Genomic DNA, 55386 nt, shown 5'->3' with positions numbered 1-55386 from the left:
GCGCGGTCAAGGGCGCGGTGCTGTCGCTGCTGCTGGACGCCTACCAGCGGCGCGACAAGGTCGGCCTGATCACGTTCCGCGGCTCCACGGCCGAACTGGCCCTGCCGCCGACCTCTTCCGTCGACTCGGCAGCGGCCCGGCTGGAGAAACTGCCGACCGGCGGCCGCACCCCGCTCGCCGCCGGGCTGCTCAAGGCCCGCGAGGTGCTGCGCGTCGAGCGGCTGCGGGACCCGAGCCGGCGGCCGCTGCTCGTGGTGGTCACGGACGGGCGGGCCACCTCGGCCGGCTCCGCGGGCGGCCGCGCGGACGGCCGTCCGGACGGCACGCCGCGCGAACTGTCCGGCCGCAGTGCCCGGCTGCTGGCGTCCGAAGGGATCGCCTCCGTGGTCGTGGACTGCGAGTCCGGGCCGGTCCGGCTGGGCCTGGCCGGGGAGCTGGCCGCCGATCTGGGCGGCCCGGCCATCACCCTCGACGGGCTGCGGGCCGACACGCTCGCCGGGCTCGTGAAGAACGTACGTACCTCATCCCAGACCCCCAGGAGGGCCGCGTAATGCCGCAGGGACAGCCGTCCGTCGTTCCGGACGACGGACTCACGACACGTCAGCGCCGCAACCGCCCGCTCGTCTTCGTCCACACCGGACCGGGCAAGGGCAAGTCGACGGCGGCCTTCGGCCTGGCGCTTCGCGCCTGGAACCAGGGCTGGTCGATCGGGGTGTTCCAGTTCGTCAAGTCGGCGAAGTGGAAGGTCGGCGAGGAGAACGCGCTGAAGGTGCTCGGGGCCTCGGGCGAGGGCGGCGCGGTCGTCTGGCACAAGATGGGCGAGGGCTGGTCCTGGGTCCAGCGGGACGCGCAGCTCGACAACGAGCAGGCGGCCAAGGAGGGCTGGGAGCAGGTCAAGCGCGACCTGGCCGCCGAGACACACCGCCTCTACGTGCTGGACGAGTTCGCGTACCCGATGCACTGGGGCTGGATCGACGTCGACGAGGTCGTCGAGGTGCTGCGCAACCGTCCCGGCACCCAGCACGTGGTGATCACCGGCCGCAACGCCCCGGAGAAGCTGGTCGGGTTCGCGGACCTCGTCACCGAGATGACCAAGGTCAAGCACCCGATGGACGCCGGCCAGAAGGGCCAGAAGGGCATCGAGTGGTGAGCACACCCTCGTTCGACGTACCGCGGCTGGTCATCGCCGCGCCCTCCTCCGGGAGCGGCAAGACCACCGTCGCCACGGGCCTGATGGCGGCCTTCTCGGAGCGCGGCCTCGCCGTGTCCCCGCACAAGGCCGGGCCCGACTACATCGACCCCGGCTACCACGCGCTGGCCACCGGCCGGCCGGGACGCAACCTGGACTCCTTCATGTGCGGGCCGGAGCTGATCGCCCCGCTGTTCGCGCACGGGGCGGCGGGGTGCGACCTGGCCGTGGTGGAGGGCGTCATGGGCCTCTACGACGGGGCCGCGGGGCGGGGTGAACTGGCGTCCACGGCGCAGGTCGCGAAGCTGCTGCGGGCGCCCGTGGTGCTGGTCGTGGACGCGTCCTCGCAGTCGCGGTCGGTGGCGGCGCTGGTGCACGGCTTCGCCTCCTTCGACCCGCAGGTACGGCTGGGGGGCGTGATCCTGAACAAGGTCGGCTCCGACCGGCACGAGGTGATGCTGCGGGAGGCGCTGGAGGAGGCCGGGATGCCGGTTCTCGGCGTCCTGCGGCGGGCTCCGCAGGTCGCGGCGCCCTCGCGGCACCTCGGGCTGGTGCCGGTGGCCGAGCGGCGGCGCGACGCCGTCGCCTCGGTGGCGGCGCTGGCCGACCAGGTCCGCACCGGCTGCGACCTGGACGCGCTCATGGCTCTGGCCCGCACCGCGCCACCCCTGGCCTGCGAGGCCTGGGACCCGGAGCGGGTCCTGCTCACCCGGGCCGCCCGGGGGGCGGATCCGGCCTCGTCGGGACAGGCGTCGCCGGGACAGGCCTTGTCCGGGTCGGCCCCGTCTGGGTCCGCCCCGTCCCGGTCGGTCTCGCCCCGGTCGGCCTCGCCCGCACCCGTCATCGCCGTCGCCGGAGGGGCCGCGTTCACGTTCTCCTACGCCGAGCACGCGGAGCTGCTGCGAGCGGCCGGGGCCGAGGTGGTCACCTTCGATCCGCTGCGCGACGAGGCGCTGCCCGAAGGAACCACCGGCCTGGTGATCGGCGGCGGGTTCCCGGAGGTGTACGCGCCCGAGCTGTCCGCCAACGAGCCGCTCCGCCAGGCCGTCGCCGCCTTCGCCGCGGCCGGGGGCCCGGTGGCCGCCGAGTGCGCCGGGCTGCTGTACCTGGGCCGCTCGCTGGACGGGAAGCCCATGTGCGGGGTGCTCGACGCCGACGCGCGGATGTCGGAGCGGCTGACCCTCGGCTACCGCGAGGCCGTCGCGGTGTCCGACAGCGTCCTCGCGGCGGCCGGTACCCGGCTGCGCGGGCACGAGTTCCACCGGACGGTGATCGAGCCGGGCGCCGGGGCGGCGCCCGCCTGGGGGTTCACGCATCCGGAGCGCCGCGTCGAGGGCTTCGTGGAGCACGGTGTGCACGCCAGCTACCTGCACACGCACTGGGCGGCAGAGCCGTCCGTGGCCCGGCGCTTCACCGAAGCCGCGGCAGCCCGTCGGTGAACGGAAGACCCGCGACCGGGACCCTCCGGCCGCTCCTGCCCCGCTGCCCGGTCCGGCCGGTCCGGTCAGTCCGGCCGGTCCGGTCAGTCCGCGAGGCCGACCACCAGCCAGATCCCGGCCACCCCGCCCACCGTGCACATCAGCGTGGACAGCGCGGGGTGCTCGTGGTGGGCCTCGGGCAGGATCTCGGCCGCCGCCAGGTAGAGCAGGACCCCGCCGAAGAAGCCGAGGTAGGCCCCGAGCGGTTCCTCCGGAAGGGTGAACAGCACAGTGGACGCGGCGCCCACCACGGGGGCCACGGCGTCCGCCAGGAGCATGAGCCGTGCCTTGCGGCGGTCGTTCCCGTACAGCCGGGTGAGCGTGTAGGTGTTGAACCCGTCGGCGAAGTCGTGGGTGATGACGGCCAGGGTCACGGCCACCCCCATCCCGCCCCCGACCTGGAACGCGGCGCCGAGGGCCACCCCGTCGGCGAGGCTGTGGCCGACCATGGCGGCGGCAGCCGCCAGGCCGACCTGGGGGGCCCGGCCCCCGTGCTCGCCGTCCGCGCGCCCGTACGCGTGCGGGTGCCCGTTCTCGTGCGCGTCCCCGTTGCGGGCGCCGTGGGAGGCCTGGCGGACCGCCAGCAGCCGCTCCGCGCAGTGCGCGACGAGGAACCCGCCGACGAAGAGCAGCAGGGCCATCGGGACCCCGAACACCTCCTCCCCCGCGGCGTGCATGGCCTCCGGGAGCAGGTCGAGGCCGACGACGCCGAGCATCAGCCCGCCGGCCAGACCCAGCACGAGGTGGCGGCGGTCGGTGACGCGTTGCGCCGTCCATCCGCCCGCCAGGGTCATCAGGAACGCGCCCAACGCCACGATCACGGCCATGTGCCCCTGCATACCGACTCCTCGCCGCCCGCGCACCTCCGCGCGCGGGCGGTGGACCTCCGGCGGTTGACGACCACGACGACGATCACGACCATGACCACGACCACGACCACGACGAGGGAAAACGGGTGAACCTGGTGGGCGAGTACGCGACGCAGCTGGTGGTCGGGGTCGGTGGCCGGGCGGGGGTGTCCGTCGCGGAGGTCTGCGCGCTGGTGGAGGAGACCCTGCGCGGCGCCGGGCTGTCGGCGGAGGCGGTGACGGCGCTGGCCACGGTGGAGGCGAAGACCGCGGAGGCCGGGATCGCGGGCGCGGCGGAACGTTTCGGCGTGCCGCTGCTGAGCTATCCCCCCGACCGGCTGGCGGCCGTCACGGTACCGCACCCCTCCGACACCGCACGGGACGCCGTCGGCACCCCGTCGGTGGCCGAGGCCGCCGCGCTCGCGGGGGGCGGGGAACTCCTCGTACCGAAGCGGCGGTCGGTGGCGGCGACCTGCGCGGTCGCCACGACGCACGCGCACGACCTGCGCCACCACGGGGACGCGGAGGTGGTGGACGCGGGCTCGGCGCTGGTCGATCTCGCGGTGAACGTACGCGCGCACACGCCCCCGCAGTGGCTGAAGGACCGTGTCGCCGCTTCGCTCGACGTCCTCGCCTCGTATCCCGACGGCCGCCCGGCCCGCGCGGCCGTGGCCCTGCGCCACGGGCTGCCGGCCGAGCGGGTACTGCTGACGGCGGGGGCCGCGGAGGCGTTCGTACTGATCGCGCGGGCGCTGGGGGCCGTACGGCCGGTCGTGGTGCACCCGCAGTTCACCGAGCCGGAGGCGGCGCTGCGCGACGCGGGCCACCAGGTGGAGCGGGTCCTGCTGCGCGCGGCGGACGGCTTCCGCCTGGACCCGGCGGCGGTGCCCGAGGAAGCGGACCTGGTGGTCGTCGGGAACCCGACCAACCCGACCTCGGTCCTGCACCCGGCGGCCACCCTGGCGGCGCTGGCCCGGCCCGGCCGGATCCTGGTGGTGGACGAGGCCTTCATGGACGCGGTCCCGGGCGAGCGGGAGGCGCTGGCCGGGCGGACGGACATACCGGGGCTGGTGGTGCTGCGGAGCCTGACCAAGACCTGGGGACTGGCCGGTCTGCGCATCGGCTACGTGCTGGCCGAGCCCGCGATCATCTCGAAGCTGTCGGCGGCGCAACCCCTGTGGCCGGTCTCCACGCCGGCGCTGGTGGCGGCCGAGGCGTGCATGTCCCCGGCGGCGCTGGCCGAGGCGGAGGCCGCGGCCCGCCAGATCGCGGTGGACCGGGAGCATCTCCTGGCGGGGCTGGCGGAGTTCGAGGAGATCGCGGTGGCGGGCACGGCCGACGGCCCGTTCGTACTGATCCGGACCGAGGGCGCGACGGAGGTCCGCACCCGGCTGCGCGCCCTGGGCTTCGCCGTGCGCCGCGGCGACACCTTCCCCGGACTGGACCGCTCCTGGCTCCGGCTGGCGGTCCGCGACCGCGCGACGACGGGCCGCCTCCTCCAGGCCCTGGACATCGCCCTGGCCGCCCGCTGACCCGTCGGCCCCTGCCCCGGTGCGCGGAGGCGGGCAGCGGAGGAGGGCAGCGGCTCCGGGCGGCGGCTCCGGGGCGGCGGAGTCGAGCCGATCGCACCCGGACGGCCCTGTACACGCGCCCGCCCATGGTGGCGGGCGCCCCGATGAGCGAGGATTTTCCGCAGGCGGCGGAGACGTGACACCGGGGGGTCGGGGATGAGGGCGGTCGGCAGGGTGGGCGTGGCGGTGGCCGGGCTGGTCGTCGTGGGCGGCGCGGCGTACGGCCTACCGCAGCTGCTCTCCGGGGACGGCAAGGGCGGCGCGGCGGCCCCCGAGCAGCGGCTCCGGGCGAAGCCGGAGGCGACCTCGCCCACCGCGCCGAGCCCCGCCGGCTCCGCTGCCGCCCCCGCCCCCGCCCCCGCCGACGGGAAGCCGTTCACGCTCGTCGGGACGGGCGACATCATCCCCTACCCGTCGATCATCCAGCGGGCCGCCGAGGACTCCCCGGAGAAGGGCGGTTACGACTTCCGGAAGATGCTCGCCGGGGTCAGGCCCGTCGTCTCCGGCGCCGACCTCGCGCTGTGCCACCACGAGATACCGTACGGCCGACCCGGCGGCCCCTACACCGGATATCCCCTCTTCAAGGCCCCGCACCAGCTGGCCGACGCCCTCAAGGACACCGGGTACGACAGCTGTTCCACCGCCTCGAACCACACCCTGGACGACGGGTACGAAGGCCTCGTCCGCGTCCTCGACCACCTCGACCGGGTCGGCATCCGCCACGTGGGCTCCGCCCGCAGCCCCGAGGAGGCCAAGGCCCCGGCGCTGCTCGAGGCCGGCGGGGCCAAGGTCGCCCAACTCGACTACACGTACGGGACGAACGGCATCCCGCTGCCCGCCGACAAGCCCTGGGCCGTGAACCTCGTCGACCAGGACCGGATCATCGCCGACGCCCGCGCCGCGCGCGCGGCCGGCGCGAACGTCGTGGTCCTCAGCGTCCATTGGGGCTCCGAGTGGCAGACGGCGCCCGACCGGCAGCAGCTGGACCTGGCGCGGGCGCTGACCGCGTCGCGCGGGGCGGACGGCCTTCCCGACCTCGATCTCGTCCTCGGCACGCACAACCACGTGCCGCAGCCCTACGAGAAGATCAACGGCACCTGGGTCGTGTACGGCATGGGCGACCAGGTGGCCAGTTTCTACGAGGCCGGCAAGGCCCGCGGCAACATGTCCTCGATCCCCCGCTTCACCTTCGCCCCGGCGGCCGCCCGTCCGGGCCGCTGGGACGTGGTGAAGGCCGAGTACCTCACCCAGTACGCGGACATGCGGCCGCCCTTCCGCGTCGTCTGCACGTCCTGTGACGGGGCCGGCGGCGACAGCACGTACGCGGCCGTGGACCGTGAGGTCACCGAGGCCGTGCTGTCACGCGGCGCCGGCGAGCAGGGGCTGACCCGGGCCACGCGCTAGCCGTATCGCCCCGGCCCGCCCCACGCCCTGGCCCTCCCCCGCCCCGCCCCGCTCCTCCCTCACGGACGGACCCCGGGGCCGCGTGGGCTACGAGGCCCTGCCGCGCCGGGTGACGACCAGCGCGACCGCGCCGACGCCGAGCAGGACCAGCGCGCCGCCCGTCACGTACGGGGTGAGCGAGCCGCCGCCGGTCTCGGCGAGGCCGGTCCCGGTGCCGGGACCGGTCCCGGTGCCGCCCGGGGAACCCGAAGTCCCCGTCTGCACCTTGATGTCGGGCGTGACCGCGGGGCTGGGGGCGGGTGCGGGTGCGGCCGGGGACTCGCAGCGCGCTTCGGCGAGCACGATCTCGCCCTCCACCTGGGCCACGTTCAGGTCGAGGGGATTCACGGACACCTTGAGCCGCAGCGCGGTCGCGGCGGCCGTGGTGGAGGTGGTCCCGGTGACGGAGAGCTCCAGGCTGACCAGGCCGACCTTGGGGACCTCGACCTTGGTGGGTCCGGCCGCCGAGAGGGTGACCTTCTTGCCGAGCACGGTCACCTTGCCGAGCAGGTTGGAGCTGGCGACCGGCTTCTTGCCGGCCTCGCACACGGCCTTGGAGGTGACCTTCTCCACCTCGATCAGCGAGAGCAGGGGCAGGCCGGGCACGTGCACCCGGGCCTTGGCGAGATGGGCCTCGGCCTCGGCGCGGCTCGTGTCGGCGGTGGCCTTCGAGGTGGCGACGTCGGCGCGCAGCACGCTCACCGGCTGCCCGCCCTCGACCCCGTCGAGCGTGACGGTCAGCGCCGTCTTCGCCGCGTCCGCCGGGGCGCCGACCTCGTTGAGGGTGGCCGTCAGCGGGACGTGGACGGTCTTGTCGAGCAGGCCCACGTCCAGTCCGGCGCGCAGGACGACGGCGCTGGCCTTTCCTTCGCCGGCGCCGTGCTGGGCCGTGGCGGAGGCGGGCGGGGCACAGAGCAGGGCCACCGCTCCCGTGGCGAAGAGCGCGGCCGCGGGCATGCGGAAGGTGTTGCTGTTCAAGGTGGTGGAACCCCCAGGGAGATGGGAGCCGTCGCGCCGCCAATGGGGGACATTGCGCGCGCCGACGGCCTCGACCCCGGAATCTTTACGCACGGAGAGTGAACGGGCGCCAACCCGACGTGAGTTCACCCCAAAGGGTGGTTTCCGGGCACAGGTTCGAATTGATGCGCCTCACCCGGAACGGGGGTTCCCTCCCGTCCCGGGCATTGCGGGCATCCCGCTCCCAGAAGGGCTTCAACAACGACCGCGGGCCCGTCGGGGTCACGCCACGTCAACCCGGATGGTCAACGCGCGATCCGACCCGTCTCCGCACCCTCGCGCCGCCGCGCCCCCGCGCCCCCGCGCCGCCCTCAGGCCACCACCCTGCCGTTCACCACCACCCGCAGCGGCTGCGCCAGCGCCCGTACGTCGGCCCGCGGATCAGTCGCGTAGACGACGAGGTCGGCCGGCGCGCCCTCGGTCAGGCCGGGCCTGCCGAGCCACTCGCGGGCCCCCCACGCCGTCGCCGAGAGGGCCTCCAGCGGCGGGATCCCGGCCTTGACGAGCTCGGCGACCTCGGCGGCGACCAGGCCGTGCGGCAGGGAACCGCCCGCGTCGGTGCCGACGTAGACCCCGATGCCGGCGTCGTAGGCGGACCGGACGGTGTCGTAGCGCCGCTCGTGCAGTCGGCGCATGTGCGCGGACCAGGCGGGGAACTTGGCCTCGCCGCCCGCCGCCATCTTCGGGAAGGTCGCGATGTTCACGAGGGTGGGGACGATCGCCACCCCGCGCTCCGCGAACAGCGGGATGGTGTCCTCGGTCAGCCCGGTGGCGTGCTCGACGCAGTCGATGCCCGCCTCGACCAGGTCGCGCAGGGAGTCCTCGGCGAAGCAGTGCGCGGTGACCCGGGCGCCGAGACGGTGCGCTTCGGCGATGGCCGCCTCGACCTCGGCGCGCGGCCAGCAGGCGGTCAGGTCTCCGGCCTCGCGGTCGATCCAGTCGCCGACGAGCTTGACCCAGCCGTCACCGCGCAGCGCTTCCCGGCCGACGTACTCGACGAGGTCGGCCGGCTCGATCTCGTGGGCGAAGTTGCGGATGTAGCGGCGGGTGCGGGCGATGTGCCGGCCGGCCCGGATGATCTTCGGCAGGTCCTCGCGGGCGTCGATCCAGCGGGTGTCCGAGGGGGAGCCGGCGTCGCGGATGAGGAGGGTGCCGGCGTCCCGGTCGGTCAGGGCCTGGCGTTCGGCGGTCCGCGCGTCGACCGGTCCGTGCGCGTCGAGGCCCACGTGGCAGTGCGCGTCGACGAGACCGGGGAGCACCCACCCCGCGACCTCGGTGACCTCGCCGGGTCCGCGGGGACGCTCGTAGGTGACGCGTCCGCCGACGACCCACAGTTCGTCGCGCACCTCCTCGGGCCCGACCAGCACCCGCCCCTTCACATGCAGCACACCGCTGTCGCCGTTGACGTCGTCGCTCATGCGGGCACTGTACGTGCGCACTCGGTAGGCTCTCCAGGCCGCCCGGACGCCCCGGGGCGACCCGGACGAAGAGAGCAGCAGCGTGAACCACCCCCTCCTTGACCTTCCGCCCCTCACCGCCGCGCGGTTCGCGTCGATCGAGCGGGGGGTCGCGGAGTTGCTGCGGACCCGGGCGGATGTGGTGATCACGCAGGGCGAGGCGCTGCTGCCGCTGGAGGGCTGCATCCGCTCGGGCGCTCGGCCGGGCGGGGCCGCGCTGAACGTGGTCACCGGCCCCTACGGGAACACCTTCGGCAACTGGCTGCGCGACTGCGGGACCACCGTGGTGGACCTGGCCGTCCCCTTCGACACGGCCGTGAGCGCCGCCGAGGTGGACCGGGCCCTGGCCGCGCACCCGCAGATCGACTTCGTCTCGCTGGTGCACGCGGAAGCGGCCACCGGCAACACCAACCCGGTCGCGGAGATCGGCGAGGCGGTACGGGCCCACGGGGCCCTGTTCATGCTGGACGCGGTGGCTTCGGTGGGGGCGGAGCCGCTGCTGCCGGACGAGTGGGGCGTGGACCTGTGCGTGATCGGCGCGCAGAAGGCGATGGGCGGCCCGGCCGGTGTCTCCGCCGTCTCGGTCTCGGAGCGCGCGTGGGCCCGTTTCGCCGAGAACCCGGCCGCCCCGAGGCGCTCGTACCTCTCCCTGCTGGACTGGAAGGAGCGCTGGATCGACGCCGGGCGCACGGCGCTGCCGCACGCTCCGGCGCAGCTGGAGATGCTGGCGCTGGAGGCCTGCCTGGACCGCATCGAGGCGGAGGGCCTGTCCGCCGTGACGGCCCGCCACGCGGCCGCCGCGGCGGCCACCCGCGCGGGCGCGGCGGCGCTGGGCATCGCCCCGTTCGTCGCCGAGGACGCGGCGGCCGCACCGGTGGCCACCACGCTGCGGGTCGCGGAGGCCTCAAGGGTGACGGCCCTGGCCCTGACGGCGGATCCCGCGGCTCCCCTCGCGGCGGGCGGGGGCGCACTGGCCGGCGAGATGATCCGGGTCAACCACTACGGCGCCGCGGCCGGCGCGGACTCCGTCCGATCCGCCCTGACGGCTCTGGCGACGGCCCTGTCCGTCTCCCCGGACCCCGCTCTCGAAGCGGCGACGGGGGCTTGGCGGGCGGCCCTCTCCTACTAGGCCGTCGCCGCGCCGCCCCGGCGTCGGGGCGCCGTGGCACCTGCCCCGGCCTCGTCGCCGCCCCGTCCCGCGCCGGGGGCGGCCGCCGTCCCGGTGCGTGAGGGGTCAGCCCGCGAGGACGTCCAGCAGCCGGTCCACGTCCGCCTCCGTGTTGTAGAGGTGGAAGGAGGCCCGCAGGTTGCCCGCGCGGGCGGCCGTGACGACGCCCGCGGCCAGGAGGGACGGCAGGCGGTCCGCCAGGCCCGGGACCGAGACGATCGGGGCGTCGCCGGGGACGGGTTCGAGGCCCAGGCGGGCGAGTCCGGCGCGGTAGCGGGCGGCCAGGGCGGTGTCGTGGGCGTGGACGGCGCCGATGCCGATCCGCTCGAGCAGGGCCAGCGCGGGCTCGGCCGCGTGGTAGCCGAGGAAGGCCGGGGACTCGTCGAAGCGCAGGGCCCCGTCGGCGAGTTGCCGCATCGGGCCGTAGGTGGCGTCCCACATGGACGCGGCGGCCACCCAGCCGGCGTGCAGCGGGGTCAGGGTGTGCTGGGCCTCTTCGGAGACGGTGAGGTACGAGACCCCGCGCGCCCCGAGCAGCCACTTGTACCCGGCGGTGACCGTGTATGCGTAGGGCGAGGCGTCGAAGGGCAGCCAGCCCACCGCGTGGGTGGCGTCGACCAGCATCCGCGCCCCGTGCGCGGCGGTCGCGGCGCGGACCGCCGCCAGGTCCGCCGTGCGCCCGTCCGCGGACTGCACGGCGCTCAGCGCGACCAGCGTCGTGTCCGGGCCGACGGCCTCGGCGATCGACTCCAGCGGGGCGAAGCGGACCTTGAGGTCCGCGCGCACCACGAAGGGGTTGATGACGGAGGCGAAATCGCCTTCGGGGCAGAGGACTTCGGATCCGGCCGGGAGCGCAGCGGAGATCAGGCCGACGTGGGTGGAGACGGCCGAGCCGACGGCCACCCGGTCCCGGGCCACGCCGACGAGGCGGGCGAACGCGTCCCGTACCCGGTTCACCCGGTCGAAGTCGCCGGAGCCCGCCGGGATTCCGGCGCCCGCCGCGTCGGCCAGCCGGTGGACCTCGGCCACGGCCGCGAGCGGCAGGACTCCGCAGGTGGCGGTGTTGAGGTAGGTGGTGGAGTGCGCGAACTCGGCGCGGACGGCTTCGGGCGACAGAAGATCCATGGCGTCCACTCTGCGCCAGGATCAACCCGCAGTCCATTCCCTGGTTTTGCGCACTGCACCAAAGAAACACTTATATGCGGCGATCGCCCCGACCCAGCCCGGCCCGAGCCGGGACCGGTCCCGGCTCGGTGCGCGGCAGGGCCGGTCAGGCCTGCGGTACCGCGCAGGCGCCGTCGGGCTCGCAGACCTCGCCGTCGGGGACGGCGGGCGCGAGCACCTCGCGGCCGGCCCAGGCCTGCTCCAGCGCACGGGTGAACACCTCGGCGGGCTGGCCGCCCGAGATGCCGTAGCGGCGGTCGAACACGAAGAACGGCACGGCGTTCGCGCCCAGTTCGGCCGCCTCGCGCTCGTCGGCCCGCACCTCGGCGGCGTAGGCGGAGTCGTCGGCCAGCACCGTGCGCGCCTCGGCCTCGTCCAGCCCGGCCTCGACGGCGAGCGCGACGAGGGTCTCGGAGTCGAAGACCGAGCGCTCCTCGGCGAAGTTGGCACGGTAGGCGAGGTCGAGCAGCTCCTCCTGGCGGCCGCGGGCGGCGGCCAGGTGCAGCAGGCGGTGGACGTCGAAGGTGTTGCCGTGGTCGCGGCCGTCGGTGCGGTACGTCAGCCCCTCGGCGCGGGCGCTCGCGGCGACGTGCTCCTCCATGCCCCGGGCCTCGTCGAGGGTGCGGCCGTACTTCTTGGCCAGCATCTCCAGGACGGGCGCCACCTCGCCCTTGGCGCTGTTCGGGTCGAGCTCGAAGGAGCGGAAGACGACCTCGATCTCGTCGCGGTGCGCGAACTCGGCCAGCCCCTTGGTGAAACGGGCCTTGCCGATGTAGCACCAGGGGCAAGCGATGTCGCTCCAGATCTCGACGCGCATGTTCCTTCTTCTCTCCGTGGTCCGGGGCACCCCGGGGACCGCCCGGGGAATGAACGGTTACGTGTTCAACCAACTGGGGTCCGGCCTCATTCCCCGGCGGGCTCCCGCACCGTGAGCCAGAGGATCCGGTGGGAGCCGGCCGGGGCTCCGGAGGTGTCGGGGACCCAGCCGTGGGCGGCGTAGAAGGCCTGGGCGCGCAGGTTGTGCTCGTAGACCTCCAGGCGGACCCTGCGGACGCCCGCGCGGCGCCAGGCGTCGAGGCAGGCCGCGTGCAGGGCGGCCCCGGTGCCCCGGCGCCAGTGCACGGGGTCCACGTGCAGTTGGGTGAGCGTGGTCTCGCCGTCGGCGGTGCGGAAGGCCGCCACGCCGGTGAGCTCGCCGTCCCGCTCGGCGCACAGCACACCGTCGCCGGCGCCCTCGCGGGCGACCGCCCGGGACCAGCCCTCGCGGCTGCGCTCCAGCTCGGCCGCGCCGCCGTAGGCCTCCTCGGGTATCCGGCCCCGGTAGTAGGTGGCGCGGGCCCGGGTGTGGAGGGCGGCGATGGCGTCGAGGTCGGCGGGGCGCGCTGTTCTGATCATGGGAAAGGAAACGCGCCGGGAACCCTCGCGGTTCCCGGCGCGCCTGCCGCGCCTTCGGCACGCTCCCGATTCGGCCACGCGTACGGGGCGGCCGGCGCGGCTATTTCTTCAGCCACGCCTCCATCATCTTCTGCGCGACGGGCGCGGCCAGCTTGCCGCCGCCGATCTCGGAGCGGTCGGTGTCCGACCGGTCGATCACGACGGCCACCACGATCTGCTTGCCGTTCAGCTTTCCGTACGAGGTGAACCAGGCGAGCGGCGAGATGCTGTTGTTCACGCCCCGCTGGGCGGTACCGGTCTTGGCGCCGACCTCGGCGCCCTGGACCAGCGCGTTCTTGCCGCCGCCCTCGGTGGCCACCGTGATCATGGCGTCCTGGATCATCGAGGCGGTCCTCGCGCTCATCACCTGCTCGGACTTCGGGTCCTTGAAGCTCTCCAGTACGTTGCCGTTGGAGTCGGTGACCTCGGAGACCTCGTACGGGGAGACCAGCTTGCCGCCGTTCTCGATCGCGGCCGCCACCATCGCCATCTGGAGCGGAGTGGCCTGGACGTCGAACTGGCCGATACCGCTCTGCGCGACCTGGTCGACCGACATCTTCTTCGACGGGTACTTGCTGGCCGGGCGCGCCTCGACGGGGATCTTCTGCACCGTGTTGAAGCCGAACTTCTCCGCCATCGCGCGCATCTTGTCCTGGCCCAGCGTGTGGGCGAACTCCGCGAAGACGTTGTTGCAGGACAGCTTCAGCGCGGTCCGGGGGGAGACGTTGTGGCACGCCGCGTCCCCCGCCTCGCTGGGCAGCTTGGTCCTCGTTCCGGGGATCGTGTAGTCGCCGGGGATCGACGTGGGCGTGTCGATGTTCGTGACCAGGCCGTTCTCGATGGCCGCGGCCAGGGTGACCAGCTTGAAGGTGGATCCGGGCGCCTGCGGCTTGCGCAGCGCCACGTTCTCCATCGCCCTGCCCTCGTCGGCGTTGAGTTCCTTCCAGGCCGCCTCGTCCGTGGCGCCCGTGATCCGGCCCGGGTCGAAGGAGGGGTTGTTCACGATGGCCAGGATCTCGCCGGTGGCGGGGTCGATGGCCACGGCGGAGCCCTGCTTGCCCTGGAGCGCGTCGTACCCGGCCTTCTGGACGGCGCTGTCGATCGTGGTCAGGACGTTGCCCGGGTCGGCGCGCTTGTTGGTGAGCGTGTCCATGATGCTCTTGAGCCGGGGGTCCGAGCCGTTGAGGACGTCCTTGTAGACGCCCTCCAGCATGCTGGAACCGTAGGCCTGCGAGCTGTACCCGGTGATCGGTCCGTACAGCGGGCCGTCGGTATAGGTCCGCTTGTACTGGAAGTCCCGCCCGCCCGTCTTCGTGGACCCGGTGACCGCCGACCCGCCCACGATGATGTTCCCCAACGGGTTCTCGTACTTCCCGATGAGGTTCCGCCGGTTGTTCTGGTCGTCTGCGAGGGCCTGGCCTTGGTACGCCTGCACCCAGGTGACCCGCACCAAAAGGGCCAGTACCAGGAGCAGACAGAAGACCGACGCTCGCCTGATCGTCTTGTTCATCCCCCAGAAGGACGTCCCAGCCGTCCCGGCCGTTCCGCTCTGCCCCGATTGTGGCGGAGTTCTCAGCTTTTCCTCATGCGGAACCCGTCCTCCTGAGGAACCCTCCCTCGTACGCCGCGATGACCGCCTGGGTGCGGTCCCGCGAGCCGGTCTTGGCCAGGACCGCGGCCACGTGCGTCTTGACCGTCTGCGGCCCGACGCCGAGGCGCCGGCTCACCTCGTGGTTGGAGAGGCCGGTGGCCATCAGCCGCAGTACGTCCGCCTCCCGGTCCGTGAGCCGGGCCACCCAGGGCGCGGGTGCGGGACCGGCCCCGGCCGGGACGCGGGCGGCGGCCAGGGAGCGGACGGCCGCCGGGAAGAGCAGCGAGTCGCCGCGGGCCACGAGCCGGACCGCGCCGGTCAGCTCGTCGGGCTCGGCCCGCTTGAGGAGGAACCCGGCGGCTCCCGCGCGCAGCGCGTCGTACACGTACGCGTCGTTCTCGAACGTGGTGACCACCACGATCCGGGGCGGCTCCGCCATGGTGGCGAGGATCCGCTCGATGGCCCGGATGCCGTCGACCTCCGGCATCCGGACGTCCATCAGCACCACGTCCGGGGCGAGGGCGCGCACCACCGTCACGGCCTCGGCGCCGGTGGCCGCCTCCCCGACGACCTCCATGTCGGGCTCGGCGTCGAGGATGACCCGCAGGGCGGTGCGGACCATCCGCTCGTCGTCGGCCACCACCACGCGCAGCGGCTCGCGCACCGGCGGGGTCATCGGGTCCCCCCGCCGAGCGGGAGGACGGCCCGCAGCCGCCACCGGCCTTCGTGCGGCCCGGCCTCGACGTGCCCGCCGAGCAGCACGGCCCGCTCGGTGGCCCCGCGCAGGCCCCGGCCCCCGGTGGTGCGGGCCTGCGGAACGGTGGTCCGTTCGTTCGTCATGGTGATCTCCAGTCGGGTGCGGCCGCCGCGTATCCGTACGAGGATCCGCAGGTCGACCGGGCCCGCCCCGTGCCGCAGGGCATTGGTCAGGCCTTCCTGAACGATCCGGTACGCCTCCCGCGAGACGATCGCCGGGAGCCGCTCCCAGTCCCCGGCCGGTCCCGGGTCCCGGCGGGCGGTGATCGGGATCCCGGAGGCCCGGCTTCGCTCCAGCAGCCCGTCGAGGTCGGCGGCGAGCGTCGGCCCGGCCGCGGACCTCCCTGCCCCGCCCGCCGGACCGCCCGCCGCACCATCCGCCGCACCATCCGCCGCACCGTCGCCGCCCGCGTCCCCGTCCCGCAGCAGGCCGAGGACGGCGTCCAGCTCCCCCACCGTGCGCCGCGTGGTGTCCTCGATCGCGGCCAGCGCGTCCCGTACGAAGCCGGGGTCGCTGTCGAGCACCCGCCGGGCGGCGGCCGCCTGGAGGGTGACCGCGCTCAGCGCGTGCCCGACCGCGTCGTGCAGCTCCCGCGCCAGGCGGCCGCGCACCGCCAGCTCGGCGGCCCGCTCCTCGGCGGCCGCCAGCCGGTCCGCCGCCGTCGGCCCGAGCAGCACGGGCGCCAGCCGGGCCAGCAGCGCCCCGGCCCCGGCGGCGCACAGGACCACCCCGGCCAGCAGCGCGACCCCGGCCAACGGGGCCAGGTACATCTGGGCCCCCGTACCGAACCGGCCGGGGCCGAGCGGCATCTCGCGCAGCGCGCTCACGAACGGCAGGGCGATCAGCACCACCGCCATGGGCGGGGCCGCCAGACTGATCCCGCTGACGAGCGCGCCGACCCCCAGGTGCAGGGTCCACCAGAGCGACGTCCGGCCCCGGGCCGCCCAGGTCCGCGCCGGCCCCTCGGCGAACCGCTCCCCCGGCACCCCGCACAGGGCCCGCGCAGCGGCGACCGCCATCGGCCGGACCAGTGCGAACAGCCCGGTGGCGGCGACGAGCGGCAGGGCGGCGGCGTAGGCGACGAGGCTGAGCGGCAGGGAGTCGAGCGCGTTGACCCCGCCGCAGACGGCGCCGACCACCACCTGTGTCAGCAGGAAGTACGGCATCAGCAGGGCCCCGCCGAGGATCAGATGGATCCATCGCAGAGGAGTCCGGCGCGGGAGCGAACGACGCCTCGGCCATGACCGGCCCGCCCGTGTCCGCCTCCCCGGCCCCTCCACGCCCGTCTCCTCAGACCGCGCGGCGGCCGGCGAGGAACCGGCCCGTGACGGCGGTCGCGAGGAGGGCGGTGACCATATGACCAGCGTAGATCAAGTAGGCCGCGGCGGTGGTCCGTTCGTGCGGGCCGGCGTCCTCGGCCGTGAAGGCGGCCAGCATCCACATCCCCCAGCACAGGGCCGCCGCCGACCCGGTCCACGCGACGGCCAGCGGCCACCCCGCCCGCCGGGTCCCGCCCGCGGCGAGCAGCACCGCGCCGGCAGCGGCGGTCAGCGCGCATATCCCGTGCACGGCGAAGCCCACGCCGATGTCCGAGGAGTACTGCGCGACCTGTTCCCCGGTGCGTCCTGCCGTGCCTCCGAAGGCCCAGTAGAACTGCGTCGCCGAGACCACGAGGGCCAGCGCCGCCGCGGCTCCCGCCACCACCCCCGTGGGTGACGGGAGCCGCGCGCCGAGGGGGCCTTGCCAGCGCCGTCCCCAACGCTCCCGCGCATAGGGCACGAACAGACCGGCCAGGGCGAGCGCCTGGACGATGAAGCCCGTATAGACGACATGGAAGACCCAAGGGTCGAGGAAGGGCTGCTGGGCCGCCCGCACGGCCGCGTCCGGGCCCAGGCCCAGCGCTCTCAGAAGGAGTTGGCCGGGGAAGGCGAGGCCTATGGGCGTGAGGAGGCCGGTGGCGACGAAGGCCGGGACGACCAGCAGCCACGACGGCACCCGCGCGCCCCAGGGTCTGGTGAGCACCAGCACGAGCGCGATCACGGCGGCGTCCATGAGCACCGTGACGGCATTCGCCACGATGACGAACGGCCGGGGCTCCAGCAGCATGCTGCCCGTCGGTATCCCGAGGTGACTCCCGGCCAGCCAGGCGGTCTTCAGCGTCAGGTAGGGGACGGTGGCGGCGACGGCGGCCGCGGCCAGGACCTTGCGCCCGGCCCCCGGGCGGTGGGAGGGCGGCGGTGCTTCGTCGTGCGTCGGCCGCGGGGAGCGCCGCGTCCGAACGGCTCGTGTGGTCATGACCCAACGGTCCCGTGTCCGCGCGCCCGCCACCTCCCCCCTGAAGGGGAACCGCCTCCCCCGCGCGGGGGAGGAACCATGCCCTCCGCGCGCCACCCGCGCCTACATCCGGCGCGTCACCACCGACAGCCGGTCCCGGGCCTCGAACAGCGCTGCCTTGATGACCTGCTCGTGGCCCGGCGTCAGCCGCGCCACCGGCACCGAGCAGCTCACCGCGTCCCGTGCCGGCGTGCGGTACGGCACCGCCACCCCGAAGCAGCGCAGTCCGAGGGTGTTCTCCTCCCGGTCCACCGCGTACCCCTGCTCGCGCACCAGCGCCAGCTCCTCGATGAGCCGTTCCCGGTCGGTGACGGTGTGCTCGGTGACGGATTCCAGCCGCCGCGGCAGCAGCCCCCGTACCTCCTCGTCGGTGTGCGTGGCCAGCAGCGCCTTGCCGAGCGCCGTCGAGTGCACCGGCAGCCGCCGGCCGACCCGGGTGAACGGCCGCAGGTAGTGCTGGGACTGCCGGGTGGCGAGGTAGACCACGCTCGTCCCGTCCATCCGGGCCAGGTGGATGGTCTCCGTCGTGTCGTCGGAGAGCCGGTCCAGCGTCGGCCGCGCCGCCGCGACGACCTCGTCCCCGTCGATGTACGAGCTGCCGACGAGCAGCGCCCGTACGCCGATGCCGTACCGCGTGCCCGTCGCGTCCGTCTCGACCCAGCCCAGGTTCACCAGGGTCCGCAGCAGCATGTAGAGGCTGGACTTGGGCAGGGAGAGGTCGCTCTGGATGTCGGCCAGGCTGTGCAGTCCCGGCCGTGACGCGAAGTGTTCCAGCAACAGGACCGTGCGTACCGCCGATTTGACGGCCGCAGGTGCGCCCGAGCCCCCCGACTCAGCTGTCGTCGTCATGCGCCTTCGTGCCCCTCTGTCGCTCGCTCGGCTCCCGCGCGTTCCGGTTCGTCGCTTGTCAACCCGGAAGGCGTGGAAATAGAGTCCACGGTGGATGTGATCATTCATCCACCGGAACGGCGTTCACCATACTGAACGCGACCGCGCGGGTCAGCGGAGATCCAGGAGGCAGTTCGCCATGGCAGCAACACCAGTCTGGAGTGTGGACCCCCGCACCGGGAAGCAGCGTGAGCAGGTTGCGGTGGAGGCCACACCCCGGGAGGTGGACGAAGCCGTGCGCGCGGCCCACGCCGCCCGCGGCGCCCTCGCCGACGCGACCGCCCGCGCCGCCTTCCTGCGCGCGGCCGCCGCACTCCTCGACGAGGCCGTCGCCCACGTCGTCGAGGCCGCCGACGCCGAGACCGCGCTCGGCCCCGGCCGGCTCACCGGCGAGCTGGCCCGCACCACCGGCCAGCTGCGCGCCTTCGCCGACGCCGTGGAGGAGGGCTCCTACCTCGACGTCCGCATCGACCGCGCCGATCCCGCCTCCGCCCCGCCCCGCCCCGAACTGCGCCGCTACAAGGTGCCGCTGGGCGTGGTCGCGGTCTACGCCGCGTCCAACTTCCCGCTGGCCTTCTCCGTCCCCGGCGGGGACACCGCCAGCGCGCTGGCCGCCGGCTGCCCGGTGGTGGTCAAGGCCCACCCCGACCACCCCGCCACCTCCGAGCTGTGCGCCTCGCTGCTGCGCCGGGCGGCCGTCGCCGCTGGGCTGCCGGCCGAAGTGGTCGCCGTGGTGCACGGGTTCGACGCGGGCCTCGAGCTGATCCGGCACCCACTGGTCACCGCCGCCGGGTTCACCGGCTCCATCCGCGGCGGCCGGGCCCTGTTCGACGCCGCGTCCGCACGGCCCGTTCCGATCCCCTTCCACGGGGAACTGGGCTCCTTGAACCCCGTCGTGGTCACCCCCGCGGCGGCCGCCGAGCGCGCCGAGGAGATCGGAGCAGGGCTGGCGGGTTCGGTCACGCTCGGCGTCGGCCAGTTCTGCGTCAAGCCCGGGCTGGTCCTCGTACCCGAAGGAGCGGACGGCGACCGGGTCGCCGGCGCGCTCACCAAGGCGCTCGGGGAGACCGAGCCGGGGGTGCTGCTCGATCACCGGATGCGGGAGAACTTCGTCGCCGGGGTGCGCGAGCGGGCCGCGCTGCCCGGGGTGGACGTGCCCGTCACCCCCGGCTCCGGGGGCGAGCACACCGTCGGAGCGGGCTACCTGAGCGTGCCGGCGCGGACCCTCCTGGAGGGAGGGCCCTACGAGGTCCTCCTGGAGGAGTGCTTCGGCCCCGTCACCGTGCTCGCCCGGTACGCCGGCCAGGACGAGGCGGCCGCCCTGCTCGGCCGGCTCCCCGGGAACCTCACCGCGACCCTCCAGCTGTCGGCGGCCGAGACCGACGGCGGCCCGGGGCCCGCGGCGGAGCTGCTCTCCCAGGCCACGACGCTGGCCGGCCGGGTCGTGGTCAACGGCTGGCCGACCGGTGTCGCGGTGGCCCCGGCCCAGCACCACGGCGGCCCCTACCCGGCGGCGACCTCGCACTCCACCTCCGTCGGCGGCACGGCGATCGAGCGCTGGTTGCGGCCGGTGGCCTACCAGTCGGTCCCGGACGCCCTGCTCCCGCCGGAGCTGCGGGAGGCCAACCCGCTGGGGCTGCCGCGCCGGGTCACGGGCGACCTGCCCGCCTAGTGCCGTGACCGGGCGGGCACGGGCCACCTGAGGGGCGGGCCGGGGCGGGACCGGCCGGCCCGCCCCTCTGCCGCGCGGGCGACCGGTCGGGGGCGGGCCTACGCTGGTGGCCTGTGCTGTCGCCCTGGTCCCCGTACGACAGGAGGCCTTGCCGTGAAGCCGCAACGGATTCGGCTGCGCTGGGCCTGTGCGGCCGCCGCAGCCGCGGGTCTCCTGCTCGCCCCGGCCGCCGCGGGCTCCGCGTACGGGGCGAGCGCCCCGCCGCCCTCCGCCTCCGCCGCTCCGTCCGCCCCCTCCCCCTCCCCCGGCACCGGCTCCGACTTCCCCCGGCTCACGCCGGCCGTCGCGGCGCAGCTGGACGCGGCCGTCCGCCAGGTCATGCGCGAGACGGGGGTGCCGGGCGTGACGGTGGGCCTGTGGGCCCCCGGCAAGGGAAGCTACGTGAAGAGCTTCGGCGTGGCGGACAAGGTGACCGGAGCGCCCATGAAGCCCGGTCTGAACATGCGGATCGGCAGCGAGACCAAGACGTTCACGGTCACCGCCCTCCTCCAACTGGTCGACCAGGGGAAGATCGGCCTGGACGACCCGATCGGCACGTACGTCACCGGCGTCCCGAACGGGGACCGCATCACCCTGCGCCAACTGGCCGGCATGCGCAGCGGGCTCTACAACTACAGCGAGGACGAAGACTTCGACAAGCGGCTCGACACGGGCTCCGAACGCCCCTTCACGCCGCAGGAGTTGCTGGACTACTCGTTCAAGCACCCGGTGCGGTTCGCGCCGGGCGAGCAGTTCGAGTACTCCAACACGAACCTGATCCTGATCGGCCTGCTGATCGAGAAGGTCACCGGCCGCCCCCTCCACGAGGTCATCCAGAAGGACGTGCTGGAGCCGGCCGGGCTGCACCACACGGTCTTCCCGACCGGTGCCGAGTTCCCCGAACCGCACGCGCACGGCTACACCGATCAGTCGGCCTCGGGCAAGATCGTGGACTCGACCGACTGGAACCCCTCCTGGGGCTGGGCCGCCGGAGCGATCATCTCCGACCTCCAGGACCTGCGCAGCTGGTCCCGCACCCTCGCCACCGGGACGCTCCTGACACCCGCGACGCAGGCGCAGCGCCTGAAGACCTCCCCGGTCGGCATCCCCGGCGCCGGGTACGGGCTGGGCATCTTCGACGTCCAGGGCTGGATCGGGCACAACGGCTCGCTGCCCGGGTACGAGAGCCTGGCCGTCTACCTGCCCGGGGCGCGGGCGACCCTGGTCGGCCTCCTCAACACCGACGTGCTGCACGACGGCAAGGAGCCCAGCGCGTTCTTCGGCGAGGCGGTGACCGCGATCGTGACCCCCGACCACGTCTACCCCGGCCACAAGGTGTCCGTGCCCAGGAGCCGCTGACACGGCACGCCGGACGGTTAATTGCGTTGCCGCCCCACGCCGGGCGCGGCACTCTGCCTCCCATGCCGAAACCGCACGGATTCTCGTACGAACAACTGGGCGACCACGTCGCCATCACCCACCGGGGCCGCTCCGCGACCACGCTCCGGGGCGCCCGGGCCGAGAAGTTCCTGGCCGAGGTCGAGGCCGGTGACGCGCAGCTGGTGATGGCCCGCTGGACGGGCGCCTACAAGTTCGGCAACGAGCGGACGGCCCGGAACCACCCGCGCAACCGGGGCTGAGCGGACGCCCGCGCGCGGGTCCGCGCGCGCCGAAATCCCGGGCGAAAGCAAGGGAACGGCAAAGCGACCTCGGTCGTTCACCGGGCATGACCGCTATGACCCCTGGTTCCAATCTGCCGCTCAACACCGTCCGCGTGACGGTCGACGTGGCTGCCCCGGTGCGGCTCGACGTGTCCGGGCTGCTCCTCGCCGCCGACGGCAAGGTGCGTTCCGACGCAGATTTCATCTTCTTCAACCAGCCGGCCGGCCCCGGCGTCAGCTACCGCTCCGGCGGCGGCACGACCCCGGACTCGATCACCGTGGACACCGCCGCGCTCCCGCCGGGGATCGAGCGGATCGTGATCACCGCCAGTCCGGACGCGGCCGGACAGTCCTTCCAGGGCATCGAGCCCACCGCCACCGTGCGGGACGCGGTCGGCGGATCCGTGATCGCCACCTTCACCCCGCCGCAGCTCGGCACGGAGACCGCCCTGGTGGTCGTCGAGGTCTACCAGCGCGGCGGCGTCTGGAAGGTCCGCGCGGTCGGCCAGGGGTACGCGAACGGCCTCGCCGGTATCGCGACCGACTTCGGGGTCTCGGTGGAGGACGAGCCGGCTCCCGCCCCGGTCGCCGCGCCCGCCGCCCCGCCCGTGCCGCCGGCTCCGCCGGCGCCGCCCGTCCACCCGGTCTCCCCCTGGCTCGGCGGCCAGACGCCCGCGGCGCCCCCGGCGCCCGCCCCGGCCCCCGCTGCGCAGGCCCCCGCCCCGGGCGCCGGAAAGATCAACCTGGACAAGGGCCGGGTGAACCTCCAGAAGAACCAGACCGTCTCCCTGGTCAAGGGCGGCCGCCCGCTCCTCTCCCAGGTCAAGATGGGTCTCGGCTGGGAGCCGGCCTTCGGCGGCCGGGACATCGACCTCGACGCCTCCGTCATCGCGTACGGCCCGCAGCGCAACCACATCGACAGCTGCTACTTCGGCAAGCTGTCGATCCTCGGCGGGTCCGTCAAGCACTCCGGCGACAACCTCACCGGCGAGGGTGCAGGCGACGACGAGGTGATCGTCGTGGACCTCGGCCGGCTCCCCGCCGACACCACGGGCCTGGTCTTCACGGTCAACTCCTTCTCCGGGCAGAAGTTCTCCGAGGTGGCCAAGGCCTACTGCCGCCTGATCGACGCCGCGAGCGGCGAGGAGCTGGTGCGCTTCGACCTCACCGGCGCCGAACCGCAGACGGGCGTCATGATGGCCAAGTTGATCAAGCAGTTCTCCGGCGAATGGGAGATGACGGCCATCGGCGAATTTGTGAAGTCGCGCACAGTGCGGGGCATGGTCAAGCCGGCCGCCCAGGCACTCTGAGCAGGTGAGCGGGCACATGGAGCGACCGTGCGCCGCTCCGGAGCGTGCCGGGTGATTGATTCCACCCTGAAAGCGGAGGTCTCTGTCAGTGCCCACCCGTAGCCTTGGAACCATGCACCAGACACTCCAGCCCGCGGGACCCGACCGCCCGTCCGCCGCCGAGGCGAACGAGGCGATCCGGCGACTCGTCGAGAGCCGGGTGGACGGCGAGTGGCCCTCCGAGGCGTACGAGTTCCTCCTCGAGGAATGGGCCGCGGCCAGCCACGCCGAGGACTCCCCCTAGCCGGACCCGCAGGACGACCGCCGCAACGCATGACATGAGAGAGCCGCCGGGGCCCGTGGGCCCGGCGGCTCTCTCGTGCCTGGGCCTGTGGGCCCCGCGGTCTCAGTGCGCGCGCCGCCACGGGCCCGTGATGGCCAGCATGATGCCCGGGTCCTGGATGTTGGCGAACAGCGTCCGCTCGTCCGGGGAGAAGCAGACCCCGGTGAACTCCGAGTACTCCGGCTCCTCGGCCGTGCCCATGTTCATCTCGTTGCGGGCCAGCGGGTACGTGCGCCCCGACTCGGTCGCGCCGAACAGGTGCTGCAGGCCCGAGCCGTCCTCCGCGATGACCAGTCCGCCGTACGGGGAGACCGTGATGTTGTCGGGGCCGTCGTAGCCGCCGTCCACCGTCGTGTCGGCGTTCACCCCCATCAGGACCATCAGCCGGACGGTGCGCCGCTTGGCGTCGTAGAACCACACCTGGCCGTCGTGCGCCACGCCCGGGCTCTCCTCACGGGCGTAGGAGGAGACGAAGTACGCCCCGCCGTCGGCCCACCACATGCCCTCCAGCTTGCGGGCGCGGGTCACGGCCGAGGCCCCGAACTGCTTGCGCACGGGCACGGTGCGCGCGTCGCGGTCTGCGACCGGCACCCAGTCGACCCCGTAGGTGGTGCCGATCTTCGTCGCCCGCGAGAGGTCGTCGACGAACCGGCCGGAGCTGTCGAAACACTTGGCGGCCGCCAGCACGCCGGCGTCGTCGGCGAGCGTACGGAGCTTGCCGCGCCCGTGCCGGAAGCCGCTCGGCGGGGTCCAGCGGTAGAGCAGGCCGTTGGGACCGGAGGCGTCCTCGGTCAGATAGGCGTGGCCCTGGCGCGGGTCGATGACCACGGCCTCGTGCGCGTACCGCCCGAAGGCCTTGACGGGCTTCGGGGCCCGATTGGCGCGGCGGTCGTGCGGGTCCACCTCGAAGACGTAGCCATGGTCCTTGGTCATCCCGTTCTTGCCGGCCAGGTCCTCGGTCTCCTCGCAGGTCAGCCAGGTGTCCCAGGGGGTCGCGCCGCCCGCACAGTTGGTCGACGTGCCGGCGACGCCGACCCATTCGGCGACCTCGCCGCCCCGGCGGACCTCGACGACCGTGCAGCCGCCTGCCGCGGCCGGGTCGTAGACCAGGCCCTCGGCGAGCGGGACGGGGTGCGCCCAGCCCGAGCGCGGGCCCTTCAGCTCGTGGTTGTTGACGAGGAGGGTGACTCCCCGGTGGCCCTCGAAGGCGGCCGTACCGTCGTGGTTGGACGGGGTGCTCTCGCCGGAGTCGAGCTTCGTGACGCCACTGTGGGTGATCACCCTGTAGGTGAATCCCGCGGGGAGGGCCAGGATGCCGGCCGGGTCCGGGACGAGCGGGCCGTAGCCGGGAACGCGCGGGTGGCCGTGGCCGCCCTGCGACGCGCCGTCGTCGGCGGCGAGGGCACCAGGGGCGGTGGCGAGTGCGCCGACCGTTCCCGTGAGGGCGACTCCCGCCCCGGCGAGGACGGTGCGGGCGGTGAAGTCTCTGCGGCTGAGCGGCATCTGGTCTCCAGGGGTGGGGAGGTGGTGCGCCTGTCATGCGGTCGTCGGCGCACACGCTCCCGCCCGCACGTGAACGCCGACTGAACTACCCGGGAAAACGAACCGTCCCCTTTCCCGTGTCCCCGATGGCCGACTCCACTGGGGGAACGGCTGGTTACCGCTGCCTCACGCGGCGCGAGAACGCGCCTTGAAGGCCGCCTTCCGGGCCGCTTTCGCGGCCTTCTTGTCGGGGTGCAGCCGCCCCATCGCCTCCAGGACGTACGCCGTCGCCGGGTGGTCCACCCGCCACGCCTGGTCGAAGAACCCGGTGTGGTGGGCGGTCAGCGACTCGATCAGGAGGGGCAGTTCCCGCGCCTCGCCCTCTCCGTCCGCGGCGAGCTGCGCCGCGATCGTGTCGATCGTCAGCCAGAACACCATCGTCTCGCCCGGAGCCGGTACGTCGGCCGCCCCGCGCTCGGCCAGCCAGACCCGGGCGAGCCCGCCGAGCTCCGGGTCGTCGAGCACCGCGCGGACCGCCGGTTCGGCCTGCTCCCCCGCCGGAGCGAGGGCCTGCTGACAGCGCAGCCGGCGCAGCGGGGCGCCCTCGTCGGCGCCGCGGGCCGCGGCGAGCAGCTCTTCGGCGGCGCTGGACACCGGGCGGCCGGACAGCCAGTGGTCGATCTCGGCCTGGGCCGCGGTCTCGGAGTAGTGGGAGACCACGTCGAGCAGCACGTCGGCGCCCTTGTCCGCCAGTTCGCCGAGGGCCGGGGCATCGACCCCGGCTTCCAGCATCCGCGCGCGGACCCCGTACAGGCCGAGCGGGGTCAGCCGGACCATTCCGTAGCGGGAGACGTCCTCGTCGTCGGCCACGCCCCTGTCGCCGGGGTTCGCGCCCGCCGCGAGCTCCTCGTCGTCGGCCTCCGCCATCAGCGCCTCGTCGACGGGGCGGAACTCCACGAGCCCGATCGGTTCCAGCTGCCGGAACTGGTCGTCGAGGCGCATCATCGCGTCCGAGACCTGTTCCAGTACGGCGTCGGTCGGGTCCCCCATGTCCTGCGGCACCACCATCGAGGCGGCGAGGACGGGCAGGGGGACCGGCTCCTCGGCCGTGCCGCCCTCGGCGACGGTGAGCAGGTAGAGGTTGGCCAGGACACCGTCGAGGAAGTCGGCCTCGTGGCGCGGGTTCCAGTCGAGCTGGTCGAAGTCGATCTCGCCGCCCGCGTCGAGGGCGTCCACGAGGTCGTCCAGCGCGGGCACCGCCGCGTCGGCGAGGACGGTGTCCAGGGCGGCCAGCCACAGGTCGAGGACGTCGCCGGGAGAGCCGTCGGTCACCAGGGCGAGATCCTCGCCGGGCTCGGCCGTCCCGAACTCCGCGCCCGCGTCGCCCGGTTCCGCGGGGCCGGCGCCGGAGTCGGAGGCGGAACCGGAGGCGGAGTCGGAGTCCGCGCCGGAGTCCCAGCCTCCGTCCTCCTCCGGCTCGGTGACGTCGACCAGACCGGTGTCGACGGCCACGCGCCAGGCCTGGCCGGCGTGCGCGGCGGAGTCCTCGTCGGCGTCGTCGAGGCCGAGCACGGCCACGGCCTCGGGGAGCTGCGCGGCGAGGAGTTCACCCCCGGCGTCCACGCGGGTGCCCGGTCCGGCCCAGCGGGCCAGCCGTACCGCGCGCGCGAACAGCGGGGCGGCGAGGGCGTCGCGGGCCAGTTCCGCGTCGGAGAGCAGCCGTACCGGCGGCAGCGTGGGGTGCGAGTCTGCGGACATGGGGGCGGTTCTCCTCGCGGGCACGGATGGTTCGGGTGTGCGGGCGGCTCCGGCAGCTCAGGCGGCTCGGGCAGCCCGGTCGGGGCGGGCCGTACGGCGCCCCAGCGTAGACGCATTTCGGGCGCGCCCGACCGGCGATCGCCTTTGGTTCATCCCACAGACAGCTGCCGTGTTCCCTGGAGGGCTTGACAACTTTACTGACCAAGAAGGAAATTGACGCGCGTAGATATTTGCTTCCCCCTCCTCACACCGGAGTTCCCGCCCATGCGCTCCTCGCATCCCCGTTCCGCCGCCGTCGCGGCCCTCGTCGCCACCGCCCTGGCCACCGGCCTGCTCGCGGGCACCGCCGAGGCGGCCGAAGGCGCCGCGTCCGCCGATCCGATACGCATCCACGACATCCAGGGCGCCACCCGGATATCCCCGCTCGTCGGCAAGCAGGTCACCGATGTCGAGGGCATCGTCACCGGTGTCCGCACGTACGGCTCGCGCGGTTTCTGGATGCAGGACCCGGACGCCGACGACAACGACGCCACCAGCGAGGGCGTGTTCGTCTTCACGAGCTCCGTCCCGACCGTCGCCGTCGGCGACGCCGTCAAGGTCTCCGGTCTGGTCGGCGAGTACATCCCCGGCGGCGCCTCCTCCGGGAACCAGTCGGTCACCCAGATCTCCAAGCCGGTCGTGACCGTGGCCTCCTCGGGCAACGCGCTGCCCGAGGCCACCGCCGTCAACGAGTACTCGGTCCCGTGTGCGTACGCCCCGGCGGGCGACCCCGCCGCCGCCGGCAGCATCAACGGCCTGACCCTGGAACCCTCCCGCTTCGCCCTCGACTACTACGAGGCGCTGGAGGGCATGAACATCAAGATCGGCACCTCCCGCGTGGTCGGCGCCACCGACCCGTACGCGGAGCTGTGGGTCACGGTGAAGGGCTGGGAGAACACCGCCAAGCGCGGTGGCACGCTCTACGGTTCGTACGAGTCCCAGAACACCGGCCGCCTGCAGATCCAGCAGCTCGCGCCGCTCGCGCAGCAGCCGTTCCCCGTGGCCAACGTCGGCGACAAGCTGGTCGGCGTCACCGAAGGCCCGATGGACTTCAACCAGTTCGGCGGCTACACGCTGGCGGCCCGCACCCTCGGCACGGTCAAGGCGGGCACCCTCGCACCCGAGAAGACCAAGGCGCAGGCCGCGAACGAGCTCGCGGTGGCCACGTACAACGTCGAGAACCTCGACCCGGGCGACCCGCAGGAGAAGTTCGACAACCTCGCGAAGGCCGTCGTCGAGAACCTCGCCTCCCCCGATGTCGTGGCCCTGGAGGAGATCCAGGACGACAACGGCGCCAAGAACGACGGCACCGTCTCGGCCGAGGCGACGCTGACGAAGTTCACGGCGGCGATCGCCGCCGCGGGCGGTCCGGCGTACCAGTGGCGGACCGTCAACCCGGAGAACAACAAGGACGGCGGCGAGCCCGGCGGCAACATCCGCCAGGTGTTCCTCTTCAACCCGGCGCGGGTCTCCTTCACCGAGCGCGCCGCGGGCGACGCGGTGACGGCGACCGGTGTGACGACGGAGAACGGCAAGGCCGCCCTGACGCACTCCCCCGGCCGCATCGACCCGGCGAACCCTGCATGGGCGGACAGCCGCAAGCCGCTGGCCGGCGAGTTCGTCTTCCGCGGCAAGACGGTCTTCGTGATCGCCAACCACTTCGGGTCCAAGGGCGGCGACGAGGGCCTGACCTCCGTGCACCAGCCCCCGGTCCGCTCCTCCGAGGCCAAGCGGCTGCTGCAGGCGCAGGCGGTGAACGCCTTCGTGAAGGACATCCTGGCGGTGGACAAGAAGGCCGCGGTCCTCGCCGTCGGCGACATCAACGACTTCGAGTTCTCGGGCACCACGACGGCGCTGGAGGACGGCGGGGCGCTGTACGCGGCGGTCAAGTCCCTGCCGAAGGCCGAGCGGTACTCCTACGTCTACCAGGGCAACGCGCAGGTGCTGGACCAGATCCTGACGAGCCCGTCGATCAAGCAGTTCACGTACGACAGCGTGCACATCAACGCGGAGTTCGCGGCCCAGAACAGCGACCACGACCCGCAGGTCGTGCGCTTCCGCCCGTAGCGGGGCCGTCGGGGGCCGGGCCGCACAGCCGCCCGGCCCCTTGGCATGATCCAGGCATGATCTTCCGTACCGCGACGCGCCAGGACCTGCCCGCCGTACTCGCCCTGCTCGCGCAGGGCACCGCGGCGCCGGCCGGGACCGGCACCGAGAGCGGGACCGGGGCCGGCACCGGCACCGGCACCGGCGTCGCGGTCACGGAGGCCCACGCGCGGGCCTTCGCCGCGATCGAGGTGGACCCGCGCAACGAGTTGCTGGTCCTCGAGGAGGACGGGATCGTCCTCGGCTGTCTGCAGCTCACGTACGTCCCGGGGCTCGGACAGGGCGGGCGGGACCGGGCCCTCGTGGAGACGGTACGGATCCGCGCGGACCGGCGCGGCGGAGGGCTGGGGGCCGAGCTGATGGAGCGGGCGGTGCAGCGGGCCCGCGAGCGGGGCTGCGGCCTGATGCAGCTGACCAGCGACAAACGGCGGAGCGCCGCACACCGCTTCTACGAGCGGCTGGGCTTCGCACGGAGCCACGAGGGCTTCAAGCTGCGGCTGTAGGACCCGGCCGACGGGCCGACGGACGGGCCGACGGGTCTGCATCCGAGGGAGGGCAGGACCTTTGGCCCTGGCGTGACACTCGGCACATCCCTACCCATTCGGGCGATTCTGGTGTTGAGTGTCCCCACGCCCGATCTTGACCGCACTCTTTTGGAGGACCGCGTGTTCCCCTCCATCTCCCTCGCCCAGGAAATCGGCATCGCCGTCCTGCTCGTGGCAGCCCTCGTCTGGGTCATCGGCCTGGGCCACATGCTGTGGGACAGCCGTGTCCACCAGTCGGAGCCAGTCGCCTTCGAGGGCCTCTCGGTCATCCCGGCCCAGCGCGGCACCTCCGCGCACCCGATGGAGACGGTGGAACTGACCGAGGCGGAACAGCAGGCCTTCGCGGGCCTGATCCGTACGATCCCCCTGCACTGACGGGCCCGCCCGGCGCCGAGCGGAGCGCGGTCTGCCGGCACCCGGAGAATTCTCGGGCCGGGCGCCGCGCGGTCGGTAGGATCGCGATATGACGTCACATCAGGCGGATGCCTCGTAGCTCCCCGCGCACGCTGAGGTCCGCCGGGCCCGTCGGCCCGGCCGGCGCCCTGAGCACGCTGCTCGTCACCGCGTGTCCCGGACCGCCGGTGTGCCCCGCGGTCCACACGTACCTCTTCGTCGACGGCCTCGATCTGGTGGCGCGCAGCGACGGCGCCATGGCCGGCCTCGATCCGCGCCGGCTCCTGCGCCCGGGCGGCCCGCTCTACCCCGCGGACACGCCGCGCGAAGCGGGCCTGGCGGCACCGCGGGGCCCCGGTCACGGGGCGGAGCGGCTCACCGTCCGGATCCGGCTCCGCGGCGGGACGGTCATCTGGTCCGGCCTGATGTACCCGGGCTCCGACGGCGAGGTCGTCGAGGAGGTCCGTTTCCGACTGGAGCAGTACCTGGGCGAGCTCGAGCGGGCGTACGCGGCCCTGTGACGGCCGCGCCGGTCCCGCGCCCCGCCCCGGCCGGCGGACGGCTGCGCCGCTGCCCCGGCCCTGGGTCGCGGCGGTCGGGAGCGCGGCCTAGCCTGGGGGGAGACGGGGGGCGTCCGGTCAGGGACCACGGACCTGCCGTCAGTGCACGCCGAGCTTCATTCTCCCTGCGGACGAGCAGAGTTGACGCGCACCCGATGAAGGTGAAGTCATGTCCCCCACCATGCGAAGGACCACGCATGCCGCGGCCGGCCTCGGCCTCGCGGTCGCCGCCTCCCTGACCGGCCTGGGCGGCACCGCCGCGTCCGCGACGCCGACGGTCGCGGTCGGCAGTGGTTACTACCAGATCACCGCCAAGCACTCCGGCAAGTGCCTGGACGTCGCCAACAACAGCTTCAGCCACGCCGCCCCCGTCGTGCAGGCGAGGTGCGTGGGCACCCACAACCAGCAGTGGCGCCTCCTGCCCCAGGGCGACGGCGTCAAGTTCAAGATCCAGGCGCGGCACTCCGGCTTGTGCCTGGACGTGGCGCACGGCAGTCGGGCCCACGGGGCCCCCGTGGTGCAGGCGAACTGCTCGGGCGGCAGCAACCAGGTGTGGTGGTTCGTCCGCCCGCCCGGACGCGCCGCGCTGGTGAACACCTCCCTCGGCGTCGTTCCGCAGGTCGGGAACAGCGTCGGGATCGTCGCGGACCACTCCGGCATGGTCCTCGACGTGGCCGGAGCCAGCCAGAACCACGCCGCCCCCGTGGTCCAGGCCGCTCCGCCCGGCGGCGAGCCCAGCCTCAACGAGCAGTGGCAGTTCCGCCCGCCTGTCGGCTAGCCGACAGGCGGGCGACGGCGCGTCAGTTGTGGCTGTGGAGGACCTCGTTCAGGCCGCCCCAGACGGCGTTGTTCGGGCGGGCCTCCACGGCGCCGGTGACCGAGTTGCGGCGGAAGAGGATGTTGCTGGCGCCCGAGAGCTCCAGGGCCTTGACGATCTGGCCGTCCGGGAGGGTGACGCGGGTGCCCGCGGTCACGTACAGGCCGGCCTCGACGATGCACTCGTCGCCGAGCGCGATGCCCACGCCCGCCTCGGCGCCGACCAGGGTGCGCTCGCCGATCGAGATGATCTGCTTGCCGCCGCCGGAAAGGGTGCCCATCGTGGACGCGCCGCCGCCGATGTCGGAGCCGTCGCCGACCACGACGCCCGCGGAGATGCGGCCCTCGACCATGGAGGTGCCCAGCGTGCCGGCGTTGAAGTTGACGAAGCCCTCGTGCATGACGGTGGTGCCCTCGGCGAGGTGCGCGCCCAGGCGGACCCGGTCCGCGTCGGCGATGCGCACGCCCTTGGGGGCCACGTAGTCCGTCATCCGCGGGAACTTGTCGATCGAGGTGACCTGGAGATGCAGGCCCTCGGCGCGCGCGTTCAGCCGTACGGTCTCCACCTGGTCGACGGCGACCGGGCCGAGCGAGGTCCAGGCGACGTTGGTCAGCAGGCCGAAGACGCCGTCCAGGTTCTGGCCGTGGGGCTTGACCAGGCGGTGGCTGAGCAGGTGCAGGCGCAGGTACGCGTCGTGCGCGTCCAGCGGCTTGTCGTCGAGGGAGGAGATCACGGTGCGGACGGCTACGACCTCGACGCCGCGGACCGCGTCCCGGCGGATCGCCTTGGGCGCGGTGGCCCCGAGCAGCTCCACGGCCTGTTCGGCGGTGAGGCGCTCGGTGCCGGCCGGGCCGGGCTCGGCGACCAGCTGGGGGGCGGGGAACCAGGTGTCGAGGACGGTGCCGTCGGCGGTGATGGTGGCAAGTCCGGCGGCGACGGCGCCGGTGGTACGCGTAGCAGTCATGCCCGAAACCTAACCGGCGACGGGCCGCTGTCGCGAACCGGTCTCATGTGCCGGGCGCGGCTCGGGCCGCGGCTCCTCCCCCAGGGCCCCGCCGACCCCGACGGCCCCGCCGGCCCCCGCGGCCCCGACGACCTCCGTGTCCCCCTCGGCCCTCGCCGCCTCGCGCACCGAAGGGGCCGCCTGCGCCGACCGCGACCCCCGGCCCGACCGGCCCGACCGCGCCGACATCCACAGCACCGCCCCGCCCGCGCCCCCGGCGAGCGCCGCGCACAGCGGCCACAGCAGGCCCGGCGCGGCGGAGTACAGCGCGCCGCCGAGCGGTGCGCCGAGGACGACGCCGCTCACCGAGACCCCCGAGTACAGGCTCTGGAACCGCCCGATGGCGTGCGCGGGCGCCTGGTCGGCCACGTAGGCGATGGCGGTGGTCTTGTACAGGATCTCGCCGAGGCTCAGCAGGACCATCATCGAGACGACCGCTCCGGTCCCGGCACCGGACAGCAGCGCCGCGTAGCCCGCCCCGACGAGCACCAGCCCGATGCCCACGATGCGGAGCGGCGGCCGGGTGCGCAGGGCGACGGCGGCCGGCAGTTCCAGGACGAGGATGACGGCGCCGTTGAGGGCGATGATCAGCCCGTAGGCGCCGGTGGCGAGGCCGTGGTCGGCGAGGAAGAGCGGGAAGGTCGAGTACTGCTGGCGGTAGATGACGTCGACGAGGAGGATCGCGCCGAGCAGGACGAGGACTGCGGGGCGGGCCCGGAGCTCGCCCCACACGCCGCCTCGCCGGGCCCCGCCGGAGGCCCCGCCGGAGGCCCCGCCGGAGGCCCCGCCGGAGGCCCCGTCCGAGGCGTCGGCAGGGGTGCGGGCGGCGCCGCGCGCCGGGACGACACGGGCGGTCCACAGGGCGAAGAGGAGGGTGCCGGCGCCGTCGGCGACGAAGAGCCAGTCGTAGGAGAGGCCGGTCGCGATCAGCCCGCCGAGCGGGGCTCCGAGGGTGAAGCCTCCGTTGGCCACGCAGCGGACGACGGCGAAGGCCTGGCGGCGCACCCCTTCGGGGACGATCACCGCGACCAGCGCCGACTGGGCGGAGCGGACGACCCCCAGGGCGTACTGGGCCAGCGGCAGGACGGCGTAGAGCGCGGCGGCGGGCAGCAGCGGAAGCAGCGAGAGGGCGGCGCCGGCCAGGACGGATGCGGTGAGCAGCACGCGGCGGTGACCGAAGCGGTCTCCGTACCACCCGCCGGTGAAGTTGCCGGCGACCGCGCCGATCCCGCCGAGGCCGGTGATCAGGCCGGCCACGGGGATGCCGAGCCCGCGCGGGCCGGTCAGGTAGACGAAGACGAACACGAAGGTGAAGCTGGCCACGGCGTTGACGAACACGCCCGCCGAGAGCAGCCAGACGGCTCTCGGCACCTCTTTGAAACCTCGCAACATGCCCGCCCCCGGCGTGAGTTCCTTTTGGGAACGGACTATGTCAGCATGGCGGCCCCGGGTCAAAGGACTGAAGGAGCGCCCATGGCTCAGCGCACGCACCTGGACGACGCGGACTGTTCCATCGCGCAGGCCCTCGACGTCGTGGGCGACTGGTGGACGCTGCTGATCGTGCGGGACGCGGCGCGCGGCGTGGCCCGCTTCGACGAGTTCCAGCGCGAACTGGGCATGTCCCGCAAGGTGCTGACGGAGCGGTTGAGGCTCCTGGTCGACACGGGCGTGCTGACCCGCGAGCCGTACCAGGAGCGGCCCGTACGGCACGCGTACCGGCTGACGCCGCGCGGGCGCGGTCTGCTGCCGGTGCTGGTCGCACTCCAGGACTGGGGCGACAGCTGGATCCTACGAGGGGGAGAGATGACGGCGACGACGGAAGAAGCCTCGCGGGAGGCGGCGCGGGTGCACGCGCTGCGCGGCACCCGGGTGCCGCGCATGCTGCTGCCGGACCGTTTCGGCGAGCTCCGCGACCCGGTCGCGGACTCACCCTTCACGGTGCTGTACTGCTTCCCGGGCGCGTTCGCGCGGGCCGAGTCCTATCCGCCCGGATGGGCCGGGATCCCCGGGGCCCGGGGATGCACCCTGGAGTCGTGCGCCTACCGGGACCAGCTGGCGGAGTTCACCGGGGCGGGCGCGACCGTGCACGGGGTGTCCACGCAACGGCCGGACGAGCAGCGCGAGTTCGCGGAGAAGGAGGCGCTGCGCTTCCCGCTCCTCTCGGACGCGGAGCTCGAACTCGTGGCGGCGCTGCGCCTGCCGACGTTCCGGGCGGGGGGCGTCAGCCGGCTGAAGCGGCTGACGCTGGTGGTGGACCGGGAGCGGACGGTCCTGGACGTCCAGTACCCGATCCGGGACATCGAGGCGAGCATCGCCTCGGCTCTGGCGACGGTCCGCGCGACGGGTTCGCAGACCCCGTAGACCCCGTAGACCCCGTAGACCCGCAAGCCCCTGGGGTCGCCCGGGTCTCATCCCCGCAGGACCCTCCCCAGGATCTCGCGGGCGTACGCCTCGTCGTACTCGGCCCCCGTCAGCAGGGCCTGCAGGCCGATCCCGTCCATCACGGCGACCAGCGCGCGAGCCGTCACCGGGTCGACCCGTTCCCGCAGGGCCTCGGAGACGGCCTCGCCCCACTCCGCGGCCACCGGGCGCAGCGCGGGCCGGCGCAGGGCGGCCAGGTAGAGCTCGTACTCCAGCTCTGCCCGCGCCCGGTCCGCCGACAGCAGGTCCCCCAGCAGGCGCGCCAGCGCCTCCGCGAGGTCGGCCCCCGGATCCAGCACCGGCGCGAACGCCTCGTTCGCCTGCCGCAGCGCGGCCACCAGCAGGTCGTCCAGGGTCGCGAAGTGGTACGTGGTCGAGCCGAGCGGGACGTCCGCCTCCGCCGCCACGCTCCGGTGGCTCAGCCCCGCGATGCCCTTGGCGCCGACCACCCGGATCGCCGCGTCGACGATGCGCTGCCTGCGCTCGGGGTCGTAGCGGCGGCCCATCAGTGGCTCGCCCCGCCGAGGTTCAGCAGGACGACCCCGGCGATCACCAGCACGATGCCGCCGATCTTCGCGGCGGTCGCGGCCTCGCCCATGAAGACCATGCCGATCGCGGCGATCGCGGCCGTGCCCACGCCCGCCCAGATCGCGTACGCCGTGCCGACCGACATCGATTTCAGGGTCTGCGCGAGCAGGGTGAAGGCGACGACGTAGCCGGCCAGCGTGATCAGCGAGGGCCACAGCTTCGTGAAGCCCTCACTGAACTTCATGGCGGTGGTCCCGGCCACCTCGGCGACGATGGCGGCGGCGAGCAGTACGTACGGCATGCGTACGACTGTACACATCGATGGGTACGGATGTACACATCCATGCGGACGCTGCCGCCCCGTCCCGTACGCCCCGCCACCCGCGCTCCGCGGTTCCGGCGGACCTCCGCCCCGTCGTGGCCGGCTCCCCTGTGCACGCGGTCCGTCCGACGGAAAGACGGACAGCCCCCCGCACATCCGTGCGGGGGGCTGTCCGTTCACTCTGCCGTCGACCGGCGGTCAGCCTCGGGGCCGGCCGGGATCAGACGTTGAAGCCGAGCGCGCGGAGCTGCTCGCGGCCGTCGTCCGTGATCTTGTCCGGGCCCCACGGCGGCATCCAGACCCAGTTGATGCGCAGTTCGTTGACGATGCCGTCCGTCGCCGACTTCGCCTGGTCCTCGATGACGTCCGTCAGCGGGCAGGCCGCCGAGGTGAGGGTCATGTCGAGGGTGGCGATGTTCGCGTCGTCGACGTGGATGCCGTAGATGAGGCCCAGGTTGACGACGTCGATGCCCAGCTCGGGGTCGACCACGTCGTAGAGGGCCTCGCGGACCTCTTCCTCGGTGGCCGGCTTGATGGACGCCTCGGGCGTCGCGTTCTCGGTCATGCCGTCTTCCTCTCGGCGTCGCCCAGTGCCTGGGCGGTCGCGTCCTTCCACGCCATCCAACTCAGCAGAGCACACTTCACCCGGGCCGGATACTTGGAGACGCCGGCGAACGCGACCGCGTCCTCCAGCACCTCCTCCATGGCCTCGTCGGGCTCCAGCTTGCCCTTGGACTGCATCAGCTCCAGGAACACCGCCTGGATCTTCTGCGCCTCGGCCAGCTGCTTGCCCACGAGCAGCTCGTTCAGTATCGACGCGCCGGCCTGGCTGATGGAGCAGCCCTGGCCCTCGTAGGAGATGTCGGTGAGCGTCTCGCCGTCGTACTTGACGCGCAGCGTGATCTCGTCGCCGCACGTCGGGTTGACGTGGTGCACCTCGGCATCGCCGTCGCGCAGGCCACGCCCGCGCGGGTGCTTGTAGTGGTCCAGGATCAGTTCCTGGTACATCGATTCCAGCTTCACTGCGCCCTCGTCGCCCTCGTCGCTTCGCTCGGCTTAACCGAAGAATTTCCGTACGTTCTCCAGCCCGACGACCAGCGCGTCGACCTCGGCGGGAGAGGAGTACAGATAGAAAGACGCTCGCGTCGTCGCCGGAATTCCGTACCGGAGGCAGACCGGGCGGGCGCAGTGGTGACCCACGCGGACCGCGATGCCCTGCTCGTCCAGCACCTGGCCGACGTCGTGCGGGTGGATGTCACCGAGCACGAAGGAGATCGCGGCGCCGCGGTCCTCGGCCGTGGTCGGGCCGATGATGCGCAGGTCCGGGACTTCCAGGAGACGCTTGATCGCGTACTCCGTGATCGCGTGCTCGTGCGCGGCGATCTTGTCCATGCCGATCGCGGTCAGGTAGTCCACGGCCGCGCCGAGGCCGACGGCCTGGGCGATCGGGGGCGTACCGGCCTCGAACTTGTGGGGCGCGGGGGCGTACGTCGAGGAGTGCATCGAGACGGTTTCGATCATCTCGCCGCCGCCCAGGAAGGGCGGCAGGTCCTCGAGCAGCTCCTGGCGGCCCCAGAGGACGCCGATGCCGGTCGGGCCGCACATCTTGTGGCCGGTGAAGGCCACGAAGTCGGCGCCGAGCGCCTGCACGTCGAGCGGCATGTGCGGAGCGGCCTGCGAGGCGTCGATCAGCACCAGGGCGCCGACGTCCTGCGCGCGCCGGACGATCGCCTCGACCGGGTTGACCGTGCCCATGATGTTGGAGACCAGCGTGAAGGAGACGATCTTCGTCTTCTCCGTGATGACCTCTTCGATGTTGGACAGGTCGAGCCGGCCGTCGTCGGTCAGGCCGAACCACTTCAGCTTCGCGCCGGTGCGCTGCGAGAGCAGCTGCCACGGCACGATGTTGGAGTGGTGCTCCATCTCCGTGATGGCGATCTCGGTCTCGCGGTCGACCCGGTAGGGCTCGTCCGCCCAGCCGAGCATGTTGGCGACCAGGTTGAGCGACTCCGAGGCGTTCTTGGTGAAGATCACCTCGTTGCGGCTCGGTGCGTTGATGAAGGCCGCGACCTTGTCGCGTGCGCCCTCGTACAGCGCCGTGGCCTCCTCGGCGAGCACGTGCACGCCGCGGTGGACGTTGGCGTTGTGCTGCTCGTAGTACTCGTTCAGCGCATCGAGCACCTGGCGCGGCTTCTGCGAGGTCGCCGCGTTGTCCAGGTAAACGATCTTCTTCCCGTCGTGGACCACACGATCCAGCAGGGGGAAGTCCTTGCGGATCGCCTCGGTGTCGAGGAGGCCAGGCAGCTGTGTCACGCGGTTGCGCCACCCTTCGTGCTGTACGCCTCGTAGCCTTCCGCCTCCAGCTTGTCGGCGAGCTCGGCGCCGCCGGACTCGACGATGCGGCCTTCGGAGAAGACGTGAACGAAGTCGGGCTTGATGTAGCGGAGGATCCGCGTGTAGTGCGTGATCAGCAGCGTGCCGACCTCGCCCGTCGCGCGGACGCGGTTGACGCCCTCGGAGACCTGGCGCAGCGCGTCGACGTCGAGGCCGGAGTCGGTCTCGTCGAGGATCGCGATCTTCGGCTTCAGGAGCTCCAGCTGGAGGATCTCGTGGCGCTTCTTCTCGCCGCCGGAGAAGCCCTCGTTGACGTTGCGCTCGGCGAAGGCCGGGTCCATCTGGAGCTGCTCCATCGCGGACTTGACCTCCTTCACCCAGGTACGAAGCTTGGGCGCCTCGCCGCGGATCGCGGTGGCCGAGGTGCGCAGGAAGTTGGAGACCGAGACGCCGGGGACCTCGACCGGGTACTGCATGGCGAGGAAGACGCCGGCGCGGGCGCGCTCGTCGACGGACATCTCCAGGACGTCTTCGCCGTCGAGGGTCACGGTTCCACCGGTGATGGTGTACTTCGGGTGACCGGCCAGCGAGTAGGCCAGGGTGGACTTGCCGGAGCCGTTCGGACCCATGATGGCGTGCGTCTCACCCTGCTTGACGGTGAGGTCGACGCCCTTGAGGATCTCGCGGGCGCCGTTCTCGGCCTCGACGGAGACGTGCAGGTCGTGGATTTCAAGCGTTGCCATGGATACCTCAGGACTCCTGGGTGAGGGAGACGAGCACGTCGTCCCCTTCGATCTTTACGGGGTATACGGGGACGGGGCGCGTCGCGGGCAGACCGGACGGCTTGCCGGTGCGCAGGTCGAAAGCCGATCCGTGCAGCCAGCACTCGATCATGCAGTCTTCGACCTCGCCTTCCGAGAGCGAGACGTTCGCGTGCGAGCAGATGTCGTTGATCGCGAACACCTCCCCCTCGGTGGAGACGAGGGACACCGGCGTGCCGTCGAGTTCCACCCGCTTGGGGGTGTTCTCCTCCAGCTCGCTCAGCGCACAGGCCTTGACGTAGTTCATCAGACGGAACCCTGGAGCTCTGTCTCGATCTTGGAGAGCAGACGCTCCTCGATGTCGTCGACACCGATGTGCTGGACGAGCTCGGCGAAGAAGCCGCGCACGACCAGGCGGCGGGCCTCGTCGGCCGGGATGCCGCGGGACTGGAGGTAGAAGAGCTGCTCGTCGTCGAAGCGGCCGGTCGCGGAGGCGTGGCCGGCGCCGACGATCTCGCCGGTCTCGATCTCCAGGTTCGGCACCGAGTCGACCCGCGCGCCGTCCGTGAGGACGAGGTTGCGGTTCATCTCGTAGGTGTCGGTGCCCTCGGCGGTCTTCTCGATGAGGACGTCACCGATCCAGACGGCGTGGGCGCCCTCGCCCTGCAGCGCGCCCTTGTAGACCACGTGCGACTTGCAGTGCGGGGCCTTGTGGTCGACCAGGAGGCGGTGCTCCTGGTGCTGACCGGCGTCGGTGAAGTACAGGCCGAGGAGCTCGGCCTCGCCGCCGGGGCCCGCGTAGTTCACGCGCGGGTGCAGGCGGACGACGTCGCCGCCGAAGGTGACGACGATCGACTTGAAGGTCGCGTCGCGGCCGACCAGCGCGTTGTGCTGGGAGCAGTGGACGGCGGTGTCGTCCCAGTCCTGCACGGACACGACGGTGACCTTGGCGCCGTCGCCGACGAGGAAGTCGACGTTGGCGGCGCGCACGCCGTCACCGGTGTGGTCGATGACGATGACGGCCTCGGCGAAGGCCTGGACGTCGAAGACCGTGTGGCCGAAGGTGGTGCCGCCCTCGCCGTGCAGCGAGACGCGCACGGGCTCGGTCAGGACGGCTTCCTTGGGCACGGTGACGACCGTGGCCTTGGCGAAGGACGAGAACGCCTGGGCGGCGATCCGGTCCACCGGGGTGCCGGCCTTGCCGATGCGCGCGTCGCCGCGCTCCACCGACTCGACGGTGACGCCCTCGGGCGCGTCGATCTGGGCCTTCATGGTGCCGTTGGCGACCGCGGTGCCGTCGTGCAGGCCCTTCAGGCGGGCGAGCGGCGTGAAGCGCCACTCCTCCTCGCGGCCGTGGGGCACGGGGAAGTCCGCCACGTCGAAGGACGGGGGGGCACTCATCCGGGTGGCGACGGTGGACTCGGCGGCCACCGCGATCGCGCCGGCGGTGGTCGAACCCGCCGGAATGTTCTGAGCCTCAGCCATGGCTGTCGTGTTGCTCTCTTCCTAAAGAATCTGCTGTGGGACGTCGGGCGGGCCGGTACTAGCCGACCGAACCTTCCATCTGCAGCTCGATCAGCCGGTTCAGCTCCAGCGCGTACTCCATCGGGAGCTCACGGGCGATCGGCTCGACGAAGCCGCGCACGATCATCGCCATCGCCTCGAACTCCGTCAGACCGCGGCTCATCAGGTAGAAGAGCTGGTCGTCGGAGACCTTGGAGACGGTCGCCTCGTGGCCCATGGACACGTCGTCCTCGCGGACGTCCACGTAGGGGTACGTGTCCGAGCGGGAGATCGTGTCGACCAGGAGCGCGTCGCACAGGACGTTGGACTTGGAGCCGTGGGCTCCCTCGCCGATCTCGACCAGGCCTCGGTAGGAGGTGCGGCCGCCGCCCCGGGCCACCGACTTCGAGACGATGTTGGAGGAGGTGTTCGGCGCCATGTGGACCATCTTGGAGCCGGCGTCCTGGTGCTGGCCCTCGCCCGCGAAGGCGATGGACAGCGTCTCGCCCTTGGCGTGCTCGCCCATCAGGTAGACGGCCGGGTACTTCATGGTGACCTTGGAACCGATGTTGCCGTCGATCCACTCCATGGTCGCGCCCTCGTACGCCACGGCGCGCTTGGTGACCAGGTTGTAGACGTTGTTCGACCAGTTCTGGATCGTCGTGTAGCGGCAGCGGCCGCCCTTCTTCACGATGATCTCGACCACGGCGCTGTGCAGCGAGTCCGAGGAGTAGATCGGGGCGGTGCAGCCCTCGACGTAGTGGACGTAGGCGTCCTCGTCCACGATGATCAGCGTCCGCTCGAACTGGCCCATGTTCTCCGTGTTGATGCGGAAGTAGGCCTGGAGCGGGATGTCGACCTTGACGCCCTTGGGCACGTAGATGAACGAGCCGCCCGACCACACGGCGGTGTTCAGCGACGCGAACTTGTTGTCGCCGACCGGGATGACCGTGCCGAAGTACTCCTCGAAGAGCTCCGGGTGCTGCTTCAGCGCGGTGTCCGTGTCGAGGAAGATGACGCCCTGCTCCTCCAGGTCCTCACGGATCTGGTGGTAGACGACCTCGGACTCGTACTGGGCCGCGACACCGGCGACGAGGCGCTGCTTCTCCGCCTCGGGGATGCCGAGCTTGTCGTACGTGTTCTTGATGTCCTCCGGCAGGTCCTCCCAGGAAGCGGCCTGCTTCTCGGTGGAACGCACGAAGTACTTGATGTTGTCGAAGTCGATGCCGGAGAGGTCGGAACCCCAGTTCGGCATGGGCTTCTTCCCGAAGAGCTTGAGGCCCTTGAGGCGGAGGTTCAGCATCCACTCAGACTCGGACTTCTTCGCCGAGATGTCGCGGACGACCTCTTCGGACAGACCCCGCTTGGCGGTCGCACCGGCCGCGTCGGAGTCGGCCCATCCGTATTCGTAGGTGCCCAGGCCATCGAGCTCAGGGTGAGCAGTCTCCGTGGTCATGCGGGGTTCCTCCCGGCCGTACTTGCAGATACTGAGGTGTCGGTCTGTGTGGTGCCCCGTACGGGGGCGCCGTTCGCGCTGCGCGGAATGAACGTCGTGCACACCCCGTCGCCGTGGGCGATCGTGGCGAGACGCTGCACATGCGTCCCGAGCAAGCGGGAGAAGATCTCGGTCTCCGCCTCGCAGAGCTGCGGGAACTGTTCGGCGACGTGCGCGACCGGACAGTGGTGCTGGCAGAGCTGTTCGCCGCTGTGCGGACCGGGAGCGTTCTTCGCCGTAGCAGCGTACCCGTCTCCGGTCAACGCCCTGGCAAGGGCCTCGGTGCGGTCCCCGGGCGCGGCGGCCTCGACGGCTTCCCGGTAGGTCTCCGCCTGCGCCGCCAGCCGCGCCCTGGCGAAGGCGGCCACGGCCGCCTCTCCCCGCTCCCCGCCACCGGCGGCCTGCGCGATCCAGCGCATGGCGTCCGCGGCGAGGGAGTCGTAGGACTGGTCGAAGGCGTCGCGGCCGCAGTCGGTGAGCGCGAAGACCTTGGCGGGGCGGCCCCGGGTGCGCGCGCCGTACACGCGCTGCTCACGGGGTTCGACCACGTCGTCGGTGACCAGCGTGTCGAGGTGGCGGCGTACGGCGGCCTGGGTGAGGCCGAGGCGCTGGGCGAGGTCGGCGACGGTGGAGGGGCCGTGGTCCAGGATCGACCGCGCGACCCGGTTGCGGGTCGACCGCTCCCCGGTCGCGAGTTCGCCCTGTGGGGCCTCGCTCATCCGTTCGCCGTATTTCACAACGCCATTGTTGCGTAAATAGCCGGGACCCGACAAGCCGTGACGGAGGCCACTCCTGGTGGCCTCCATCACTAAGGGTTACCTTATTTGTCCACGGAGCGTTAAACGGAGGCCCTCTCCGGTCCCCGCGGAGCCCCGGAGGCGCACCGGTCGACGGCTCCCACCAGCAGTCCTGCGCCCACGACGTGCCCGGGTGCGGGGAGCGCCGGCTCACGGAGAAGATCTCCGGGCCCGGGTGGGCCGTCCGGGCCCGCGGGCCGGGCCCCGCCCTGTCCGCCCCGCGTGTCCGCCTCCGCACGGCTCCGGACGGGTCCCGGCGGGTCCCGCGGGCGGCGAAAGCGGCCCCGCCGCCGGCCCGGGTCGCAGGGGGACCTCATGAACGTACGGGTCTGCGACCCTTCGGCGGCGGGACCCGCGACCCCGTCCCGGCGGCCTTCCACGGCTCCGTAGACTCAACCTCCATGAGCAACGACCCCGCCGTGGACATCCGCGGACTGGTGAAGCGGTACGGCCCCAAGACAGCGGTGGACGGCCTGGACCTCACCGTCCGCGAGGCCTCGGTCACCGCGGTCCTCGGTCCCAACGGCGCGGGCAAGACGACCACCGTGGAAACCTGCGAGGGCTACCACCGCCCCGACGCCGGGACCGTCCGCGTCCTCGGCCTCGACCCCGTCGCCCAGGCCGACGCCCTGCGCCCCCGCATCGGCGTGATGCTCCAGTCCGGCGGCGTCTACTCCGGCGCCCGCGCGGTCGAGATGCTGCACCACATGGCCAAGCTCTACGCGAACCCCCTGGACGTCCCCGCCCTGGTGGAGCGCCTCGGCCTCGGCGGCTGCGGCCGCACCGCCTACCGCCGGCTCTCCGGAGGCCAGCAGCAGCGCCTCTCCCTCGCCATGGCCGTCGTCGGCCGCCCCGAGCTGGTCTTCCTGGACGAACCGACCGCCGGCCTCGACCCGCAGGCCCGGCGCGCGACCTGGGACCTCGTACGGGAGCTGCGCGCCGACGGCGTGTCCGTCGTCCTCACCACCCACCACATGGACGAGGCCGAGCAGCTCGCGGACGAGGTCGCCATCGTCGACGCCGGCCGGGTCATCGCCCACGGCAGCCCCGAGCAGCTGTGCCGCGGCGGCGCCGAGAACACCCTGCGCTTCACCGGCCGCCCCGCTCTCGACCTCCCCTCCCTGCTCAAGGCCCTGCCCGACGGCAGCCAGGCCGCCGAGCTCACGCCCGGCGCCTACCGGGTCGACGGCGGCGTGGACCCGCAGATGCTGGCCACCGTCGCCGCCTGGTGCGCACAGCACGGCGTAATGCCGGACCGCCTCTCCGTGGAGCGGCACACCCTCGAAGACGTCTTTCTCGAGCTGACCGGCAAGGAGCTGCGTTCATGAGCACCGGTACGTTCACCCCCGCTCCGGGGGCCGCGCCCGTGTCCCGCATGATCCTCGCGCAGGCCTCGCTGGAGACGCGGATGCTGCTGCGCAACGGCGAGCAGCTCCTGCTGACGGTGATCATCCCGTCGCTGCTGCTGGTGCTGTTCTCCGCGGTCGACATCATCGACGTGCCCGTCCGGGAGGGGGGCTCCGGCAAGTCCGTGGACTTCCTCGCGCCCGGCATCCTGGCGCTGGCCGTGCTGTCCACCGCCTTCACCGGACAGGCCATCGCCACCGGCTTCGACCGCCGCTACGGCGTCCTCAAGCGCCTCGGGGCCTCACCGCTGCCGCGCTGGGCGCTGATGGCCGCCAAGACGCTGTCCGTGCTGGTCACCGAGGTGCTGCAGATCGCCCTGCTCACGGTGATCGCCCTCGCCCTGGGCTGGTCGCCGCACGGAGACCCGCTGTCGGTCGCCGTCCTGCTCCTGCTCGGCACCGCCGCCTTCTCCGGTCTGGGCCTGCTGATGGCGGGCACCCTCAAGGCGGAGGCGACCCTGGCCGCCGCCAACCTGGTGTTCCTGCTGCTGCTGGTCGGCGGCGGGGTGATCGTGCCGCTGGACAAGTTCCCCGGCGCGGTCCAGAGCGTGCTCGCCCTCCTGCCGATCTCGGCGCTCTCCGGCGGACTGCGCGAGGTGCTCCAGCACGGGGCCGCGCTGCCCTGGGGCGACGCGGCGGTCCTCGCCGTCTGGGCCGTACTCGGCCTGGGCGCCGCCGGACGCCTGTTCCGCTGGCAGTGAATCCCCTCCCCTGAACCTCGCCCCGGCAGGAGGATGGACGCGTCCACACGACAGCGCACCACCGACGCCGGGGGGCGGGCATGGCGCAGCGGGAAGCCGTTCTGCGGCTGGACGAACAGTGGTCACGGATCCGGTCGGGCGCCGCGCGGGCCCGGCCTGCGGAGGCCGACGCCCTGCTGGCCGAGCTGATCGGCGCGCTGCGCGAGCCGGCCCGCACCGACGCCGAGTGCGCGGCCCGGCTGGGCCTGCGGCTCGGAGACCTGGCGGCCCGCCGCTTCGCGGCCGGGGACCGGGGCGGCGCGCTGGCCGCCGTCGAGGAGGGGCTCCGGTTCTCGCAGCAGGCCGCCGGCCACGCCCCCGAGTTCGCCCGCTGGTACGCCCGCGGCCTCATCAACCAGGGTGTCTGGCTGTCCTGGCCGCTCAGCGACGGGGAGCGGCTGCCCAGGCACCCCCTGGGTTGGGGCTCCGAGAGCGGGCCGAGCGCCATGGAGCGGGCCGCCGGCGAGCGCGCCCTGGACCTGACGCGCAGCGCCCTGGAGGTCTGGGCGGGCCTGGACCAGGGGGATCCGGTCAACCAGCGGGGCCTCGCGCAGGCGAAGGTCTTCCTCGGCGACCGGCTCGCGGAGCTGGGCCTGGCCGAGGACGCGGTGGCCTGGGCGGTGGACGCGGAGGGCTCCTTCCGGCGGCTGCTGCTCGCCGGTCCCGGCGCGGAGGAGTCCCAGGAGGCCGAGGAGGCCCTGGACCACATCGGCCGCCAGCTCGAACTGCGGCTGCGCTTCCTCACCTTCGACTCGCTGGTGAGCCTGCGCGCCCGGGGGCTGCTGCCCGAACGGCTGCTCCCCCAGGCCGTGGTGGCCGCCCGGATCCAGGGCGTCACCGAGCCCGGGATCGCCGCCCGGCTGCACCTGGAGGCCGACCAGGTCCGCACGATGCTCGAGGTGACCCCCTGGCTCGCGGTCTGGCGCATCGAGGTCCGCGGCCCCGACGGGCTGTGGAACGTGCAGTCACATCCCTGGCACGGCAGTACGGAAGTGAGGAACAGGACAGCCGAGGACGTAGGCACCGAATTGGTACGGGGCTTCGCGGCTTCCTCCGACTACCCGGGCGAGGGCGCCCCTTGGCGGATCCGCGTCTGGTGGCACACCGAAGGCGACCCGGCGGTCGCCCGGTTCCGCCAGGTCATCGGCCCGGAAGCGGCGGCGTCCACCCCCTCGTGAAAGTTTGCACAAGGGTCCGCGTACGATAAGGGCCGTGTTGACCCCTCTCGCTTACCTCTCCCGCCGCTGGACTCCGTCGTACCGGACCGTCCGGCGGGCCGCGTTCGCGGCGGTGCTCATGAGCGTCGCCATCGTCGTCACCGGCGGCGCGGTGCGGCTGACCGGATCCGGTCTCGGCTGCGACACCTGGCCCAAGTGCACGAGTGACAGCCTGATCGTCACCCAGGAGCAGGGCTTCCACGGCGCCGTCGAGTTCGGCAACCGCATGCTGACGTACGTGCTCTGCGCGGCCGTTGGCTGGACGATCATCGCCGCCCGCTGTGCCAAGCCGTGGCGCCGCTCGCTGACCCGGCTCGGCTGGCTCCAGTTCGCCCTCGTGATGGGCAACGCGGTCCTCGGCGGCATCACCGTCCTGACGGGGCTCAACCCCTACAGCGTGGCCGGGCACTTCATGCTCGCCACCTCGCTGATCACGGTGACCACGATCACCTGGCAGCGCACCCGCGAGGGCGACGGCCCCGCCCGGCCGCGCGTGCCCGCTCCCGTGCGCAAGCTGTCGTGGGCGCTGCTCGCGGCCGCCGTCGTACTGATCGCCGCGGGCACCGTGGTCACCGGTTCCGGCCCGCACGCGGGGGACAGCAGCGAGATCGAGCGGATGCCCTTCGACTGGTCGGCGGCCGCACACGTGCACGCCGTGTCCGCCTGGCTGGTGTGCGCGCTCGCCGTCGCCATGTGGCTGGTGCTGCGGGTGGTCGACGCCCCGGTCGACACCCGGGCGCGCGCCCGCGACCTGCTGGTCGTGCTGCTCGCCCAGGGCGCCATCGGCTACGTGCAGTACTTCACCCAGGTTCCCGAGGCGCTGGTGGCCGCCCACATGCTCGGCTCCTGCCTGGTGTGGATCGCGGTGGTCCGGGTCGCGCTGAGCCTGCGGGAGCGTCCCGCGGAGCAGGCCGGCATCCCCGCCCAGGGCGACGCCCGGCTCACCACGGTCTGAACCGTCAGCGCCGCGGCCGCCCCGGCGCGCCCGCCCCGACGGGCCGCTCGGCGCCGCGCCGTCCGGACCGGTCCGTCCGCGGACGGGGCGGGAGCGGACGGCGCGGGCGCGGGCCTCAGTTCCGCTCGTCCAGCCGGTAGACGCGGCGTGCGTTGCCCGCCGCGACCATCGCCGCCACCCGCTCCGCGTCCCGCCAGGACCAGGAGCCCTCGGCGACCCAGCCGCCCAGGACCCGGCCCAGCGCCTCACGGAAGACCCGGGCGCCCACCACGTGCAGTTCGGCCAGCCGCCGTCCGCCGCCGCCGAACATCAGCTTTCCGAACGGGGCGCTCTCCAGGCACTCGGCCAGCGCCGCGGCGGCCCGTTCCCCGCTCTGTCCGGGAGCCGCGCCGAGCTCGGCGTACACGTGCGGGAAGACCGTCGCCAGCCGCGCGGCCTGGCGGTGGTGCGGATGTCCGCCGAGCAGGACCAGCCGGGTGCCGAGCCCCGCGGTGGCCCGTACGAAGTCCGTCAGCCGCTCCGGCTCGCCCGCGCCCCCGCCGACGTGCAGCTGGAGCGGCAGCCCCGACGCCAGCGCGCTCCACACCAGGTGGCGCAGGAGTACGGGGTCCCGCACGGCGCCGCCCCTGGGCCGCCCGGCTAGCCACCGCCCGACCGCTCCCCGTACCTCTCCCGGACCGGGCGCCTCCGGCGAGCGCGCCAGGGCGGTGCTCCAGGACAGGGCCGCGTCCCCCTCGTCGCCGCCGCAGGTGAAGCCCACGGCCCCGGCGGCGGCGTGGTGGACGGCTTCGGAGAGGTTGGCGAGGAAGGCGGCCGCGGTCCCGGAGGTGTCGGCGGCCTGTTCGGCCAGCAGTTCCAGCCGCACGAGCTCGAAGGCTTCACCGCCGCCCGCCAGGGCCAGCTCCTTGGGCCCGGTGAGGTCGCCGGGCTCTCCGGTGTCGACCAGCCGGACGGCGACCCCGGAGCCGCGCAGCAGCCTGCGGGCCGACTCGGCGGCGCCCAGTTCGCGGCGCCGGGCGAGGTAGCGGGCGGGGGCGCAGTGCGGTTCGAGGCCGAGCAGCGGCGGGCACCAGCGGCGCAGGGCGAAGCCGGTCTGGGTGTCGAAGAACGTGGTGCCGGCGGCGGGCGGACCGGCCGAGCGGATCAGCTGGGCCTCGAAGGTGGCGAGGCCCAGCTCCGTGCGGAGCACTCCCTGGCAGTACTGGTCCACCAGGGGCGGCGTTTCGATCATCCGGGCATCCCGTTGCGGACGTGAGGAAGGGGCTTCCACACGTCCTAACGGGTGCGCGGGGTGTGAGGTGTCGCTCGGGCTGTTGACCGAGCGGGGGACACGCCCGGGATCGCGGGCATCAAGCCAATGATCCGCAGGGATCCGGCCGACTCGCTCAGGCCGCCGGGCCGGCCGGGTTCGCCGGGCCGGCCGGGTTCGCCGGCCCGCCGAGCTGCATGCCGGCCATCCGGGTCCACTCGTACGGTCCCGTCCGCACGCGCGCGGCGAACTCCCCGTCGAACTCCTCGTGGAGGGTCAGCCCGGCCTTCTCGGCCGCGAGCCGCGCGGTGTCGTACGTCGGGGCCACCAGGTCGCCCCAGCCGCCGTCCGTGCCGACGAGGACGATCCGGGTGCCCGCCTGGCCGATGTGCGCGAGCTGGCCCTCGACGCCGCCGTGCTGCTTGGCGAACGCGCCGATCTGCTTGGCCAGCTTCGCGGCCGTACGGTCCTGCTTCTTGTCCGCCGTGGCGGCGGTCTCCTCGGTCTGTGCCATGGAAGGCATGCTACCGGTGAGTAATCAGCGGAGGAAGGGATCCACGGCGACGGCGACGAAGAGCAGCGACACATAGGTGATCGACCAGTGGAACAGCCGCATCTCCTTGAGCTTCGCGCCCGTCACGCCCGACTTGGCCCGCGCGTTGAGCGCGTGCGCCTCCCACAGCCACCAGCCGCCCGCGACCAGCGCGACCGAGGTGTAGAACCAGCCGGTGTAGCCGAGCGGGGTCAGGAGCAGCGAGACCGCCACCATCACCCAGCTGTAGAGGACGATCTGCTTGGCGACGGCCTTGTTGCCCGCCACGACCGGCAGCATCGGCACGCCGACCCGCGCGTAGTCGTCCTTGACCTTCATCGACAGCGGCCAGTAGTGCGGCGGCGTCCAGAAGAAGATGACGAGGAAGAGGATGACGGCGGCCCAGGAGACCTCGTTCTTCACGGCCGACCAGCCGATGAGCACCGGCATGCAGCCCGCGATGCCGCCCCAGACGATGTTCTGGGAGGTGCGCCGCTTCAGCAGCATCGTGTAGACGACCACGTAGAAGAGGAGCGCGCCGAGCGAGAGTGCCGCGGACAGCCAGTTGATCAGCAGGCCGAAGAACAGGGTCGAGAGCACGGCGAGGGTGATGCCGAAGGCCAGGCACTCCGCCGGGCTGACCATGCCGGTCACCAGGGGACGCTGCGCGGTCCGGTCCATCAGCGCGTCGATGTCACGGTCGATGTACATGTTCAGCGCGTTGGCGCCGCCCGCGGAGAGATAGCCTCCGAAGCAGGTCGCGAGGACCAGCCACAGGGACGGCACGCCCTGCTCGGCGAGGAACATCACCGGCACTGTGGTGATCAGCAGAAGTTCGATGATCCGCGGCTTGGTCAAAGCCACGAAAGCCATGACCCGGGGCCCGAACGGCCGGTGACCGGGGCTCGTCCCGAGCACCCCCGCTGGACGGGATTCGACGGCCGTCACGCACACCCCTGACAGAGAATCCAGCAAGCCCCCGGCCTTGTCCCCGCCATGCGTGGGGGTTTGGTGAGGCTTGCGCGTACCACGCCACTCTAGACGTAGCGCTTACCCCGCCCTGCGCGGGGGTCGCACCGTGTTGGTCCGATCGGCACTCAGACGTCACAACTCGACCGCGGGTACTCGAATAGCTGCACGCTGTGGCGGGGGTAGGCTCGGAATCGCCGGTGCACCGTTCGTCACCGGGACTAGACATGTGGAGAGGAGCCCTGACCCACGGTGAGCACCAAGCCGACGACCACAGAGCTCGACTGGACCGAACTGGACCAGCGTGCTGTCGACACCGCCCGGATCCTGGCCGCCGACGCGGTCCAGAAGGTGGGTAACGGCCACCCCGGCACGGCGATGAGCCTGGCCCCCGTCGCGTACACCCTCTTCCAGAAGGTGATGCGGCACGACCCGGCGGATCCGGAATGGGTCGGCCGCGACCGTTTCGTGCTCTCCGCGGGTCACTCCTCGCTGACCCTCTACACCCAGCTCTACCTGGCCGGCTTCGGCCTGGAGCTGGACGACCTCAAGGCCTTCCGCACCTGGGGCTCCAAGACCCCCGGCCACCCGGAGTACGGCCACACCGCGGGCGTGGAGACCACCACCGGCCCGCTGGGCCAGGGCATCGCCAACGCGGTGGGCATGGCCATGGCCGCCCGCTACGAGCGCGGTCTGTTCGACCCCGAGGCGGCCCAGGGCGCCTCGCCGTTCGACCACATGATCTACGCGATCTCGGGCGACGGCTGCCTCCAGGAGGGCATCTCCCACGAGGCGTCCGCGCTGGCGGGCCACCAGAAGCTCGGCAACCTGGTGCTCCTGTGGGACGACAACCACATCTCCATCGAGGGCGACACGGAGACGGCCGTCTCCGAGGACACCCTCAAGCGCTACGAGGCGTACGGCTGGCACGTCCAGCGCGTCGCGCAGCAGGAGAACGGCGACCTCGACCCGAAGGCGCTGTTCGCCGCGCTCCAGGCCGCCAAGGCCGAGACGGAGCGCCCCTCCTTCATCGCGGCCCGCTCGATCATCGCCTGGCCGGCCCCGCACGCCCAGGGCACGGAGGCCTCGCACGGCTCCGCGCTTGGTGACGACGAGGTCGCCGCCACCAAGCGCGTGCTCGGCTTCGACCCGGAGCAGACCTTCGAGGTCTCCGACGAGGTCCTCGCGCACACCCGCAAGGCGCTGGACCGGGGCCGCGAGGCCAAGGCCTCGTGGGAGAAGGACTTCTCCGCCTGGCGCACGGCCAACCCGCAGCGCGCCGCGGAGTTCGACCGGATCAACGCCAACGAGCTGCCCGCGGGCTGGGAGGACAAGCTCCCCGTCTTCGAGACCGGCAAGGGCGTCGCCACCCGCGCCGCCTCCGGCAAGGTCCTCGAGGCCCTCGGCGCGGTCATCCCGGAGCTGTGGGGCGGCTCGGCCGACCTGGCCGGGTCCAACAACACCACCATCGACAAGAACTCCTCGTTCCTGCCGGTGGGCAACCCGCTGCCGGAGGCCGACCCGTACGGCCGCACCGTCCACTTCGGCATCCGCGAGCACGCCATGGCCGCGACCATGAACGGCATCGCGCTGCACGGACACACCCGTGTCTACGGCGGCACCTTCCTGGTGTTCTCCGACTACATGCGCAACGCCGTGCGCCTCTCCGCCCTGATGCACGTGCCGGTCACCCACGTGTGGACGCACGACTCCATCGGCCTCGGCGAGGACGGCCCGACGCACCAGCCGGTCGAGCACCTCGCCTCGCTGCGCGCCATCCCGGGCCTGAACGTGGTCCGCCCGGCCGACGCGAACGAGACCGCCATCGCCTGGCGCGAGATCCTGCGCCGCCACACCAAGGTGTTCGGCAAGGGCGCCCCGCACGGTCTGGCGCTGACCCGCCAGGGCGTGCCGACCTACGACCGCAACGAGGACGCCGCCAAGGGCGGGTACGTGCTGTTCGAGGCCGAGGGCGGCCCCGCGCAGGTCGTGCTCATCGGCACCGGCTCCGAGGTCCAGCTCGCCGTCGCCGCGCGCGAGGCGCTGCAGGCCGAGGGCGTGCCGACGCGGGTCGTCTCGATGCCGTCCGTCGAGTGGTTCGAGGAGCAGGACCAGGCGTACAAGGACAGTGTGCTGCCGCCGTCGGTCAAGGCCCGTGTCGCCGTCGAGGCCGGCATCGGCCTGACCTGGCACCGCTACGTCGGCGACGCCGGCCGGATCGTCTCGCTGGAGCACTTCGGTGCCTCGGCCGACGCCAAGGTGCTGTTCCGCGAGTTCGGTTTCACCCCCGAGGCCGTGGCCGCCGCCGCGCGCGACTCGCTCGCCGCCGCCGCCCGCTGACGTCCCCAGACCCGTAGGAGATGCAATTCCCATGACAGACGCACTGAAGCGCCTTTCCGACGAGGGCGTGGCGATCTGGCTGGACGACCTGTCCCGCAAGCGCATCACGTCCGGCAACCTGGCCGAGCTCATCGACCAGCAGCACGTCGTCGGTGTCACCACCAACCCGGCGATCTTCCAGAAGGCGATCAGCGGCGGCGAGGGGTACGAGCAGCAGCTCGCCGACCTGGCCGCCCGCAAGGTCACCGTCGAAGAGGCGATCCGCATGATCACCACGGCGGACGTCCGCGACGCCGCCGACATCCTGCGCCCGGTGTACGACGCCACCGAGGGCCAGGACGGCCGGGTGTCGATCGAGGTCGACCCCCGTCTGGCCCACAACACCCCGGCGACCGTCGCCGAGGCCAAGCAGCTGGCCTGGCTGGTGGACCGCCCGAACACGCTCATCAAGATCCCGGCGACCAAGGCCGGCCTGCCGGCGATCACCGAGGTCATCGGCCGGGGCATCAGCGTCAACGTCACGCTGATCTTCTCGCTGGAGCGCTACCGCGAGGTCATGGACGCGTACCTGGCGGGCCTGGAGAAGGCGAAGGCCGCGGGCCTGGACCTCTCCCAGATCCACTCCGTCGCCTCCTTCTTCGTGTCCCGCGTGGACTCCGAGATCGACAAGCGCCTGGACGGCATCGGCTCCGACGAGGCCAAGGCCCTCAAGGGCAAGGCGGCGCTCGCGAACGCCCGTCTGGCCTACGAGGCCTACGAAGAGGTGTTCTCCACCGAGCGCTGGGCTGCGCTGGACAGGGCGCACGCCAACAAGCAGCGCCCGCTGTGGGCCTCGACGGGCGTCAAGGACCCGGCGTACAAGGACACCCTGTACGTGGTGGACCTGGTCGCCCCCGGCACGGTCAACACCATGCCGGAAGCCACCCTGGACGCCACCGCCGACCACGGCGAGGTCTCCGGCGACACCATCCGCGGCACCTACGATGCCTCGCGCGCCGAGCTCGACGCGGTCGCGAAGCTGGGCATCTCGTACGACGATGTGGTGCAGCTGCTCGAGGAAGAGGGCGTCGAGAAGTTCGCGGTGTCCTGGAACGACCTGCTGAAGTCGACCGAGGCGGAGCTCCTGCGCCTTGCCCCCACGGAGGCCTGAACACTTTGTCTGTAAACGGAGCGAACCCGCTTCGTGACGCACAGGACCGGCGGCTCCCGCGCATCGCGGGGCCGTCCGGCCTGGTCATTTTCGGCGTTACGGGTGACCTGTCGCGCAAGAAACTGATGCCTGCCGTCTACGACCTCGCCAACCGCGGGCTGCTCCCGCCGGGCTTCTCGCTGATCGGCTTCGCCCGTCGCGAGTGGCAGGACGAGGACTTCGCGCAGGAGGTCCACGACGCGGTCAAGGAGCACGCGCGCACTCCCTTCCGTGAAGAGGTGTGGCAGCAGCTCGTACAGGGCTGCCGCTTCGTGCAGGGCGACTTCGACGACGACCTGGCGTTCGAGACGCTGAAGTCGACGATCGAGGAGCTGGACAAGGCTCAGGGAACGGGCGGCAACTTCGCCTTCTACCTGTCCGTCCCGCCGAAGTTCTTCCCCAAGGTCGTCGCCCAGCTCAAGAAGCACGGGCTGGCGGACCAGAAGGAAGGTTCCTGGCGGCGCGCGGTCATCGAGAAGCCCTTCGGGCACGACCTGACCAGTGCACAGGAGCTCAACCAGCTCGTGCACGACGTCTTCCCGCCCAACGAGGTCTTCCGGATCGACCACTACCTGGGCAAGGAGACCGTCCAGAACATCCTGGCGCTCCGCTTCGCCAACACGATGTTCGAGCCGATCTGGAACCGGTCGTACGTCGACCACGTGCAGATCACCATGGCCGAGGACATCGGCATCGGCGGCCGGGCCGGCTACTACGACGGCATCGGCGCGGCCCGTGACGTCATCCAGAACCACCTGCTCCAGCTGCTGGCGCTCACCGCGATGGAGGAGCCCGGCTCCTTCCACCCCAAGGCGCTGGTGGCCGAGAAGCTCAAGGTGCTGACCGCCGTGGAGCTGCCGGAGGACCTGGGCAAGCACACCGTGCGCGGCCAGTACTCGGCGGCGTGGCAGGGCGGCGAGAAGGTCGTCGGGTACCTCGAAGAGGACGGCATCGACCCCAAGTCGAAGACCGACACCTACGCGGCCATCCGCCTGGAGATCAACAACCGCCGCTGGGCCGGGGTCCCGTTCTACCTGCGGACCGGCAAGCGCCTGGGCCGCCGGGTGACCGAGATCGCGGTCGTCTTCAAGCGGGCCCCGTACCTGCCGTTCGAGTCGGGCGCGACCGAGGAACTCGGGCAGAACGCCCTGGTCATCCGGGTCCAGCCGGACGAGGGCGTGACCGTGCGCTTCGGCTCCAAGGTTCCGGGCACCTCCATGGAGGTCCGGGACGTCACGATGGACTTCGCCTACGGCGAGTCCTTCACGGAGTCCAGCCCCGAGGCCTACGAGCGGCTCATCCTCGACGTCCTTCTCGGTGACGCGAACCTCTTCCCGCGCCACCAGGAGGTCGAGCTGTCCTGGAACATCCTCGACCCGATCGAGAAGTACTGGGACACGCACGGCAAGCCCGCGCAGTACCCGTCGGGCACCTGGGGACCGGTCGAGGCGGACGAGATGCTCGCACGAGACGGACGGAGCTGGCGCCGGCCATGAAGATCGATCTCACGGAGACCAACTCCAGCAAGATCAACGCCGCGTTGGTGCAGGCGCGCCGGGACATCGGTACGCCCGCCATCGGCATGGTCCTGACGCTGGTGATCGTGACCGACGAGGAGAACGCGTACGACGCGCTCAAGTCGGCGAACGACGCGTCCCGCGAGCACCCTTCGCGGATCGTCGTCGTCATCAGGCGGGTCAGCCGCTCGCCGCGCAGCCGGCAGGGCGCCCGCCTCGACGCGGAAGTCCGCGTCGGGACGGACTCCGGCACGGGCGAAACGGTCGTGCTCCGCCTGTACGGAGAACTGGTGGACCACGCCCAGTCGGCGGTCCTCCCCCTGCTCCTGCCGGACGCGCCCGTCGTCGTCTGGTGGCCCGAGGGTGCCCCGCGGGATCTGGCGGGCGACCCCCTGGGGACGCTCGGCCAGCGCCGGATCTCGGACACCTACTCCGCCGAGGACCCGATCGCGACGCTCGGCTCGCGGGCCGAGGCGTACGCTCCCGGGGACACGGACCTGTCCTGGACCCGGATCACCCCGTGGCGCTCCATGCTGGCGGCCGCGCTGGACCAGCAGACCCACTCGGTGACCTCGGCCACCGTGGAGGGCGAGGCCGACAACCCCAGCTGCGAGCTCCTGGCCATGTGGCTCGCGGACCGGCTGCAGGTCCCCGTCACGCGCACCTCCTCGGGGGGCCCCGGCCTCACGGCGGTCCGTCTGGCGACCCGCAGCGGTGAGATCGTCCTGGACCGCGCGGACGGCTCGCTGGCCACGCTGTGCATGCCGGGCCAGCCCGACCGCGCGGTGGCGCTCAAGCGCCGCGAGACGGCCGAGCTGCTCGCGGAGGAGCTGCGGCGGCTGGACCCGGACAACACGTACGAGTCCTCGCTGAAGTTCGGCGTGGCGAAGCTGACGGCCCCCTCCCCGGCGGCCGGGGAAGAGGCCGAGGCCGCCGAGGCGTCGGCCCCGAAGCCCGGAGCCGAGGCTCCGGCCGTGAAGCGGGCTCCGGCGAAGCCGGCCAAGAAGGCCGCGGCCAAGTAGCACGAACGGCGCCGCCGCGCGGGGGGGGGGCCCCCCCCCGCGG

53 protein-coding genes (1 of these 53 only partly in view) are annotated in these 55386 nt (G+C 72.7%); 25 read left to right on the top strand and 28 right to left on the bottom strand.

Going from position 1 to position 55386, the window contains the following annotated elements:
• The 3 genes in view from ABZY44_RS15595 to ABZY44_RS15585 are tightly spaced (each overlapping or abutting the next) and all read left to right on the top strand, a layout consistent with a single transcriptional unit that may run on beyond the window.
• Positions 1 to 551, top strand: partial view of a putative cobaltochelatase gene (locus ABZY44_RS15595; protein WP_356653907.1) — the 3' end only. The gene continues 1612 nt to the left of window position 1, outside the view; 551 of the gene's 2163 nt are visible here — the last part of the coding sequence; the start codon falls outside the window, past its left edge; the stop codon is at positions 549 to 551.
• Complete coding sequence (gene cobO, locus ABZY44_RS15590; RefSeq protein WP_356653905.1) at positions 551 to 1150, top strand: cob(I)yrinic acid a,c-diamide adenosyltransferase; 600 nt, start codon at positions 551 to 553, stop codon at positions 1148 to 1150. Before ABZY44_RS15595 ends, cobO begins: the two co-directional genes overlap by 1 nt.
• Positions 1147 to 2628, top strand: coding sequence for a cobyrinate a,c-diamide synthase (locus tag ABZY44_RS15585; protein ID WP_356653903.1), 1482 nt, complete (start codon positions 1147 to 1149; stop codon positions 2626 to 2628). The genes cobO and ABZY44_RS15585 overlap by 4 nt, the downstream gene beginning before the upstream one ends.
• An 83-nt stretch (positions 2629 to 2711) precedes the next feature.
• On the opposite strand, the gene ABZY44_RS15580 is transcribed toward ABZY44_RS15585, so the two are convergent.
• Positions 2712 to 3494: a ZIP family metal transporter gene (locus ABZY44_RS15580; protein ID WP_356653951.1), complete on the bottom strand. Its 783-nt coding sequence runs from the start codon at positions 3492 to 3494 to the stop codon at positions 2712 to 2714.
• Between the two features lie 128 nt (positions 3495 to 3622).
• On the opposite strand from ABZY44_RS15580, the gene cobC reads away from it, so the two are divergent.
• Both cobC and ABZY44_RS15570 read left to right on the top strand, forming a co-directional pair.
• Positions 3623 to 5047 carry an Rv2231c family pyridoxal phosphate-dependent protein CobC gene (gene cobC / locus ABZY44_RS15575; RefSeq protein WP_356653901.1) on the top strand — a complete coding sequence of 475 codons (1425 nt, stop codon included), beginning with the start codon at positions 3623 to 3625 and terminating at the stop codon, positions 5045 to 5047.
• A 195-nt stretch (positions 5048 to 5242) separates the two neighbouring features.
• On the top strand, positions 5243 to 6490 hold the full coding sequence (locus tag ABZY44_RS15570) for a CapA family protein (RefSeq protein WP_356653899.1): 1248 nt from the start codon (positions 5243 to 5245) through the stop codon (positions 6488 to 6490).
• Positions 6491 to 6577: 87 nt separating this feature from the next.
• Here ABZY44_RS15570 and ABZY44_RS15565 read toward each other — a convergent pair whose 3' ends face one another.
• Together ABZY44_RS15565 and ABZY44_RS15560 are read right to left on the bottom strand one after the other, a co-directional pair.
• On the bottom strand, positions 6578 to 7507 hold the full coding sequence (locus ABZY44_RS15565; protein WP_356653897.1) for an SCO1860 family LAETG-anchored protein: 930 nt from the start codon (positions 7505 to 7507) through the stop codon (positions 6578 to 6580).
• Between the two features lie 350 nt (positions 7508 to 7857).
• Positions 7858 to 8964 (bottom strand): amidohydrolase family protein, encoded by a 1107-nt coding sequence (locus ABZY44_RS15560; protein ID WP_356653895.1) that lies wholly within the window; start codon positions 8962 to 8964, stop codon positions 7858 to 7860.
• A gap of 82 nt (positions 8965 to 9046) precedes the next feature.
• Between ABZY44_RS15560 and ABZY44_RS15555 the strand changes: the two genes are divergently transcribed.
• Positions 9047 to 10132 carry an aminotransferase class V-fold PLP-dependent enzyme gene (locus tag ABZY44_RS15555; protein ID WP_356653894.1) on the top strand — a complete coding sequence of 362 codons (1086 nt, stop codon included), beginning with the start codon at positions 9047 to 9049 and terminating at the stop codon, positions 10130 to 10132.
• A gap of 105 nt (positions 10133 to 10237) precedes the next feature.
• Here ABZY44_RS15555 and ABZY44_RS15550 read toward each other — a convergent pair whose 3' ends face one another.
• The 8 genes from ABZY44_RS15550 to ABZY44_RS15515 all read right to left on the bottom strand — a co-directional run bounded on the left by ABZY44_RS15550 (position 10238) and on the right by ABZY44_RS15515 (position 18300).
• Positions 10238 to 11296: an aminotransferase class V-fold PLP-dependent enzyme gene (locus ABZY44_RS15550; RefSeq protein WP_356653892.1), complete on the bottom strand. Its 1059-nt coding sequence runs from the start codon at positions 11294 to 11296 to the stop codon at positions 10238 to 10240.
• Between the two features lie 145 nt (positions 11297 to 11441).
• Positions 11442 to 12152 carry a DsbA family oxidoreductase gene (locus ABZY44_RS15545; protein ID WP_356653890.1) on the bottom strand — a complete coding sequence of 237 codons (711 nt, stop codon included), beginning with the start codon at positions 12150 to 12152 and terminating at the stop codon, positions 11442 to 11444.
• 86 nt (positions 12153 to 12238) lie between these two features.
• Positions 12239 to 12730, bottom strand: a complete 492-nt coding sequence (locus ABZY44_RS15540; RefSeq protein ID WP_356653888.1) for a GNAT family N-acetyltransferase — start codon at positions 12728 to 12730, stop codon at positions 12239 to 12241.
• A 100-nt stretch (positions 12731 to 12830) separates the two neighbouring features.
• Positions 12831 to 14279: a penicillin-binding transpeptidase domain-containing protein gene (locus tag ABZY44_RS15535; RefSeq protein WP_356653886.1), complete on the bottom strand. Its 1449-nt coding sequence runs from the start codon at positions 14277 to 14279 to the stop codon at positions 12831 to 12833.
• Between the two features lie 73 nt (positions 14280 to 14352).
• Entirely contained in the window at positions 14353 to 15036 is a 684-nt protein-coding gene (locus tag ABZY44_RS15530; RefSeq protein ID WP_356653884.1) for a response regulator transcription factor, read from the bottom strand.
• Positions 15033 to 16283 carry a histidine kinase gene (locus ABZY44_RS15525; protein ID WP_356653882.1) on the bottom strand — a complete coding sequence of 417 codons (1251 nt, stop codon included), beginning with the start codon at positions 16281 to 16283 and terminating at the stop codon, positions 15033 to 15035. The genes ABZY44_RS15530 and ABZY44_RS15525 overlap by 4 nt, the downstream gene beginning before the upstream one ends.
• Before the next feature lie 124 nt (positions 16284 to 16407).
• Positions 16408 to 17412, bottom strand: coding sequence for a hypothetical protein (locus ABZY44_RS15520; RefSeq protein WP_356653880.1), 1005 nt, complete (start codon positions 17410 to 17412; stop codon positions 16408 to 16410).
• A gap of 102 nt (positions 17413 to 17514) precedes the next feature.
• Positions 17515 to 18300 carry an IclR family transcriptional regulator gene (locus ABZY44_RS15515; protein WP_356653878.1) on the bottom strand — a complete coding sequence of 262 codons (786 nt, stop codon included), beginning with the start codon at positions 18298 to 18300 and terminating at the stop codon, positions 17515 to 17517.
• Positions 18301 to 18478: 178 nt separating this feature from the next.
• On the opposite strand from ABZY44_RS15515, the gene ABZY44_RS15510 reads away from it, so the two are divergent.
• From ABZY44_RS15510 to ABZY44_RS15490, 5 genes are all read left to right on the top strand, one after another.
• Positions 18479 to 20011 carry an aldehyde dehydrogenase (NADP(+)) gene (locus ABZY44_RS15510; RefSeq protein ID WP_356653876.1) on the top strand — a complete coding sequence of 511 codons (1533 nt, stop codon included), beginning with the start codon at positions 18479 to 18481 and terminating at the stop codon, positions 20009 to 20011.
• 153 nt (positions 20012 to 20164) lie between these two features.
• Positions 20165 to 21409: a serine hydrolase domain-containing protein gene (locus ABZY44_RS15505; RefSeq protein WP_356653874.1), complete on the top strand. Its 1245-nt coding sequence runs from the start codon at positions 20165 to 20167 to the stop codon at positions 21407 to 21409.
• 62 nt (positions 21410 to 21471) lie between these two features.
• Positions 21472 to 21690, top strand: coding sequence for a hypothetical protein (locus ABZY44_RS15500; protein WP_356653872.1), 219 nt, complete (start codon positions 21472 to 21474; stop codon positions 21688 to 21690).
• 86 nt (positions 21691 to 21776) lie between these two features.
• Complete coding sequence (locus tag ABZY44_RS15495; RefSeq protein ID WP_356653870.1) at positions 21777 to 23021, top strand: TerD family protein; 1245 nt, start codon at positions 21777 to 21779, stop codon at positions 23019 to 23021.
• Positions 23022 to 23133: 112 nt separating this feature from the next.
• A complete protein-coding gene (locus tag ABZY44_RS15490; protein ID WP_356653868.1) occupies positions 23134 to 23304 on the top strand; it encodes a hypothetical protein in 171 nt (56 codons plus the stop codon).
• Positions 23305 to 23406: 102 nt separating this feature from the next.
• Here the strand turns inward: ABZY44_RS15490 and ABZY44_RS15485 are convergent, their stop codons facing one another.
• Both ABZY44_RS15485 and ABZY44_RS15480 read right to left on the bottom strand, forming a co-directional pair.
• Entirely contained in the window at positions 23407 to 24846 is a 1440-nt protein-coding gene (locus ABZY44_RS15485) for an alkaline phosphatase PhoX (RefSeq protein WP_356653866.1), read from the bottom strand.
• 165 nt (positions 24847 to 25011) lie between these two features.
• On the bottom strand, positions 25012 to 26583 hold the full coding sequence (locus ABZY44_RS15480; protein ID WP_356653864.1) for a hypothetical protein: 1572 nt from the start codon (positions 26581 to 26583) through the stop codon (positions 25012 to 25014).
• Between the two features lie 264 nt (positions 26584 to 26847).
• Between ABZY44_RS15480 and ABZY44_RS15475 the strand changes: the two genes are divergently transcribed.
• The 5 genes from ABZY44_RS15475 to ABZY44_RS15455 all read left to right on the top strand — a co-directional run bounded on the left by ABZY44_RS15475 (position 26848) and on the right by ABZY44_RS15455 (position 31004).
• Positions 26848 to 28689: an endonuclease/exonuclease/phosphatase family protein gene (locus tag ABZY44_RS15475; protein ID WP_356653862.1), complete on the top strand. Its 1842-nt coding sequence runs from the start codon at positions 26848 to 26850 to the stop codon at positions 28687 to 28689.
• Between the two features lie 56 nt (positions 28690 to 28745).
• Positions 28746 to 29231, top strand: a complete 486-nt coding sequence (locus tag ABZY44_RS15470) for a GNAT family N-acetyltransferase (protein WP_356653860.1) — start codon at positions 28746 to 28748, stop codon at positions 29229 to 29231.
• A gap of 162 nt (positions 29232 to 29393) precedes the next feature.
• Positions 29394 to 29648 carry a hypothetical protein gene (locus tag ABZY44_RS15465; protein WP_356653858.1) on the top strand — a complete coding sequence of 85 codons (255 nt, stop codon included), beginning with the start codon at positions 29394 to 29396 and terminating at the stop codon, positions 29646 to 29648.
• Between the two features lie 107 nt (positions 29649 to 29755).
• Complete coding sequence (locus ABZY44_RS15460; protein ID WP_356653856.1) at positions 29756 to 30187, top strand: hypothetical protein; 432 nt, start codon at positions 29756 to 29758, stop codon at positions 30185 to 30187.
• 208 nt (positions 30188 to 30395) lie between these two features.
• On the top strand, positions 30396 to 31004 hold the full coding sequence (locus ABZY44_RS15455) for an RICIN domain-containing protein (RefSeq protein WP_356653854.1): 609 nt from the start codon (positions 30396 to 30398) through the stop codon (positions 31002 to 31004).
• A gap of 22 nt (positions 31005 to 31026) precedes the next feature.
• Here ABZY44_RS15455 and dapD read toward each other — a convergent pair whose 3' ends face one another.
• Together dapD and ABZY44_RS15445 are read right to left on the bottom strand one after the other, a co-directional pair.
• On the bottom strand, positions 31027 to 32007 hold the full coding sequence (gene dapD / locus ABZY44_RS15450; RefSeq protein WP_356653852.1) for a 2,3,4,5-tetrahydropyridine-2,6-dicarboxylate N-succinyltransferase: 981 nt from the start codon (positions 32005 to 32007) through the stop codon (positions 31027 to 31029).
• A gap of 9 nt (positions 32008 to 32016) precedes the next feature.
• Positions 32017 to 33438: an MFS transporter gene (locus ABZY44_RS15445; protein ID WP_356653850.1), complete on the bottom strand. Its 1422-nt coding sequence runs from the start codon at positions 33436 to 33438 to the stop codon at positions 32017 to 32019.
• An 81-nt stretch (positions 33439 to 33519) separates the two neighbouring features.
• On the opposite strand from ABZY44_RS15445, the gene ABZY44_RS15440 reads away from it, so the two are divergent.
• Complete coding sequence (locus ABZY44_RS15440; protein ID WP_356653848.1) at positions 33520 to 34407, top strand: winged helix-turn-helix transcriptional regulator; 888 nt, start codon at positions 33520 to 33522, stop codon at positions 34405 to 34407.
• Between the two features lie 47 nt (positions 34408 to 34454).
• On the opposite strand, the gene ABZY44_RS15435 is transcribed toward ABZY44_RS15440, so the two are convergent.
• From ABZY44_RS15435 to ABZY44_RS15390, 10 genes are all read right to left on the bottom strand, one after another.
• Positions 34455 to 34973 carry a TetR family transcriptional regulator gene (locus tag ABZY44_RS15435; RefSeq protein WP_356653846.1) on the bottom strand — a complete coding sequence of 173 codons (519 nt, stop codon included), beginning with the start codon at positions 34971 to 34973 and terminating at the stop codon, positions 34455 to 34457.
• Complete coding sequence (locus ABZY44_RS15430; RefSeq protein WP_356653844.1) at positions 34973 to 35296, bottom strand: multidrug efflux SMR transporter; 324 nt, start codon at positions 35294 to 35296, stop codon at positions 34973 to 34975. Before ABZY44_RS15430 ends, ABZY44_RS15435 begins: the two co-directional genes overlap by 1 nt.
• 241 nt (positions 35297 to 35537) lie before the next feature.
• Positions 35538 to 35882, bottom strand: a complete 345-nt coding sequence (locus tag ABZY44_RS15425; protein WP_215020285.1) for a metal-sulfur cluster assembly factor — start codon at positions 35880 to 35882, stop codon at positions 35538 to 35540.
• A complete protein-coding gene (sufU, locus tag ABZY44_RS15420; protein ID WP_356653841.1) occupies positions 35879 to 36340 on the bottom strand; it encodes a Fe-S cluster assembly sulfur transfer protein SufU in 462 nt (153 codons plus the stop codon). The genes ABZY44_RS15425 and sufU overlap by 4 nt, the downstream gene beginning before the upstream one ends.
• A 33-nt stretch (positions 36341 to 36373) precedes the next feature.
• Positions 36374 to 37630, bottom strand: coding sequence for a cysteine desulfurase (locus tag ABZY44_RS15415; RefSeq protein WP_356653839.1), 1257 nt, complete (start codon positions 37628 to 37630; stop codon positions 36374 to 36376).
• Complete coding sequence (gene sufC, locus ABZY44_RS15410; protein WP_266630406.1) at positions 37627 to 38394, bottom strand: Fe-S cluster assembly ATPase SufC; 768 nt, start codon at positions 38392 to 38394, stop codon at positions 37627 to 37629. The genes ABZY44_RS15415 and sufC overlap by 4 nt, the downstream gene beginning before the upstream one ends.
• A 7-nt stretch (positions 38395 to 38401) precedes the next feature.
• The gene (locus ABZY44_RS15405) at positions 38402 to 38719 is read right to left on the bottom strand and encodes a bifunctional 3-phenylpropionate/cinnamic acid dioxygenase ferredoxin subunit (RefSeq protein WP_356653837.1); all 318 of its coding nucleotides are present in this window, start codon (positions 38717 to 38719) and stop codon (positions 38402 to 38404) included.
• The gene (gene sufD / locus ABZY44_RS15400; protein ID WP_356653835.1) at positions 38719 to 39897 is read right to left on the bottom strand and encodes a Fe-S cluster assembly protein SufD; all 1179 of its coding nucleotides are present in this window, start codon (positions 39895 to 39897) and stop codon (positions 38719 to 38721) included. Before sufD ends, ABZY44_RS15405 begins: the two co-directional genes overlap by 1 nt.
• 58 nt (positions 39898 to 39955) lie before the next feature.
• A complete protein-coding gene (gene sufB, locus ABZY44_RS15395) occupies positions 39956 to 41371 on the bottom strand; it encodes a Fe-S cluster assembly protein SufB (RefSeq protein ID WP_356653833.1) in 1416 nt (471 codons plus the stop codon).
• Positions 41368 to 42129 (bottom strand): ArsR family transcriptional regulator, encoded by a 762-nt coding sequence (locus ABZY44_RS15390; protein WP_356653831.1) that lies wholly within the window; start codon positions 42127 to 42129, stop codon positions 41368 to 41370. Before ABZY44_RS15390 ends, sufB begins: the two co-directional genes overlap by 4 nt.
• Positions 42130 to 42608: 479 nt before the next feature.
• Here ABZY44_RS15390 and ABZY44_RS15385 point away from each other — a divergent pair, with 479 nt between their 5' ends.
• The 4 genes from ABZY44_RS15385 to ABZY44_RS15370 all read left to right on the top strand — a co-directional run bounded on the left by ABZY44_RS15385 (position 42609) and on the right by ABZY44_RS15370 (position 46525).
• A complete protein-coding gene (locus ABZY44_RS15385) occupies positions 42609 to 43535 on the top strand; it encodes an ABC transporter ATP-binding protein (protein WP_356653829.1) in 927 nt (308 codons plus the stop codon).
• Positions 43532 to 44314, top strand: coding sequence for an ABC transporter permease (locus tag ABZY44_RS15380; RefSeq protein ID WP_356653828.1), 783 nt, complete (start codon positions 43532 to 43534; stop codon positions 44312 to 44314). Before ABZY44_RS15385 ends, ABZY44_RS15380 begins: the two co-directional genes overlap by 4 nt.
• A gap of 80 nt (positions 44315 to 44394) precedes the next feature.
• Entirely contained in the window at positions 44395 to 45531 is a 1137-nt protein-coding gene (locus tag ABZY44_RS15375) for a hypothetical protein (protein ID WP_356653826.1), read from the top strand.
• A gap of 4 nt (positions 45532 to 45535) precedes the next feature.
• Positions 45536 to 46525 (top strand): COX15/CtaA family protein, encoded by a 990-nt coding sequence (locus ABZY44_RS15370; protein WP_356653824.1) that lies wholly within the window; start codon positions 45536 to 45538, stop codon positions 46523 to 46525.
• A gap of 115 nt (positions 46526 to 46640) precedes the next feature.
• On the opposite strand, the gene ABZY44_RS15365 is transcribed toward ABZY44_RS15370, so the two are convergent.
• The 3 genes from ABZY44_RS15365 to ABZY44_RS15355 all read right to left on the bottom strand — a co-directional run bounded on the left by ABZY44_RS15365 (position 46641) and on the right by ABZY44_RS15355 (position 49260).
• Positions 46641 to 47756, bottom strand: a complete 1116-nt coding sequence (locus ABZY44_RS15365) for an amidohydrolase (protein WP_356653822.1) — start codon at positions 47754 to 47756, stop codon at positions 46641 to 46643.
• 154 nt (positions 47757 to 47910) lie between these two features.
• The gene (locus ABZY44_RS15360; RefSeq protein WP_356653820.1) at positions 47911 to 48297 is read right to left on the bottom strand and encodes a hypothetical protein; all 387 of its coding nucleotides are present in this window, start codon (positions 48295 to 48297) and stop codon (positions 47911 to 47913) included.
• A gap of 15 nt (positions 48298 to 48312) precedes the next feature.
• The gene (locus ABZY44_RS15355) at positions 48313 to 49260 is read right to left on the bottom strand and encodes a heme o synthase (protein WP_356653949.1); all 948 of its coding nucleotides are present in this window, start codon (positions 49258 to 49260) and stop codon (positions 48313 to 48315) included.
• A gap of 267 nt (positions 49261 to 49527) precedes the next feature.
• Between ABZY44_RS15355 and tkt the strand changes: the two genes are divergently transcribed.
• From tkt to opcA, 4 genes are read left to right on the top strand one after another with little or no spacing between them, the layout of a single operon-like run.
• Positions 49528 to 51615 (top strand): transketolase, encoded by a 2088-nt coding sequence (gene tkt, locus ABZY44_RS15350; protein ID WP_356653818.1) that lies wholly within the window; start codon positions 49528 to 49530, stop codon positions 51613 to 51615.
• Positions 51616 to 51646: 31 nt separating this feature from the next.
• Positions 51647 to 52765, top strand: coding sequence for a transaldolase (tal, locus tag ABZY44_RS15345; RefSeq protein ID WP_356653816.1), 1119 nt, complete (start codon positions 51647 to 51649; stop codon positions 52763 to 52765).
• Positions 52766 to 52770: 5 nt separating this feature from the next.
• Positions 52771 to 54300 carry a glucose-6-phosphate dehydrogenase gene (gene zwf / locus ABZY44_RS15340; protein WP_356653814.1) on the top strand — a complete coding sequence of 510 codons (1530 nt, stop codon included), beginning with the start codon at positions 52771 to 52773 and terminating at the stop codon, positions 54298 to 54300.
• A complete protein-coding gene (opcA, locus tag ABZY44_RS15335) occupies positions 54297 to 55343 on the top strand; it encodes a glucose-6-phosphate dehydrogenase assembly protein OpcA (RefSeq protein ID WP_356653812.1) in 1047 nt (348 codons plus the stop codon). The genes zwf and opcA overlap by 4 nt, the downstream gene beginning before the upstream one ends.
• Positions 55344 to 55386: the final 43 nt, after the last annotated feature.

It is taken from the genome of Streptomyces sp. NPDC006544 (assembly GCF_040611715.1).
Taxonomy (GTDB): Bacteria; Actinomycetota; Actinomycetes; order Streptomycetales; family Streptomycetaceae; genus Streptomyces.
The sequence above is the reverse complement of the archived record's forward strand: the minus strand, read 5'-3'. Positions and strand labels throughout refer to the sequence as shown.

Excerpts from the sequence above, each read along its gene's own strand:
- ABZY44_RS15440 (WP_356653848.1), top strand. The coding sequence starts at position 33,520 with ATGGCTCAGCGCACGCACCTGGACGACGCGGACTGTTCCATCGCGCAG.
- ABZY44_RS15515 (WP_356653878.1), bottom strand. The coding sequence starts at position 18,300 with ATGACGACGACAGCTGAGTCGGGGGGCTCGGGCGCACCTGCGGCCGTC.
- ABZY44_RS15540 (WP_356653888.1), bottom strand. The coding sequence starts at position 12,730 with ATGATCAGAACAGCGCGCCCCGCCGACCTCGACGCCATCGCCGCCCTC.
- ABZY44_RS15580 (WP_356653951.1), bottom strand. The coding sequence starts at position 3,494 with ATGGCCGTGATCGTGGCGTTGGGCGCGTTCCTGATGACCCTGGCGGGC.
- opcA (WP_356653812.1), top strand. The coding sequence starts at position 54,297 with ATGAAGATCGATCTCACGGAGACCAACTCCAGCAAGATCAACGCCGCG.
- ABZY44_RS15385 (WP_356653829.1), top strand. The coding sequence starts at position 42,609 with ATGAGCAACGACCCCGCCGTGGACATCCGCGGACTGGTGAAGCGGTAC.
- ABZY44_RS15520 (WP_356653880.1), bottom strand. The coding sequence starts at position 17,412 with ATGACCACACGAGCCGTTCGGACGCGGCGCTCCCCGCGGCCGACGCAC.
- ABZY44_RS15470 (WP_356653860.1), top strand. The coding sequence starts at position 28,746 with ATGATCTTCCGTACCGCGACGCGCCAGGACCTGCCCGCCGTACTCGCC.
- ABZY44_RS15510 (WP_356653876.1), top strand. The coding sequence starts at position 18,479 with ATGGCAGCAACACCAGTCTGGAGTGTGGACCCCCGCACCGGGAAGCAG.
- sufD (WP_356653835.1), bottom strand. The coding sequence starts at position 39,897 with ATGGCTGAGGCTCAGAACATTCCGGCGGGTTCGACCACCGCCGGCGCG.
- ABZY44_RS15480 (WP_356653864.1), bottom strand. The coding sequence starts at position 26,583 with ATGTCCGCAGACTCGCACCCCACGCTGCCGCCGGTACGGCTGCTCTCC.
- ABZY44_RS15375 (WP_356653826.1), top strand. The coding sequence starts at position 44,395 with ATGGCGCAGCGGGAAGCCGTTCTGCGGCTGGACGAACAGTGGTCACGG.
- dapD (WP_356653852.1), bottom strand. The coding sequence starts at position 32,007 with ATGACTGCTACGCGTACCACCGGCGCCGTCGCCGCCGGACTTGCCACC.
- sufC (WP_266630406.1), bottom strand. The coding sequence starts at position 38,394 with ATGGCAACGCTTGAAATCCACGACCTGCACGTCTCCGTCGAGGCCGAG.
- ABZY44_RS15380 (WP_356653828.1), top strand. The coding sequence starts at position 43,532 with ATGAGCACCGGTACGTTCACCCCCGCTCCGGGGGCCGCGCCCGTGTCC.
- ABZY44_RS15430 (WP_356653844.1), bottom strand. The coding sequence starts at position 35,296 with ATGCCGTACGTACTGCTCGCCGCCGCCATCGTCGCCGAGGTGGCCGGG.
- ABZY44_RS15500 (WP_356653872.1), top strand. The coding sequence starts at position 21,472 with ATGCCGAAACCGCACGGATTCTCGTACGAACAACTGGGCGACCACGTC.
- tal (WP_356653816.1), top strand. The coding sequence starts at position 51,647 with ATGACAGACGCACTGAAGCGCCTTTCCGACGAGGGCGTGGCGATCTGG.
- ABZY44_RS15495 (WP_356653870.1), top strand. The coding sequence starts at position 21,777 with ATGACCGCTATGACCCCTGGTTCCAATCTGCCGCTCAACACCGTCCGC.
- ABZY44_RS15525 (WP_356653882.1), bottom strand. The coding sequence starts at position 16,283 with ATGCCGTACTTCCTGCTGACACAGGTGGTGGTCGGCGCCGTCTGCGGC.
- ABZY44_RS15550 (WP_356653892.1), bottom strand. The coding sequence starts at position 11,296 with ATGGATCTTCTGTCGCCCGAAGCCGTCCGCGCCGAGTTCGCGCACTCC.
- ABZY44_RS15490 (WP_356653868.1), top strand. The coding sequence starts at position 23,134 with ATGCACCAGACACTCCAGCCCGCGGGACCCGACCGCCCGTCCGCCGCC.
- ABZY44_RS15485 (WP_356653866.1), bottom strand. The coding sequence starts at position 24,846 with ATGCCGCTCAGCCGCAGAGACTTCACCGCCCGCACCGTCCTCGCCGGG.
- ABZY44_RS15445 (WP_356653850.1), bottom strand. The coding sequence starts at position 33,438 with ATGTTGCGAGGTTTCAAAGAGGTGCCGAGAGCCGTCTGGCTGCTCTCG.
- ABZY44_RS15435 (WP_356653846.1), bottom strand. The coding sequence starts at position 34,973 with ATGGGCCGCCGCTACGACCCCGAGCGCAGGCAGCGCATCGTCGACGCG.
- ABZY44_RS15460 (WP_356653856.1), top strand. The coding sequence starts at position 29,756 with ATGCCTCGTAGCTCCCCGCGCACGCTGAGGTCCGCCGGGCCCGTCGGC.
- cobO (WP_356653905.1), top strand. The coding sequence starts at position 551 with ATGCCGCAGGGACAGCCGTCCGTCGTTCCGGACGACGGACTCACGACA.
- ABZY44_RS15455 (WP_356653854.1), top strand. The coding sequence starts at position 30,396 with ATGTCCCCCACCATGCGAAGGACCACGCATGCCGCGGCCGGCCTCGGC.
- ABZY44_RS15545 (WP_356653890.1), bottom strand. The coding sequence starts at position 12,152 with ATGCGCGTCGAGATCTGGAGCGACATCGCTTGCCCCTGGTGCTACATC.
- ABZY44_RS15360 (WP_356653820.1), bottom strand. The coding sequence starts at position 48,297 with ATGCCTTCCATGGCACAGACCGAGGAGACCGCCGCCACGGCGGACAAG.
- ABZY44_RS15475 (WP_356653862.1), top strand. The coding sequence starts at position 26,848 with ATGCGCTCCTCGCATCCCCGTTCCGCCGCCGTCGCGGCCCTCGTCGCC.
- ABZY44_RS15425 (WP_215020285.1), bottom strand. The coding sequence starts at position 35,882 with ATGACCGAGAACGCGACGCCCGAGGCGTCCATCAAGCCGGCCACCGAG.
- ABZY44_RS15570 (WP_356653899.1), top strand. The coding sequence starts at position 5,243 with ATGAGGGCGGTCGGCAGGGTGGGCGTGGCGGTGGCCGGGCTGGTCGTC.
- sufB (WP_356653833.1), bottom strand. The coding sequence starts at position 41,371 with ATGACCACGGAGACTGCTCACCCTGAGCTCGATGGCCTGGGCACCTAC.
- ABZY44_RS15405 (WP_356653837.1), bottom strand. The coding sequence starts at position 38,719 with ATGAACTACGTCAAGGCCTGTGCGCTGAGCGAGCTGGAGGAGAACACC.
- ABZY44_RS15535 (WP_356653886.1), bottom strand. The coding sequence starts at position 14,279 with ATGAACAAGACGATCAGGCGAGCGTCGGTCTTCTGTCTGCTCCTGGTA.
- ABZY44_RS15390 (WP_356653831.1), bottom strand. The coding sequence starts at position 42,129 with ATGAGCGAGGCCCCACAGGGCGAACTCGCGACCGGGGAGCGGTCGACC.
- ABZY44_RS15365 (WP_356653822.1), bottom strand. The coding sequence starts at position 47,756 with ATGATCGAAACGCCGCCCCTGGTGGACCAGTACTGCCAGGGAGTGCTC.
- ABZY44_RS15530 (WP_356653884.1), bottom strand. The coding sequence starts at position 15,036 with ATGACCCCGCCGGTGCGCGAGCCGCTGCGCGTGGTGGTGGCCGACGAC.
- ABZY44_RS15560 (WP_356653895.1), bottom strand. The coding sequence starts at position 8,964 with ATGAGCGACGACGTCAACGGCGACAGCGGTGTGCTGCATGTGAAGGGG.